Source organism: Methylotenera sp. E1MeOHC1, assembly GCF_058745595.1.
In genome coordinates this window covers 1268770-1324570 of sequence record NZ_CP196025.1, presented here as the reverse complement: position 1 = coordinate 1324570, position 55801 = coordinate 1268770, and the positions used below count along the sequence as shown (strand labels likewise).

63 protein-coding genes (2 of these 63 running past the window's edge) are annotated in these 55801 nt (G+C 45.2%); 32 read left to right on the top strand and 31 right to left on the bottom strand.

The window, feature by feature from the left end; genetic code table 11:
* The 3 genes from ACSSU7_RS06025 to ACSSU7_RS06015 all read left to right on the top strand — a co-directional run.
* Window positions 1-305 carry the 3' portion of an NAD+ synthase gene (locus ACSSU7_RS06025; RefSeq protein WP_492515685.1) on the top strand. It extends 1315 nt beyond the left edge of the window, so 305 of the gene's 1620 nt are visible here — the last part of the coding sequence; the start codon falls outside the window, past its left edge; its stop codon occupies window positions 303-305.
* Between the two features lie 118 nt (window positions 306-423).
* Window positions 424-762, top strand: coding sequence for a P-II family nitrogen regulator (locus ACSSU7_RS06020; RefSeq protein WP_492515684.1), 339 nt, complete (start codon window positions 424-426; stop codon window positions 760-762).
* Window positions 763-883: 121 nt separating this feature from the next.
* Window positions 884-1225, top strand: coding sequence for a DMT family protein (locus ACSSU7_RS06015; protein WP_492515683.1), 342 nt, complete (start codon window positions 884-886; stop codon window positions 1223-1225).
* Window positions 1226-1266: 41 nt separating this feature from the next.
* Here the strand turns inward: ACSSU7_RS06015 and ACSSU7_RS06010 are convergent, their stop codons facing one another.
* From ACSSU7_RS06010 to ACSSU7_RS05980, 7 genes are all read right to left on the bottom strand, one after another.
* Window positions 1267-2523 carry a TIGR03862 family flavoprotein gene (locus ACSSU7_RS06010; protein ID WP_492515682.1) on the bottom strand — a complete coding sequence of 419 codons (1257 nt, stop codon included), beginning with the start codon at window positions 2521-2523 and terminating at the stop codon, window positions 1267-1269.
* A 149-nt stretch (window positions 2524-2672) separates the two neighbouring features.
* Complete coding sequence (feoB, locus tag ACSSU7_RS06005; protein WP_492515681.1) at window positions 2673-4463, bottom strand: ferrous iron transport protein B; 1791 nt, start codon at window positions 4461-4463, stop codon at window positions 2673-2675.
* 10 nt (window positions 4464-4473) lie between these two features.
* On the bottom strand, window positions 4474-4701 hold the full coding sequence (locus ACSSU7_RS06000; protein WP_294840147.1) for a FeoA family protein: 228 nt from the start codon (window positions 4699-4701) through the stop codon (window positions 4474-4476).
* Window positions 4702-4867: 166 nt separating this feature from the next.
* Entirely contained in the window at window positions 4868-5656 is a 789-nt protein-coding gene (locus tag ACSSU7_RS05995; RefSeq protein WP_492515680.1) for a peptidylprolyl isomerase, read from the bottom strand.
* A gap of 50 nt (window positions 5657-5706) precedes the next feature.
* Complete coding sequence (locus tag ACSSU7_RS05990) at window positions 5707-5961, bottom strand: BolA family protein (RefSeq protein ID WP_492515679.1); 255 nt, start codon at window positions 5959-5961, stop codon at window positions 5707-5709.
* Between the two features lie 31 nt (window positions 5962-5992).
* On the bottom strand, window positions 5993-6292 hold the full coding sequence (locus tag ACSSU7_RS05985; RefSeq protein WP_492515678.1) for a YciI family protein: 300 nt from the start codon (window positions 6290-6292) through the stop codon (window positions 5993-5995).
* Window positions 6292-6843, bottom strand: coding sequence for a septation protein A (locus ACSSU7_RS05980; protein ID WP_492515677.1), 552 nt, complete (start codon window positions 6841-6843; stop codon window positions 6292-6294). Before ACSSU7_RS05980 ends, ACSSU7_RS05985 begins: the two co-directional genes overlap by 1 nt.
* 175 nt (window positions 6844-7018) lie before the next feature.
* Here ACSSU7_RS05980 and ACSSU7_RS05975 point away from each other — a divergent pair, with 175 nt between their 5' ends.
* The 7 genes from ACSSU7_RS05975 (at window position 7019) to ACSSU7_RS05945 (ending at window position 13215) form a co-directional block, all read left to right on the top strand.
* On the top strand, window positions 7019-7897 hold the full coding sequence (locus ACSSU7_RS05975) for a 3',5'-nucleoside bisphosphate phosphatase (protein ID WP_492515676.1): 879 nt from the start codon (window positions 7019-7021) through the stop codon (window positions 7895-7897).
* 6 nt (window positions 7898-7903) lie between these two features.
* Window positions 7904-8530: an L-threonylcarbamoyladenylate synthase gene (locus ACSSU7_RS05970; RefSeq protein WP_492515675.1), complete on the top strand. Its 627-nt coding sequence runs from the start codon at window positions 7904-7906 to the stop codon at window positions 8528-8530.
* 97 nt (window positions 8531-8627) lie between these two features.
* Entirely contained in the window at window positions 8628-9263 is a 636-nt protein-coding gene (locus tag ACSSU7_RS05965) for a site-2 protease family protein (protein ID WP_492515674.1), read from the top strand.
* 71 nt (window positions 9264-9334) lie between these two features.
* The gene (locus tag ACSSU7_RS05960) at window positions 9335-10537 is read left to right on the top strand and encodes a tryptophan--tRNA ligase (protein ID WP_492515673.1); all 1203 of its coding nucleotides are present in this window, start codon (window positions 9335-9337) and stop codon (window positions 10535-10537) included.
* A gap of 6 nt (window positions 10538-10543) precedes the next feature.
* A complete protein-coding gene (locus tag ACSSU7_RS05955) occupies window positions 10544-11329 on the top strand; it encodes a segregation and condensation protein A (RefSeq protein ID WP_492517766.1) in 786 nt (261 codons plus the stop codon).
* The gene (gene scpB / locus ACSSU7_RS05950; RefSeq protein ID WP_492515672.1) at window positions 11322-11861 is read left to right on the top strand and encodes an SMC-Scp complex subunit ScpB; all 540 of its coding nucleotides are present in this window, start codon (window positions 11322-11324) and stop codon (window positions 11859-11861) included. The genes ACSSU7_RS05955 and scpB overlap by 8 nt, the downstream gene beginning before the upstream one ends.
* A 229-nt stretch (window positions 11862-12090) precedes the next feature.
* Window positions 12091-13215, top strand: a complete 1125-nt coding sequence (locus ACSSU7_RS05945; RefSeq protein WP_492515671.1) for a pseudouridine synthase — start codon at window positions 12091-12093, stop codon at window positions 13213-13215.
* Window positions 13216-13372: 157 nt separating this feature from the next.
* On the opposite strand, the gene ACSSU7_RS05940 is transcribed toward ACSSU7_RS05945, so the two are convergent.
* From ACSSU7_RS05940 to ACSSU7_RS05910, 7 genes are all read right to left on the bottom strand, one after another.
* Window positions 13373-14515: a methyltransferase gene (locus ACSSU7_RS05940; RefSeq protein WP_492515670.1), complete on the bottom strand. Its 1143-nt coding sequence runs from the start codon at window positions 14513-14515 to the stop codon at window positions 13373-13375.
* Between the two features lie 351 nt (window positions 14516-14866).
* Window positions 14867-15772, bottom strand: coding sequence for a 50S ribosomal protein L3 N(5)-glutamine methyltransferase (gene prmB / locus ACSSU7_RS05935; protein ID WP_492515669.1), 906 nt, complete (start codon window positions 15770-15772; stop codon window positions 14867-14869).
* 68 nt (window positions 15773-15840) lie between these two features.
* Window positions 15841-16980 (bottom strand): succinyl-diaminopimelate desuccinylase, encoded by a 1140-nt coding sequence (dapE, locus tag ACSSU7_RS05930; RefSeq protein WP_492515668.1) that lies wholly within the window; start codon window positions 16978-16980, stop codon window positions 15841-15843.
* Window positions 16977-17330: an ArsC family reductase gene (locus ACSSU7_RS05925; protein ID WP_492515667.1), complete on the bottom strand. Its 354-nt coding sequence runs from the start codon at window positions 17328-17330 to the stop codon at window positions 16977-16979. Before ACSSU7_RS05925 ends, dapE begins: the two co-directional genes overlap by 4 nt.
* Window positions 17331-17354: 24 nt before the next feature.
* Window positions 17355-18182, bottom strand: a complete 828-nt coding sequence (dapD, locus tag ACSSU7_RS05920) for a 2,3,4,5-tetrahydropyridine-2,6-dicarboxylate N-succinyltransferase (RefSeq protein ID WP_036299941.1) — start codon at window positions 18180-18182, stop codon at window positions 17355-17357.
* 130 nt (window positions 18183-18312) lie between these two features.
* Window positions 18313-19158, bottom strand: a complete 846-nt coding sequence (locus ACSSU7_RS05915) for a M48 family metallopeptidase (protein ID WP_492515666.1) — start codon at window positions 19156-19158, stop codon at window positions 18313-18315.
* Window positions 19159-19386: 228 nt separating this feature from the next.
* Window positions 19387-21270: a potassium transporter Kup gene (locus tag ACSSU7_RS05910; RefSeq protein WP_492515665.1), complete on the bottom strand. Its 1884-nt coding sequence runs from the start codon at window positions 21268-21270 to the stop codon at window positions 19387-19389.
* A 719-nt stretch (window positions 21271-21989) separates the two neighbouring features.
* Here ACSSU7_RS05910 and ACSSU7_RS05905 point away from each other — a divergent pair.
* Window positions 21990-22304: an ElaB/YgaM/YqjD family protein gene (locus ACSSU7_RS05905; protein WP_492515664.1), complete on the top strand. Its 315-nt coding sequence runs from the start codon at window positions 21990-21992 to the stop codon at window positions 22302-22304.
* A 490-nt stretch (window positions 22305-22794) separates the two neighbouring features.
* The gene (locus ACSSU7_RS05900) at window positions 22795-22977 is read left to right on the top strand and encodes a YMGG-like glycine zipper-containing protein (protein WP_492517765.1); all 183 of its coding nucleotides are present in this window, start codon (window positions 22795-22797) and stop codon (window positions 22975-22977) included.
* A gap of 85 nt (window positions 22978-23062) precedes the next feature.
* Here ACSSU7_RS05900 and xseA read toward each other — a convergent pair whose 3' ends face one another.
* Window positions 23063-24295, bottom strand: a complete 1233-nt coding sequence (gene xseA / locus ACSSU7_RS05895) for an exodeoxyribonuclease VII large subunit (RefSeq protein ID WP_492515663.1) — start codon at window positions 24293-24295, stop codon at window positions 23063-23065.
* Window positions 24296-24348: 53 nt separating this feature from the next.
* Between xseA and ACSSU7_RS05890 the strand changes: the two genes are divergently transcribed.
* The 6 genes from ACSSU7_RS05890 (at window position 24349) to ACSSU7_RS05865 (ending at window position 29220) form a co-directional block, all read left to right on the top strand.
* Complete coding sequence (locus ACSSU7_RS05890; RefSeq protein WP_492517764.1) at window positions 24349-24843, top strand: disulfide bond formation protein B; 495 nt, start codon at window positions 24349-24351, stop codon at window positions 24841-24843.
* A 42-nt stretch (window positions 24844-24885) separates the two neighbouring features.
* The gene (gene cysM, locus ACSSU7_RS05885; RefSeq protein ID WP_492515662.1) at window positions 24886-25773 is read left to right on the top strand and encodes a cysteine synthase CysM; all 888 of its coding nucleotides are present in this window, start codon (window positions 24886-24888) and stop codon (window positions 25771-25773) included.
* Window positions 25727-27607 (top strand): hypothetical protein, encoded by a 1881-nt coding sequence (locus ACSSU7_RS05880; protein WP_492515661.1) that lies wholly within the window; start codon window positions 25727-25729, stop codon window positions 27605-27607. The genes cysM and ACSSU7_RS05880 overlap by 47 nt, the downstream gene beginning before the upstream one ends.
* 128 nt (window positions 27608-27735) lie before the next feature.
* Window positions 27736-27912 carry a hypothetical protein gene (locus ACSSU7_RS05875; RefSeq protein ID WP_492515660.1) on the top strand — a complete coding sequence of 59 codons (177 nt, stop codon included), beginning with the start codon at window positions 27736-27738 and terminating at the stop codon, window positions 27910-27912.
* A gap of 54 nt (window positions 27913-27966) precedes the next feature.
* Window positions 27967-28383, top strand: coding sequence for a YdbL family probable chaperone protein (locus ACSSU7_RS05870; protein ID WP_492515659.1), 417 nt, complete (start codon window positions 27967-27969; stop codon window positions 28381-28383).
* A 63-nt stretch (window positions 28384-28446) separates the two neighbouring features.
* The gene (locus ACSSU7_RS05865; RefSeq protein ID WP_492515658.1) at window positions 28447-29220 is read left to right on the top strand and encodes a 3'-5' exonuclease; all 774 of its coding nucleotides are present in this window, start codon (window positions 28447-28449) and stop codon (window positions 29218-29220) included.
* A gap of 64 nt (window positions 29221-29284) precedes the next feature.
* Here ACSSU7_RS05865 and ACSSU7_RS05860 read toward each other — a convergent pair whose 3' ends face one another.
* Window positions 29285-30373 (bottom strand): M48 family metalloprotease, encoded by a 1089-nt coding sequence (locus ACSSU7_RS05860; protein WP_492515657.1) that lies wholly within the window; start codon window positions 30371-30373, stop codon window positions 29285-29287.
* Window positions 30374-30553: 180 nt separating this feature from the next.
* Between ACSSU7_RS05860 and rlmD the strand changes: the two genes are divergently transcribed.
* A complete protein-coding gene (rlmD, locus tag ACSSU7_RS05855; RefSeq protein WP_492515656.1) occupies window positions 30554-31945 on the top strand; it encodes a 23S rRNA (uracil(1939)-C(5))-methyltransferase RlmD in 1392 nt (463 codons plus the stop codon).
* Between the two features lie 162 nt (window positions 31946-32107).
* Window positions 32108-32797 carry an OmpW/AlkL family protein gene (locus ACSSU7_RS05850; protein WP_492515655.1) on the top strand — a complete coding sequence of 230 codons (690 nt, stop codon included), beginning with the start codon at window positions 32108-32110 and terminating at the stop codon, window positions 32795-32797.
* A gap of 208 nt (window positions 32798-33005) precedes the next feature.
* Here ACSSU7_RS05850 and ACSSU7_RS05845 read toward each other — a convergent pair whose 3' ends face one another.
* Entirely contained in the window at window positions 33006-33329 is a 324-nt protein-coding gene (locus ACSSU7_RS05845) for a hypothetical protein (RefSeq protein ID WP_492515654.1), read from the bottom strand.
* A 424-nt stretch (window positions 33330-33753) separates the two neighbouring features.
* Here ACSSU7_RS05845 and ACSSU7_RS05840 point away from each other — a divergent pair, with 424 nt between their 5' ends.
* Entirely contained in the window at window positions 33754-34350 is a 597-nt protein-coding gene (locus tag ACSSU7_RS05840) for a LexA family protein (protein WP_492515653.1), read from the top strand.
* 35 nt (window positions 34351-34385) lie between these two features.
* The gene (locus ACSSU7_RS05835) at window positions 34386-34775 is read left to right on the top strand and encodes a septal ring lytic transglycosylase RlpA family protein (protein ID WP_492515652.1); all 390 of its coding nucleotides are present in this window, start codon (window positions 34386-34388) and stop codon (window positions 34773-34775) included.
* Between the two features lie 237 nt (window positions 34776-35012).
* On the opposite strand, the gene hemN is transcribed toward ACSSU7_RS05835, so the two are convergent.
* Window positions 35013-36461, bottom strand: a complete 1449-nt coding sequence (hemN, locus tag ACSSU7_RS05830; RefSeq protein ID WP_492515651.1) for an oxygen-independent coproporphyrinogen III oxidase — start codon at window positions 36459-36461, stop codon at window positions 35013-35015.
* Between the two features lie 285 nt (window positions 36462-36746).
* Here hemN and fnr point away from each other — a divergent pair, with 285 nt between their 5' ends.
* A complete protein-coding gene (gene fnr, locus ACSSU7_RS05825) occupies window positions 36747-37490 on the top strand; it encodes a fumarate/nitrate reduction transcriptional regulator Fnr (RefSeq protein WP_492515650.1) in 744 nt (247 codons plus the stop codon).
* Between the two features lie 73 nt (window positions 37491-37563).
* Window positions 37564-38412 carry a radical SAM protein gene (locus ACSSU7_RS05820; protein WP_492515649.1) on the top strand — a complete coding sequence of 283 codons (849 nt, stop codon included), beginning with the start codon at window positions 37564-37566 and terminating at the stop codon, window positions 38410-38412.
* 121 nt (window positions 38413-38533) lie between these two features.
* On the opposite strand, the gene ACSSU7_RS05815 is transcribed toward ACSSU7_RS05820, so the two are convergent.
* The 10 genes from ACSSU7_RS05815 to ccoN all read right to left on the bottom strand — a co-directional run bounded on the left by ACSSU7_RS05815 (window position 38534) and on the right by ccoN (window position 47010).
* Complete coding sequence (locus ACSSU7_RS05815; RefSeq protein WP_492515648.1) at window positions 38534-38884, bottom strand: hypothetical protein; 351 nt, start codon at window positions 38882-38884, stop codon at window positions 38534-38536.
* 129 nt (window positions 38885-39013) lie between these two features.
* Window positions 39014-39715 (bottom strand): hypothetical protein, encoded by a 702-nt coding sequence (locus ACSSU7_RS05810; RefSeq protein WP_492515647.1) that lies wholly within the window; start codon window positions 39713-39715, stop codon window positions 39014-39016.
* A gap of 107 nt (window positions 39716-39822) precedes the next feature.
* On the bottom strand, window positions 39823-40581 hold the full coding sequence (locus tag ACSSU7_RS05805; protein ID WP_492515646.1) for a hypothetical protein: 759 nt from the start codon (window positions 40579-40581) through the stop codon (window positions 39823-39825).
* Window positions 40582-40895: 314 nt separating this feature from the next.
* Window positions 40896-41783, bottom strand: coding sequence for a universal stress protein (locus ACSSU7_RS05800; protein WP_492515645.1), 888 nt, complete (start codon window positions 41781-41783; stop codon window positions 40896-40898).
* Window positions 41784-41995: 212 nt separating this feature from the next.
* Window positions 41996-42280: a FixH family protein gene (locus tag ACSSU7_RS05795; RefSeq protein ID WP_331019927.1), complete on the bottom strand. Its 285-nt coding sequence runs from the start codon at window positions 42278-42280 to the stop codon at window positions 41996-41998.
* A 46-nt stretch (window positions 42281-42326) separates the two neighbouring features.
* Window positions 42327-43772, bottom strand: a complete 1446-nt coding sequence (gene ccoG / locus ACSSU7_RS05790) for a cytochrome c oxidase accessory protein CcoG (RefSeq protein WP_492515644.1) — start codon at window positions 43770-43772, stop codon at window positions 42327-42329.
* Between the two features lie 17 nt (window positions 43773-43789).
* Window positions 43790-44704: a cytochrome-c oxidase, cbb3-type subunit III gene (gene ccoP, locus ACSSU7_RS05785; protein ID WP_492515643.1), complete on the bottom strand. Its 915-nt coding sequence runs from the start codon at window positions 44702-44704 to the stop codon at window positions 43790-43792.
* Window positions 44705-44766: 62 nt separating this feature from the next.
* Entirely contained in the window at window positions 44767-44904 is a 138-nt protein-coding gene (locus ACSSU7_RS05780; protein ID WP_492517756.1) for a cbb3-type cytochrome oxidase subunit 3, read from the bottom strand.
* Window positions 44905-44936: 32 nt separating this feature from the next.
* Window positions 44937-45563 (bottom strand): cytochrome-c oxidase, cbb3-type subunit II, encoded by a 627-nt coding sequence (gene ccoO / locus ACSSU7_RS05775; protein WP_492517755.1) that lies wholly within the window; start codon window positions 45561-45563, stop codon window positions 44937-44939.
* 10 nt (window positions 45564-45573) lie between these two features.
* Window positions 45574-47010, bottom strand: coding sequence for a cytochrome-c oxidase, cbb3-type subunit I (ccoN, locus tag ACSSU7_RS05770; protein ID WP_015831669.1), 1437 nt, complete (start codon window positions 47008-47010; stop codon window positions 45574-45576).
* A gap of 235 nt (window positions 47011-47245) precedes the next feature.
* On the opposite strand from ccoN, the gene ACSSU7_RS05765 reads away from it, so the two are divergent.
* From ACSSU7_RS05765 to ACSSU7_RS05740, 6 genes are all read left to right on the top strand, one after another.
* Window positions 47246-48709, top strand: a complete 1464-nt coding sequence (locus ACSSU7_RS05765) for an ABC transporter substrate-binding protein (RefSeq protein ID WP_492517754.1) — start codon at window positions 47246-47248, stop codon at window positions 48707-48709.
* Window positions 48699-49178 (top strand): L,D-transpeptidase family protein, encoded by a 480-nt coding sequence (locus tag ACSSU7_RS05760; protein ID WP_492517753.1) that lies wholly within the window; start codon window positions 48699-48701, stop codon window positions 49176-49178. The genes ACSSU7_RS05765 and ACSSU7_RS05760 overlap by 11 nt, the downstream gene beginning before the upstream one ends.
* Before the next feature lie 94 nt (window positions 49179-49272).
* Window positions 49273-50187: a nickel ABC transporter permease gene (gene nikB / locus ACSSU7_RS05755; protein ID WP_492517752.1), complete on the top strand. Its 915-nt coding sequence runs from the start codon at window positions 49273-49275 to the stop codon at window positions 50185-50187.
* Window positions 50188-50212: 25 nt separating this feature from the next.
* A complete protein-coding gene (locus ACSSU7_RS05750; RefSeq protein WP_492517751.1) occupies window positions 50213-51004 on the top strand; it encodes an ABC transporter permease in 792 nt (263 codons plus the stop codon).
* Window positions 51005-51017: 13 nt separating this feature from the next.
* Complete coding sequence (nagZ, locus tag ACSSU7_RS05745; RefSeq protein ID WP_492517750.1) at window positions 51018-52064, top strand: beta-N-acetylhexosaminidase; 1047 nt, start codon at window positions 51018-51020, stop codon at window positions 52062-52064.
* Between the two features lie 74 nt (window positions 52065-52138).
* Window positions 52139-52828, top strand: a complete 690-nt coding sequence (locus tag ACSSU7_RS05740) for a Bax inhibitor-1/YccA family protein (RefSeq protein ID WP_492517749.1) — start codon at window positions 52139-52141, stop codon at window positions 52826-52828.
* A gap of 57 nt (window positions 52829-52885) precedes the next feature.
* Here ACSSU7_RS05740 and tadA read toward each other — a convergent pair whose 3' ends face one another.
* The 3 genes from tadA to ACSSU7_RS05725 are packed head-to-tail and all read right to left on the bottom strand — an operon-like array spanning window position 52886 to window position 54799.
* A complete protein-coding gene (tadA, locus tag ACSSU7_RS05735; RefSeq protein ID WP_492517748.1) occupies window positions 52886-53383 on the bottom strand; it encodes a tRNA adenosine(34) deaminase TadA in 498 nt (165 codons plus the stop codon).
* Window positions 53384-53420: 37 nt separating this feature from the next.
* Window positions 53421-53873 carry a phosphate-starvation-inducible PsiE family protein gene (locus tag ACSSU7_RS05730; protein ID WP_492517747.1) on the bottom strand — a complete coding sequence of 151 codons (453 nt, stop codon included), beginning with the start codon at window positions 53871-53873 and terminating at the stop codon, window positions 53421-53423.
* A gap of 11 nt (window positions 53874-53884) precedes the next feature.
* On the bottom strand, window positions 53885-54799 hold the full coding sequence (locus ACSSU7_RS05725; protein WP_492517746.1) for a LysR family transcriptional regulator: 915 nt from the start codon (window positions 54797-54799) through the stop codon (window positions 53885-53887).
* 260 nt (window positions 54800-55059) lie between these two features.
* Here ACSSU7_RS05725 and ACSSU7_RS05720 point away from each other — a divergent pair, with 260 nt between their 5' ends.
* Together ACSSU7_RS05720 and ACSSU7_RS05715 are read left to right on the top strand one after the other, a co-directional pair.
* Entirely contained in the window at window positions 55060-55671 is a 612-nt protein-coding gene (locus tag ACSSU7_RS05720; protein ID WP_492517745.1) for a YceI family protein, read from the top strand.
* A 32-nt stretch (window positions 55672-55703) separates the two neighbouring features.
* On the top strand, window positions 55704-55801 hold the 5' portion of the coding sequence (locus ACSSU7_RS05715; protein ID WP_492517744.1) for an alkene reductase. Its footprint extends 982 nt past the window's final position; the window shows 98 of its 1080 coding nt (coding positions 1-98); it begins with the start codon at window positions 55704-55706; its stop codon lies off the right edge, out of view.

The following is a 55801-nucleotide window of genomic DNA, read 5'->3' as shown; positions in this document are numbered from 1 at the left end:
TTACACGGCCGCCATCTGCTGAGCTTAGGGCAAACCAAGTGGATCAGGATAGCTTGCCACCTTATGACGTGTTGGATGGCATTATTGAAGCCTATGTTGAAGATGATTTGTCTCGGGCAGACATTGTTGCGCTAGGCTACCCAATTGCAGATATTAATCGTGTGATTGCCATGATTGATCGCAATGAGTATAAACGCAGGCAGTCGCCAGTGGGCGTACGTATCACAGACAAAGGGTTTGGTAAGGACAGACGTTACCCTATCACTGCGAAGCTAAACGAATATTGGAAAACTAGATTAAACTAGCCTGTATGTAGTCAGCATAGCAAGTATTGCGAAACACCACTGAAGCTTCAACGTAAGTGTATTAAAGTAGTAAATCAATAAAATTATAGAAATTAAATACTATTAGGAGTTTGCCGGTATGAAAAAAATCGAAGCGATTATTAAGCCATTCAAATTAGATGAAGTGCGTGAAGCGTTATCTGAAATTGGTGTAAATGGTTTAACCGTGACAGAGGTTAAAGGCTTCGGTCGTCAAAAAGGACATACAGAGCTATACCGTGGCGCTGAGTATGTGGTTGATTTCCTGCCTAAAATTAAATTAGAGTTAGTGGTAGCTGATGCAATTGTTGAGTCTGCTGTGGATGCCATTATTAATGCTGCACATACTGGTAAAATCGGTGACGGTAAGATTTTTGTAAGCAACATAGAGCAAGTGGTACGTATCAGAACGGGTGAAACAGGCGAAGCAGCTGTTTAATTCTACGCTGGGCATGAAGAGTCAATATGCATCAATCATATTACTAAACTTGCCCTGCAATCTGGTACATCGTGTAATCGTTGATTGATTATTCTAGCCTTACTTAAGCTCGTCTGGTTTTATGCCCGTCATTTTTAAAACGATTCTGCTACTTACCATTTCCAACGTATTTATGACGTTTGCTTGGTATGCCCATTTAAAAAACCTCAATAATAAACCTTGGATCATTGCTGCACTGGTGAGCTGGGGTGTTGCGCTCTTGGAGTATTTATTTCAGGTGCCAGCAAACCGCATTGGGTTTACGGTGATGTCGCTCGCGCAGTTGAAGATATTGCAAGAGGTGATTACGCTCGTGGTATTTGTCCCATTTGCGGTTTTTTATATGCAACAGCCCATGAAGCTGGACTTCTTATGGGCAGGGCTCTGCTTGATGGGGGCGGTTTATTTTATGTTTAGAACATAATTGTCATTACGTTCTCAATATAATGAGTCACGCTTGATTAACTAATATGCGTGATTAGCATTTAGCCAGTCAATCACCCCTAATCCCGCGCTACGCCCAGATGCAAAGCAAGCCGTGAGCAGATAACCGCCAGTGGGGGCTTCCCAGTCTAGCATTTCTCCCGCACAGAATACACCAGGCAAAGCCTTGATCATCAGGTGTTCATTTAAGCATTCAAAATTAACCCCGCCAGCGCTGCTGATCGCTTCATCAATTGGACGTGTTGAGGTTAGCTTAAGCGGCAGTGCTTTAATTGCGTTGCTGAGCTTAACTGGGTGTGTATAGTCTTGTGCGGATACTAACTCACGCAATAATCCGGCTTTAATGCCTTTGATACCAAGTCGGCTTTGGAGGTGGCTTGATAGCGAACGAGAGCCGCGTGGGTGGCTTACGTCAGCAAGTACTTGATCTAACGACCTGTCAGGTAGCAGGTCTAAATGTATGGTCGCTTCGCCGCTAGTCTCTATCGTGTTGCGGATATTGGCAGAAAGTGCATAAATCAAGCCGCCTTCTATCCCATTTTCCGTAATCATGCATTCACCTTGTTTGCGTTGTATCTGCGCGTGTTCATCTAACATAGATATTGCAATCGTCTTAAGCGGCGAGCCAGCAAAGCGGGAGGTAAAGTGCTCGCTCCAGTGCGTGTTGAACCCGCAATTGGCTGGCTTTAATGGGGATACGGCGATGCCATGATCGCCAAACAAGTTTACCCAGGCGCCATCAGAGCCCAGTCGAGCCCAACTGCCGCCACCTAAGGCGAACACAACTGCATCAGCTTCAGTGATGATATCGCCATCTGGTGTGCTAAATTTTAGTTTACCGTTGTCCCAGCCTGTCCAGCGGTGACGCATATGAAAGCTAACGCCAGCTTCACGTAAACGATGTAACCAAGCACGTAATAACGGCGCGGCTTTCATCTCTGTTGGAAATACACGACCAGAAGAACCGACAAAAGTGTCAATTCCCAGCGCATGTATCCATTCGCGCAGCGCTTGTGGACCCATGGTATCTAGTAGTGGTGCAATCTGTACCTGGCGCGTGCCATAACGCGCGAGAAACGGTGCTTGCGCTTCGGAATGGGTGATGTTCATGCCACCTTTGCCTGCCATCAGAAATTTACGGCCTACGCTTGGCATCGCGTCGTATAAGTCTACGTGGATGCCTGCTAGGCTTAAGGTTTCTGCTGCCATTAGCCCGGCAGGGCCGCCGCCAATGATGGCAACTTTAGGTGATTTTACGATATTGGATGGATTTGTCACGATTCAATGCGGCTGAAGATTGGGCGTAATTGCTAAAGTCACATTGTAAGGCTTGTTAAGTTTTGTGAGGTGCCGAGTTTCTCAATTAGTCATCAATATGGTGGCTAATTGAGAATATGGCGTATTTGAAGCCTAAATTAAAACGGAAGTTAGTAGCCAAGTAAGCGCGCACTTTGATAGAAGATGAAGCTAACAATCCATGCTAGACCTAAAGACCAAGCAATTGATAGCCACATAAATGCAGTGCTTTTGGATTCATTTTTAATCGTGGCTATCGTAGATAGGCACGGGGTGTAAATCAAGGTAAACAGCATAAAGCTTAATGCTTGCACCCAGTCAATTTGGGTTGCCATTTGTGCCATGAGCGCATCACCTTGCAGACCGTAAATGACCGCTAGTGCACCGACTACAATTTCTTTCGCAACAAAGCCAAAAATTAAGGCAATGGCAAGCTCGTGATTAATGCCAATCGGGTCTAGTATTGGCGTGAAGAATACGCCGATTTGACCTGCATAGGTGTCGATACTTGCAGGCGCCACGTTGCTTGGGAAGTTGGTCAACAGCCATACCAGTACTACGCCCAGTACAATGAACTTACTAGCGCGGTTTAAAAAGTGTTTTACTTCATGCCAGCCACGTAACACAATCTGACGTGGGGTAGGGAAGCGGTAAGGCGGTAGCTCCAAAATAAAGGGCTCGGTATTTTTATATTGGTTTTGAAATAAAAGCGCAGTTAAAAACATGGTGAAGAAGCTCATCACGTACAGCGAGAACAAGATTAACGGTGCTTTACTTGGGCTAAACAGCGCTGCAATCATAAAGATAAATACCTGCATCCTGGCGGAGCATAATGAAAGCGGTATCACCAGCATGGTGAGTAGGCGCATGCTGCGTGAGCGCATGATGCGCGTACCCATAATCGCCGGCACGTTGCAGCCAAAGCCCATCAGCATCATGACAAAGCTGCGCCCATCTAGCCCCATTTTTGCCATGATGGCATCCATGAGAAACGCTGCGCGTGATAAATAGCCGCTGTCTTCAACCATCGACATGACTAAGAAGAATAAGATAATAATCGGTACAAATGCCGCAACCGTGGCTACGCCATTATAAATACCATCTAACATCAAGCCACTTAACCATGTAGGTGCATTTGTGAAAAGTGGGTTGAGTAACTCGGTGCGCAGCAGGTCTAACAGCCAAGCTAAGCCATCTTGTATCGGCGCGCCTACTGCAAAGATAAATTGAAACAGCAAAAACATGGCGGCAAAAAATAGTGGTAAGCCCAACCATTTGTGCAATAACACTCTGTCTATTTTGTCAGTAACGTCGTCGGTGAGTGTGGTCGGAATCTGCACATGGTGCTGAATCAGCTCATGCATTTCATCCTCAATATCATGCTCTTCTTTGAGCATTAGGCCAATACTTTGCGGGTTAGTGGTCGTCTCTTGCTGGTTAATGACAGCGGTGGCGGCAGCCAGTGCTTTAGGTAAGCCATCACCATATTTTGCACTAATCTGAATCACTGGGAGGCCTAGGGTTTGGCTTAGACCTTCTGTGTCGATGGTAATACCTGCGCGCTTAGCTTCGTCCGTCATATTGAGCGCAAGCACAATAGGAAAGCCTAGTTTTTTAATTTGCAGCAGCAGTGAAAGTTGGCGGTCAATTTGCGTACTATTGAGTAGTACCACTAGTAAATTAACAGGGTTACTGGTGATGAAGTGTCTAACGACTTGTTCATCTTCTGAGAAACCATGCAGATCGTAAATACCTGGTAAATCAATCAGTTCGACAATATTGCCGCCGAGTAAGATTTTTGCACTCAGTAAATCGACTGTGATGCCAGGCCAGTTACCTACGCGCGCAGAGGCACCGCTAATGCGATTGAATAGCGTGGATTTTCCAGTATTTGGCATACCGAGTAACGCAATACGCTTCATTTATTTAACTTTATATTGCGTTGATTTGAATACGGTCAGCTTCTGTGACGCGCAGAATGACATCTGTAGTGCCAAGACGCACATGAATCGGGCCATTAAAACTGGCGCGGCGCATGATGCTTAAAGGCTTGCCGACGCGAAACCCCAGCGCCGTCAGGCGATGGAACAGTGAATCTTCAGCTTCTATTGCTGAGATAACTGCACGTTGACCAGCTTTTAATTGTGATAAAAATTGCATATAGATTGAAGGATGCATTTTATAGATGATAACAATTCTTATTATCGCATAATTTGGGAGAAAGTGCAGGCGGTCGCCCAAAAATAACGCCAAAAATAACAGGTGCTACAGATGTGGCACAGATGAAAAAGGCCCCATCACTGGAGCCTTTTTCACGGTTATATCATTACTTGCTAATGTCGATTTTTGCTTTAGCGCGTAAGTCGCTCATTAGTTTTTCTAGGTTGCGTTGTTGCAGGTTCTTTTGTAAGCCATCTTTTAGTTTTTCGTAAGGAAGAGGCTGTGCTGGGCGTGTATCTACGAGTTTAATCACATGCCAGCCAAATTGCGTTTGCACTGGGCTGTTTGATGTTGCGCCTTTTTGTAAGTTAGCCACTACATCGCTAAATGGTTTTACCATGGTTGCTGGTGAGAACCAGCCTAAATCGCCGCCTTTGTCTTTAGAGCCGGGATCTAATGACTTTTCTTTGGCAAGTTTTGCAAAATCACCACCTTTGCCTAGTTGGGCAATGATGTCTTTAGCTTCTGCTTCAGTTTTAACTAAAATATGGCGCGCGCTGTACTCTTTGTCGCCGTATGCAGTTTTGTACTTCTCGTAAGCCGCTTTTGTATCTGCATCTGAAACTGGATGTTTTTTCACGTAGTCTTGTAAAAATACGCTGGTCAATAGTTTGCGGCTACCAAGCTCTTCACGTGCTTGGAAGTCAGGTTGTTTATCCAGGCCTAATTTCTGCGCTTCTTGGTATACCAACTCAGAGCTGACAAGCTCATCAATAATTGCTGCTTTGGTGTTGGCATCAATCTTTTGGCCGTTTGCAGTCACGTCTTTAACAATGACATCATAAAGTGATTGTTTAACTGGCTTGCCATTCACTGTTGCTAGTGCATCAGCGGCAAATGCTGATGGCGTCATCGATAAAATAGCAACGGCAATTAATGTTTGTGTTAATTTCATTAGTAAAACATCCTTAAGTATTAAATTTAGGTAGTAAATTTTGACGTAGTTTAAACTTCATCTGTTGCAATTGCATGAATACTGAGTGCGTGAATCTTATGTGGTATTAAATCTGCCAGCGCCTGATACACAAGGCGATGACGCATTATCTGTGATTTACCACAAAAATGCGAGCTAGTGATATTGAGCTTGTAATGCCCGCCACCGCCATTACCTTGGTGGCCTGCATGTAGCGTGCTTTCGTCTATTAAATCCAGTGCAATCGGGTCTAACGCCTGTAAACGTGTTTTGATTTGGTCAATCATTTTTAGATTATTAATGCTCAGTAAGTGCTACTTAGGGTAGTGTTTTTCTAAAAGGTTTCACTGTCACTTGATGATAAACACCTGCGGTGACAAATGGGTCTTGGTTTGCCCAAGTGGTAGCTTCTTCTAGGCTTGTAAATTCGGCCACAATTAAACTGCCTGAGAACCCTGCTGGGCCGGGGTCTTCACTGTCTATGCTTGGGAACGGGCCCGCAAGCAGGAGGCGGCCTGCATTTTGCAAGTCTTGCAGGCGGCTTAGGTGCTCGGGCCGCGCTGCCAAGCGTTTTTCTAAGCTGTTAGGCGTATCTTCGGCCATGATTGCGTACCACATTATTGTGCATCCCCTTTGTCGTCTTCTTTAGGTAAGTACTTGCTGATCATAATGGTTTGCAAAATAATAAAGCCAAACATAATGCCGGTAATGCCGAACAGCTTGAAGTTTACCCATGTATCTTGTGAGTAGTTAAACGCTACATAAAGGTTGATAAAGCCTAGTGCGGTGAATAGCAAAGCCCAGGCAACATTAAGGCTAGACCAAACGTTATCAGGCAATTTAACCTGCTTTTCCATTAGGCTGCGCATCGGGTTTTTCTTAAAAAAGAGCTGGGAAGTAAGCAAACCAGCAGCAAACAGCCAGTACAAAATGCTAGGCTTCCATTGAATAAATGTGGGGTCTTTAAGCAATAAAGTGGCGCCGCCAAATACGGTGATGATGACGCCGCTGAGTAAGAGCATTTTTTCAACTACGCCATGTTTGATTTTGACATAGACAATCTGCGCGATGGTGGCGACGATAGCCACGGCAGTTGCGGTGAAAATGCCAAAAAATTTAAAGGCAATAAAAAATAAAATAACAGGGAACAAATCAAACAGAAACTTCATATTCACTCTTTGTAAATAAAAACTTAGGACACACAAGTGCCAAACAATACTTTGGTGCAATGTGCTATTTTGCTATTATAGTTACTCGCCTGCAAGGCGTAATTTTAGTTGATTGAATTAGATGCTTAGTTTCAATCAGGTGTTTTCTTAGGGGTTGAACTGGCGCAAGCTATTGATGACCAATGGTTTAATGATAGATTTACATTCACACTCCAATATTTCTGATGGTTTACTTACTCCAACTGAGCTCGTTGCGCACGCTGCGCAGCATGGGGTGACTGTGCTCGCATTGACCGACCATGATGATATTAGCGGTTTGTCTGAGGCGCGGCAGGCGGCTGGCTTACATGGTATTCAATTAATTAATGGTGTGGAAATTTCAGTGACATGGAAAAAGCGCACCTTGCATATCGTTGGCTTAAATGTCGATGTAGAAAATGAGGCACTCAAGACTGGATTGGCTGCGGTACGCCAAGGCCGCTTGGAGCGCGCCAAGCAGATGGCGGCTGGCCTAGAAAAGTCTGGCATTCATGGCAGTTTTGAGTGGACCTCTGCCCGTGCGGGGCAAAGCATACTGACACGTATGCATTTTGCACGCTTTTTGGTGGAGCATCAGTATGCCAAAGATACAAAATCGGTATTTAAAAAGTATCTAGTCAAAGGTAAACCTGGTTTTGTTGACCACCAATGGATGGATTTGGAATCGGCAGTGAGCTTGATTGTAAATAGTGGTGGCGAGGCGGTGTTGGCGCATCCTGGACGTTATGATATACGCCGCACCAATATGTTATTGCTGCTGGAGGAGTTTAGAGCACTAGGCGGTACTGCGATTGAAGTGGTGACCGGTAGCCATACCGGCGCGCAGTATGTTGAATATGCAAAATATGCGCAATTATTTGGGTTAAGAGCATCACAAGGTTCTGATTATCACGGTAAGGGTATTAGCTTTATGGAAATGGGGCGACTGCCCGCGTTGCCTAGCAGTTGTGTTCCCGTGTGGCAAGATTGGCCTCATGTAAAGTTGCCATCCGAGCCGTCACCAATAGAAAATTAGGGATACATGTCACAATTCTTTAATATTAATTTAAGTAACCCTCAGCCACGTCTAATTGCACAAACCGCAGATATTTTACGTAAAGGCGGTGTGATTGTTTACCCTACAGATTCAGGCTATGCCTTGGGTTGTATGCTGGGACACGCAGATGCACAAACACGTATTCGTCAGATACGTGGCGTAGATGATAAGCATTTATTTAGTTTGATGTGCCGTAACTTGAGTGAGCTTGGAAACTATGCGGTGGTGAGTAATAGCCAGTTTCGTTTACTGAAAGCCAATACACCTGGTGCCTATACGTTTATTTTAAACGCAACGCGTGAAGTGCCGCGTAAATTACAGCATCCCAAACGCAGTACCATTGGCATCCGCGTGCCGCAGCACCCTGTGGTACAGGCTTTGTTAGAAGCAATTGATACACCGTTACTTAGCATGACTTTGAGTCTACCGCATGAAGAAGATCTGTCTATGATGGCACCGTGGGAAATTCGTGAGCGCTTGGAGCATGTGGTGGATTTAGTGATTGAAGTAGAGCACTGCGAGGCTGGAGCGACCACCGTGATTGATTTAACCAGCGAGATACCTGTGCTAGTGCGTGAGGGCTTGGGTGACTTAAGCCCGTTTTCTTTTTAACCGTGGTAAGTTCAATTGGGCAAATGAGACTTTGATTGACTGGGCCAATGTGCGCCCACATTACATACCCAAAAGATATATCTAAACAGAGCGATTTATGGAACTAACAATCATACAAAAAATAGCGATTTATGCGTTGCCCGTGATTTTCGCCATCACGGTGCATGAAGCGGCACACGGCTATGTGGCAAAGTATTTTGGAGATATGACTGCTTTTAATGCAGGTCGCATCACACTTAATCCATTAAAGCATATTGATCCTTTTGGTACGGTTCTGCTGCCAGCATTAACTATCATGCTGGGCGGCATTTTATTCGGCTGGGCTAAACCTGTCCCTGTAGACTTTGGGCGTTTGCGTAACCCTAAAAAAGACATGCTGTGGGTGGCTGCGGCCGGGCCGGCTTCTAACTTTGTTATGGCTGTGTTCTGGGTGCTGGCGTTGAAATACGCAGCGTTCGCCCCCGATACGATTGCTTACCCTGTATCGTTAATGGCAGAAGCAGGTATCAAAATTAATCTGGTTCTGATGGTGCTTAATTTATTACCATTGCCGCCATTGGATGGTGGACGTATTGCCGTGAGCTTGCTCCCGTACCGTTTGGCGCGGTCTTTTGCCAAAATAGAGCCATATGGTTTCGTGATTTTAATTGTGCTTTTATTTACTGGTGTGCTGGGTAGTATCTTGCAGCCATTAATTAACATAGTAGGCGGATTACTGAGTAATCTTTTGTAGGCACTGGGTGATTGGTTTTACAGGCATAGTTAGTATAATAAGCACATATTTAATTTAGGGTTTTTCATCACATGGCAATAGAACGCGTTTTATCGGGCATGCGCCCTACAGGCAATCTGCATTTGGGGCACTATAACGGTGTGTTGAAAAACTGGATACGCTTGCAGCATGAGCATGAATGTTTGTTTTTTGTTGCAGATTGGCATGCGTTAACTACGCACTACGATACGCCGGAAGTGATTGAAGAAAGCGTGTGGGAGATGGTGATTGACTGGTTAGCCGCAGGCGTGGATCCAGCAAGTGCAACCATTTTTATTCAATCGCGCGTGCCTGAGCATGCTGAGTTGCATACATTATTATCAATGATTACGCCATTGAGCTGGCTAGAACGCGTACCTACCTATAAAGATCAGCAAGAAAAGTTATCAAGCAAAGATTTATCAACCTATGGCTTTTTAGGTTATCCGCTGCTGCAAAGTGCCGATATCTTAATCTACAAGGCAACACAAGTGCCTGTGGGTGAAGACCAAATTCCGCATATTGAATTTACTCGTGAGATTGCACGCCGTTTTAACCATATTTATGGCAAAGAAAAAGGTTTTGAAGAAAAAGCTGAAGCTGCGATTAAGAAATTAGGTAGCAAGCGCGGTTCACTGTATCAGGAAATGCGTACCGCCTACCAACAAAGCGGTGACGAAGAGGCGTTAGAAACAGCGCGCGCCATGATTCAAGAGCAGCAAGGTATGAGCATGGGCGATAAAGAGCGCTTGCTGGGTTACCTTGAGGGCGGTGGCAAAATGATTTTGATCGAGCCAGACTACAAGTTGACCCCAGCTTCAAAAATGCCAGGTTTAGATGGACAAAAAATGTCTAAATCGTACAACAACACGATTTCATTACGTGAAGATGTTGATAGCGTTGCTAAAAAAATCAAAACCATGCCGACAGACCCAGCGCGTATTCGCCGCACGGATCCAGGTGATCCGGCAAAGTGCCCAGTATGGCAGTTGCATGAAATTTACTCAGATAAATCTACCCAAGATTGGGTTCAATCTGGCTGTAGAGGCGCGAGTATTGGCTGTATTGAGTGCAAGAGCCCGGTAATTGAGGGTGTGCTTAAAGAGTTAAAACCGATTCAAGAACGTGCCGCAGAGTATGCAGAAGACCCAACCTTAGTGAAAAACATCGTTGCCGATGGTTGTGAACGCGCAAGAAAGCTCGCACGCGAAACCATGCGTGATGTGCGTGATGCGATGGGGTTGAATTATAGCTAGCGCCATATTGTGATAGAGACCCAGCGCAATGCAAAGATTAAGGGTGAAGAGTTTACAACCCTGCCCAAGGATTTGTATATTCCGCCCGATGCATTGGAGGTTTACCTAGAGGCTTTTGAGGGCCCGCTGGATTTATTGCTGTATTTAATCCGTAAACATAATTTAGATATTCTAGATATTCCTATGGCGGACTTAACCCGCCAGTACGTGGAGTATGTGGAAAAAATGCGTGCCATCAAGCTGGAACTGGCGGGTGACTATTTACTGATGTCCGCGATGCTGATTGAAATTAAATCACGCATGCTATTGCCTAAACCAACAGAAATCGCAGAAGAGGATGATCCGCGTGCAGAGTTGGTGAGGCGCCTGATGGAGTATGAGGCTATTAAGCTTGCGGCACAGCGGTTAGATGAAATGCCCAAAGTTGGTGATGGTATTAGCGTTGCCAGTGCCTATTTTGAGCAGATTAATTTAGTGAAACCAGCTGAGGTCAGTTTAGATGACCTGGCTGAGGCATGGCGTAATGTGCTGAAGCGGGCTAGCCATTTTCAGCATCATAAAGTAGGGCGCGCAGAGCTTTCGGTGCGTGAGCATATGAGCTTGATTCTACGGCGCTTACAGTCTGCACGCATGCTGGAGTTTACCGAACTGTTTGATATCGCCCATGATGGTATTCCAAAATTAGTGGTGTGTTTTCTGGCGATACTGGAACTTGCGCGCGAAGGCTTATTACGCATTACGCAACAGCAGCCTTTTTCACTGATATATGTACAAATAAACAGCGATGAGTGAAGCCAGTAATATTCGTGAATTGAAAAATGTGTTGGAGGCTGCCTTACTCACCTCACATCAGCCATTGTCTTTAGATGATATGTTGCGCTTATTTACTGAGCGCATGGAGCGTGCAACGCTGCGTATGCTGCTCGATGAATTAAAGCAGGACTGGGCAGAGCGCACCATGGAGTTAGTGCAGGTGGCTTCTGGCTATCGCTTTCAGGCACGGGAAAAATATACAGCATATTTGATGCGCCTGTACCCAGAAAAGCAGCCGAAATACTCACGTGCGGTGATGGAAACCCTCGCCATTATTGCCTATCGCCAACCCGTGACGCGCGGTGATATTGAAGAGATTCGTGGCGTGGCGGTGAACCCTAATGTGATGCGTCAGTTACAGGAGCGTGACTGGGTTGATGTGGTTGGTCAGCGTGAGGTACCGGGGCGCCCCTCTTTGTATGCAACCACTAAGCACTTTTTGAATGACTTTAACTTGCGTACTTTGGATGAGCTGCCACCGATGGAAGCATTTGTGCCACCTGAAGTATAACCATGGCACCTAAATAAACTTGCCCGGCATCTTTAATGCTTTTGCGATTTAAATGCCATTAACAAAAAAGTTGGCAAAGCCCAGTAACGGGATATCAATCACAAAATTGCCATCACGCAATTTTAAGTGTGACCATCATCGTCATAACTGGTGATAAATCTATTTTATCTACTGCGATTTACTTTATCTGCGGTAAAATTGCAACATTCAATCAAATTAGCGAATTATCATGGCACGTCCTTTTAAGCAACAACGCGATCCGCAACGTCCCGTACGCAGACCAACCACCAATTTCACACCGCTTGCAGTTGATCCAAATGCGCCAGCCGCGCCAACGCAGCGCTTGCACAAGCTTTTGGCATTGGCGGGTTTAGGTTCGCGCCGCGACATGGAAGAGCTGATTGCCAGCGGACGTGTGACTGTTAATGGCCAAATAGCGACTGTAGGTGCCGGTGTGACTGAGCACGATGTAGTACGCTTGGATAGCCGCCCATTACGTTTGCCGTTTGAGGCAGAGTTGCCGCAGGTGTTGATTTACCATAAACCAGAAGGTGAAATCGTTAGTCAGGATGATCCTGAGGGCCGTGCTAGCGTGTTTGATAAGTTACCAAAAGTGAAGAATGGTAAATGGATTGCAATTGGCCGTTTAGATATGAATACCAGCGGCCTGCTAATATTTACCACTTCCGGTGAGTTGGCTAACCGCTTTATGCATCCGCGTTATGAAGTGGAGCGTGAATATGCAGTACGTATTTTTGGTGAATTGACAGAAGGCCAAATCGCACAGCTTAAAGAAGGTATCGAGTTGGAAGATGGCCCAGCTAACTTTGATAGCATCATCCCGCAAGGCGGCGAAGGCGCAAACCACTGGTATCAAGTGATTTTGCGTGAAGGCCGTAACCGTGAGGTACGTAGACTGTTTGAAGCGTTCCAATTACCAGTCAGCCGATTAATGCGTGTGCGTTTTGGCCCAGTAAACTTGCCTCCACGTGTTAAACGCGGAAAAATGCTTAAATTAGAACAAAAAGAGGTTGTGGGTTTATTGGAGTGGGCAGATTTGCCAGTACCAAAAGCACCGCTACGTCAATTAACACAACGTGAAAAATTAAAATCAACCGCGGTATTTACACCAAAAGTACGTAAACAACGTGTGAGTGCCTTGGATAGGCCGCCGCGTGATGCCGCTGAAGGTGAAGCTAAAGGCTATCGTGGTAAACCAGATTCAACACGTGGCTCAGTTGCTAAAAAACCTGCAACAAGAAAACCGGCTGCTAATCGCCGTGTGCGTCAGGCCAGCGATTTAAGTGCGCCGCAGATGCAGAAGAAGAGTGATAGGAATCGTGGACGCGGTTAGTTCGATTTTGAACCATTGAACCTAGAGACAACGCTTTAATAAAATTTGATTGTCTGGTTTGATTGTAAGCATAAAAAATGGCTAAAGATTGATTCTTTAGCCATTTTTATTAGTATAACTGTACGTCTGCGACGCTTTACTATCTGACGTTATCGTCTTAAGCTTTACCTAAGCGCCACAATGAGGTCACTTCTGCTTTTCTTGCGGCATGTAATGGGTCGCTGGCATCTAGTGTTTTGTTGTGTGATGCCTTGGTGTCCATCTTATCAATCACTTTTAAATCTGCTGCGCTTATCCATGCTAGCAGTTCATCGCGCGTTCTTAAGCCTAAGTGCTCAGCAAAGTCTGAAAGTATCAGCCAGCCCTCGCCAGCATCATTTAAATGCGCTTTAAGGCCATTTAAAAAGCCTTTTAGCATCTGGCTGTTCTCATCATAGATTGCAGACTCCAGCACTGAGCTTGGTCTTGCTGGTAACCATGGTGGGTTACACACGATGAGATCGGCTTTGCCATAGCTGCCATCTGGAAATAAATTAGCGTCGAGTATCGTTACCGTATTTTTCATTTCGAGCTGATTGATATTTTTTTGTGCGCAGTCTAAGGCGCGCTGTGCGTTATCGGTTGCGACTACAGTTTTTACGCCACGGTTTGCCAGTATCGCGGCCAGTACGCCGGTGCCAGTACCAATATCAAACGCTGTGGTGCATGGGGTAGGTAATGGCGCTGTATCCACTAGCGTTAGGTATTCACCGCGAATCGGTGAAAACACGCCGTAGCTCGGGTGGATTTTATTGTTGATGACATTAATTTCCACGCCATTTTTGCTCCACTCATAGGCGCCGATTAAACCTAGAATCTCACGTAAAGACACTACAAAAGACTGAGTGCTTTTACCGTAAGCATGTTCGCAAGCCGCTTTAATGTCTGGCGCGCGACGTAGATTGATATGATAACCAACACTGACTTCAAGTAACAACATACCCAAAATTCGGGCTTTTTGTGATTGCGCTTGGCGATGCAGGTGAAATGCTTCGGTCATATTAGCTGGTGCTTTTTTAGGCTTTTTACCTGGGCGATCGATTCTGCGCGAGATTGCTTGCATCAGCTGTTTTGCATTTTGAAAATCACCGCGCCATAACAGTGCTGTGCCTTCACAGCATAGCTTGTAAGCAGCATCGGCCTTGATGGTATCGTCTGCAACCTGTACTTTTTTTGGTGCAGGCGTTGCATTTTCAGAGTGCCATACGCTGGTTTTGGTTTTGCTAGCTTCTTGCCAGCTGATTGTTGGGGTGTCGTTCAAAATGGGTTAACCTTGCTGGTAATTGTGTATATATAGTTAGTTTTACTGAGTCGTGATGGCGACTGATATTTGCATCACGCCACATTTTTTATGTTACGGAGAGTACGGATACTGCCGAATTATAATCGCAATGTGCGACTGGCTGTATTTATTCTGAATCTAGCCTTTAATTGCGGATGTCTTTGTTTGTCTTCGTGCTTGTAACAATAATGGCTTTGCCGATACAAAAAAGCCTTGTTTGGGCAGATTATGCGCGGTGGAGGCTGAGCGTGTGTCAATCAGGCGGCAAGTAATCTTTCTTTGCTTGCCGCCTGATGTTTGGTAGACGTGTGTCAGTATGTAGCGTAATTGTTACAGCGCTACTAACTGATCGCGAGTGAGTAAGAATACAAAAGCGTCTCCTGACGATACCTCTAGCCATGTAAATGGTAAGTCTGGGTAAGCATCAAGCACCGCATCACGGTTGTGGCCGATTTCAACGACAAGTACGCCGTCTTCAGTCAGGTAGTTTGCCGCTTCACGCAAAATAGTATGTGTATGGTCTAGGCCTGCAACGCCGCTGCCTAATGCAAGCTGTGGCTCGTTGCGGTATTCTGCCGGCAACGCAGCCATGGATGGTGCATCCACGTATGGAGGGTTGCTAATGATTAAATCGTATTGTTTGCCTTTAAGTTGGCTAAACATGTCAGATTTAATGGCGGTGATGCGGTCTTGTAAGCCGTAGCTGTTGATGTTGATGTTGCATACATCAATCGCATCTTGCGAAATATCAATCACATCTACTGCTGCATCTGGGAACGCCTCGGCTAATAGCACGCCTAAGCATCCGCTACCGGTGCAAATGTCTGCCGCATTGTTGATAAGCTCCGGGAATTCGATCCAAGGCGCTAGGCCATCGTTAACCAATAGCTCAGCGATAAATGAGCGTGGAATCAAAACACGTTCATCTACGTAAAACTTAAAGCCTTGCAGCCAAGCTTCTTTCAACAGGTAAGCGGTAGGCGTATGTTTGGTAATGCGTTGTTCTACAAAACTGGCGAGTTTGCTGCGCTCGCTGTTGGTGAGCTTTGCATCAAGAAAGTTATCAAGTGTATCTAGAGGCAAGTGTAATGCTCCCATGACGAGCCACACCGCTTCATCGTAGCTGTTATCTGTGCCGTGACCGTAAAAAATGTCGGAGACTTCAAATTGGCTTACGGCAAATCTGAGCCAGTCACGGATCGTCAGCAGTTCGGTGGTTTCTTGATTGTAGGTCATTATTTTGTCAGCAATTGTATTGAGCGTCTAAGCAGGCAGTCTTTAATTGAACCGCCCACGTTTATGTGCTATTTCAAAAGCTTTTCCATGGTTAATTGATAAGTTTGTTTTAGTGGCTCTATATCTGCCACGCCTACACATTCGTTTAGTTTATGAATGGTGGCATTGAGTGGCCCGAACTCAATCACTTGCTTGCAGATGTCTGCAATAAAACGTCCATCCGAGGTGCCGCCGGTGGTGGATAGTTCAGGGGTAATGCCGTAGGCTTGTTCAATTGCGCTAGAAATCGCCTCTACAAGATTGCCGCGTGGCGTGATATAAGGCGGGGAGTATTCCCACTCTAAGCTGTACTCTAATGCGTGCTTGTCTAAAATGGCATGCACGCGGCTTCTTAGGTTTTGCTCTGTACTACCCGCGCCATTAAGTTCTGGGCAGAATCTGAAGTTGAATAAGATCTCTACTTCGCCTGGCACCACGTTAGTAGCGCCGGTGCCGCCGTTCATGTTCGATATTTGCCAAGAGGTGGGCGGAAAGTACTCGTTACCGTTGTCCCATACTGTTTCCACCATATCTTTAATGGCAGGTGCTACTAGGTGAATCGGGTTCTTGACCAAGTGTGGGTAAGCAATGTGGCCTTGTATGCCTTTGACCAACAAATTGCCAGACAGTGAGCCGCGGCGACCATTTTTAATCATGTCACCGACTTTTTTGTTGCTGGTTGGCTCGCCAACGATACAGTAATCAATCAACTCACCGCGCGCTTTCAGCGCTTCAATTACTTTTACCGTGCCGTTAACCGCGATACCTTCTTCATCTGAAGTAATTAGCAGGCCGATAGAGCCTTGATGGTTTGGGTTTTCTGCCACAAAAGCTTCAATGCTAGTGATAAACGCAGCTAACGAGGTTTTCATGTCAGCTGCACCGCGTGCGTATAGCATACCGTCTTTAATGGTTGGCTCAAACGGCGCTGTATGCCATTTATCTAATGGGCCGGTAGGCACCACATCGGTATGGCCTGCAAATACTAGCAATGGCGCTGTTGTGCCGCGGCGCGCATAAAAGTTATCAACGTCACTAAAGCGCATGCGCTCGATTTTGAAACCTAATGGTTCTAAACGTGAAATCATCAACTCTTGGCAGCCAGCATCTAGCGGCGTGTTAGATTGACGTTGCAGGAGGTCGATTGCTAACTCTAAAGTAGTGCTCATGGTAGGAAGGTTTCTCTGTATAAAGTTTCATCAAAGCCTAAGCCTACGATTTTATTATCGTTGACTAAAATTGGGCGTTTGATCACTGAGGTTTTAGCTTGCATGAGTGCCGTGGCGGCCGTGTTATCAGTAATACTTGATTTGGTCGCTTCATCAAGCCCGCGCCAAGTAAGACCAGCGCGGTTGATAAGTTTGTCCCAAGGGTATTGGGTCAGCCATTGTTGAATTGTTATTTCATCAATGCCTGACTTTTTGAAATCATGAAACGTATAGGCAACACCGTTTTCATCCAGCCAAGTGCGGGCTTTTTTTACGGTGTTGCAATTGGGAATGCCATAAAGCGTGAGCATTGTATTTTGGGCTCTCTTAAAAGCTTAAATACCACGAAGTAATTCGTTAATGCCAACTTTGCCTAGTGTTTTAGCATCTACTTTTTTCACAATCACTGCACAGTAAAGACTGTAGCTGCCGTCTTTTGATGGCAAGTTACCTGAAACTACTACTGAACCAGCTGGTACGCGGCCGTAGAACACTTCGCCTGTTTCGCGGTCGTAGATTTTGGTTGATTGGCCAATATATACACCCATTGAAATCACACAGTTGTCTTCAACAATTACGCCTTCAACCACTTCAGAGCGAGCGCCGATAAAGCAGTTGTCGCCAATGATGGTTGGGCCTGCTTGTACAGGCTCTAATACGCCACCAATACCAACGCCACCTGACAAGTGCACGTTTTTACCGATTTGAGCGCATGAACCTACAGTCGCCCATGTGTCTACCATTGTGCCTTCGCCAACGTAAGCGCCAATGTTCACGTATGAAGGCATCAATACTGCATTTTTACCAATGAAAGAACCACGGCGTACAATCGCGTTAGGTACTACGCGGAACCCACCAGCTTTAAAGTCTTCTTCAGTGTAATCTGCAAATTTAGGTGGCACTTTGTCAAAATATTTGGTTACGCCATCGTCCATTAACTCATTGTCTTTTAGACGGAATGAAAGCAATACGGCTTTTTTCAACCATTGGTGTGTTTCCCATTGTTGCGTATCAGCTACACGGCTAGCTACACGTAGTTTGCCGCTATCTAAATCTGCAAGCACAGAAGCTACAGTAGATTTGATTTCAGCAGATGCATTGCCTGGGTTGATGTTAGCGCGGTCTTCAAACGCTGCTTCGATAATGCTTTGACGTGGATCCATAAAAGTCTCTATTGATTTTGAATAAGTTGGTAAATTAATTAATGCGACATTTTAACTCAAACAGGAGAATAGCCCAAAAATAAAGCGCACAACTGACGCTGTGCGCTCTAATAGTTGCTATTAGTGGTGGTTATTTGCTAGTTTTTGCTGCGTTGTAAAGCGGCCTGACTTTAGGCGCTAGCGCGCGTAACTCTGCAATGCGGCTTGCACTGGCTGGGTGGGTGCTAAGAAACTCGGGTGGTGTTGCACCGCCTTGCGCCTCCATTTTTTGCCATAAAGTGACGGCTGCATCTGGGTTGTAACCAGCGCGGGCGGCAAGCTCTAGACCAATTTTGTCAGCCTCTCGCTCTTGTTCGCGGCCATTAGGTAACGCAAAAAATAGTTGTGAACCCATGCTGGCAGCCTGCATGGATGCATTGCCAACCACTGCACCGGTGCTGGAGGATAACACTGCGCCTAGTGCCTGTAAGCCAAACTGCTGCACGTATGCTTGTGACATACGTTCGCGCCCGTGTTCACGTAGCGCATGGGCGATTTCATGGCCGATAACGGCAGCTAGCTCATCATCGGTAGCTTTTAGTTTATCTATCAAGCCTGTATATACCATGATTTTTCCGCCGGGCATGCAGTAAGCGTTAAGCTCGTCATTGTTTTCTACGTTGACTTCCCATTTCCATTGGGCGGCATCTGGTCTAAACACGCCGACCTGTGCGATGAGCCGGTTGGAGATTTTTCGCACGCGATCAAGCTGTGTTTTATTGGCGTTCAGGGTTTTTTTCTTTTCAGCCTCTTGCAATGTTTGGGTGTAAGCCTGAGTCGACATGGTGGTGACTTGTGATTCTGGCAGTAGCAGTAATTGGGTACGTTTCACCCCTGATACGCTGTCTTGGGTGGTGGTGGCGCAGCCGCTTAAATAAGCCATGAATACTGCTGAGATAAGGAGGCTGGACTGTTTGAATCTAAATAGAGGTGTCATTTTTATTAATCCGTTTGCGTGGTCTAAACAGTAACGCATTGCATGCAGATTGGTTGAATGCAATGTGCTAATTAAACAAGGGAAACAAGAATAAGTGTCTTCGCGAGCGAATCGCTTCGTTGCGCGGTATGTCGCATACTATCTCGGTTCCTGCGTTCCGTGCGCCTTGCACTTCATCTCGCCCGACGATTTATTCTGTGTTTCCCAAGATTTACATCTTGACTAACGTTAGAAGGTGACTTGTGTCCCAAGTTCAACCACGCGGTTGGGTGGCAGCTTAAACTGATTGGTAATTGTTTCTGCGCTGCGGAACAGCCCGATAAATATTTTTTTACGCCAGTAAGCCATTTCTGGTGATTCATGGGCAATTAAAATTTCTTTACCAATAAAGTAAGAGGTGTCCATTGCCTCCAGCACCAAGCCTTTATCTGCGCAAAGCGCCAGGTCTCTTGGCAAGTCCGGTTCATCTTTAAACCCGTACTGCACCGTTACGCGGTAAAACTCATGCGGTAAAACTTCAACGGTCACGCGGTCACTAGGCACGGTACGCGGAAAGTCTAAGAACTTCACCGTCAGGATCACAACTTTTTCATGGAGCACTTTATTGTGCTTCAGGTTGTGCAGCATGGCGTGCGGTACGCCCTCTGGGTTGGGGGTCATGAATAATGCAGTGCCGGCAACGCGCATCGGTGGGTGTGCACTAATGGCTTCAATGAACGGGTCCAGCGCCATTGCTTCGTTTTTAAGATGCTTATACAGCATGTTGCGGCCAGTTTTCCAGGTGATCATCAAGGTGAAAATGACCACGCCAATGATTAATGGTACCCAGCCGCCATCAGGAATCTTAAGTACGTTGGCACTAAAGAACGCAATATCAACTGTTAAGAATAATGCAACCAAAGCGCCGGTGCGCAGTTTGCTCCAGCCCCATAAGTTGTGAAACACAATGCCAGCCAGCAGGGTGGTAATCACCATGTCGCCGGTCACTGCAATACCGTAAGCGGCTGCTAGGTTGCCTGATGAACCAAAGCCGATGACCAGCACCATGACCGCAATCATTAGCCCCCAGTTAACGCGTGGCATGTAGATTTGCCCTTGCTGGCTTTCAGAGGTGTGTGACACATGCATGCGCGGCAAAAAGCCCAGCTGCAATGCTTGGCGAGATACAGAAAACGCGCCGGTAATCACAGCTTGCGAGGCAATCACTGCCGCCATGGTTGCCAAGATGATGAGTGGGAATAGCATCCACTCAGGTGCGAGCAGGTAAAAAGGGTTTTTCACTGCGGCTGGATTTTTGAGCACGAGCGCGCCTTGTCCAAAATAGTTCAGGATAAGTGCCGGCAACACAAAGCCAAACCATGCCATACGAATCGGAAAGCGTCCAAAGTGCCCCATGTCGGCATAGAGTGCTTCAGCTCCGGTTACCGCTAGCACGACAGCGCCTAATGCCACAAAGGCAATCCATGGGCTTAGTTGGAAAAAGTGAATTGCGTAAATTGGGTTGAGCGCATTGATGATGGCCGGGTATTGCATAATGCCATGAATGCCTAATATAGCTAAGGTACTAAACCATATCAGCATGATGGGGCCAAAAAAGGCACCTACCAGTGCGGTACCTTTGTTTTGTGCCCAGAATAAAAGAAACAATACGACAAGTGTAATCGGGAGGATAAGCGGGTGCAGCATCGGCGCGGACACTTCCAAACCCTCTACCGCTGATAACACTGAAATGGCGGGAGTGATGATGCCGTCTGCATAAAACATACACGCACCTAAAATACCTAATAGCATGATATTGCGCTGTTTTTTTGGATTATTTGCTACGTTGCGGCTCGCTAGTGCCAGCAGCGCCATAATGCCGCCTTCGCCACGGTTATCCGCTCGCATCACAAAGGCGACGTATTTAACCGATACCACCATGATCAGCGCCCAAACAATGAGCGATAAAATACCAAACATATTGGTTTCAGTCAGTGGTACCGGGTGTACGCCAACTGAAAACACTTCTTTAATGGTGTAGAGGGGGCTTGTGCCAATATCGCCAAAAACTACGCCTAATGCGGCAAGCGTAAGTGCTGAGCGATTGGTGTTACTACCAGAAGCTGATGACATTGTCGTGTGAATGAACGCTAATAATTGAGGTGGCTATTATCAGTCAATTCTCGTATGAAACCAATAATTATCTTAGGCATCATGGGCTTTTTGTGGATAGTGCAAATTTTGAAAATGCTAAGGGGCATTGTGTGTGCTAATGCACAGAGAAGCCTTAATGATAAGTGGATGATTTAAAAACCTTAGTGAACTAAAGTGAGTAACTTGATTTTGATACTGCCAGTGCTGAGTTTTTGCATGCTGGTTATTAATCTTTAGTTGATTCAATCAGGTGTGTATGACGATGTTTAATTAGCTTTAAGATATAGCGATGAAGCAACTGAAATATACTGAAAATATATAGTGAACATGCTTTCTGCAGCAGTACTGCTGGCTAGTGAAAAATGATATGCACTTAAAAACTAACTAACTGATGGAAACTTAACTTTAAGATTGGAGCTAAGAGTATCCGAATGCTTGGAAAGATTGCGATAGTCTTAATTGCTCTTTGGTTGCTGCCGCTGTAATGATTGTACGTTATCTTCAAAAAAAGCGGCTTTAATAAACACGAGCAACTAGTTCCACACTATTTATTTTCAGTCTGGTTTTAATCATGCTCGCTAAATTGCTAATTGCTTAAAATCAAGAAGTTCAGTGAAGGTCATTAGCTTGCTAGTTGCTGATTGCAGCTGTTTTAGTGTGCTTATGTAGACAATCTTTGAATATTAATGGGGTGCTATATGGATAATTTTTCTAATCAGTTTCATTCAAATCAATTGGTAGGTGAGATTAAAGAAGTGATGCTTGACGCTGAGGCCTTATTAGCAGCAACAGTAGGCACTGCTGATAAAAATCTTGCAGAAATACGTGATAAATCAGAAAAATCACTAAGACGAGTACGGGCTAGGTTGGACGATATGCAAACCGATGTTTTACTCAATGTAAAAGCCGCTACTAAAGCTACGGACGTTTATGTACATGAAAATCCTTGGCGTGCTATTGGGTTGGCAGCTAGCCTAGGAATAGTGATTGGTTTGCTGATAGGACGTCGTTAACTAACTCTAATTAAACAAACAGTTACTCCATTAAGGATGCCATTGTTTTGCAGTAGCATCATTAAATGGAGATCGTCTGCCAAACTCTCTCTTAACAACCTGATGGCGCTTATCAGTTAGTTGTACCAAGCTTGACTAGTTTTAACACGCATCCTACATCGGCTATATTGAATGAGCCTTCCAAGACGTTATTTGTTTAGTTGCTTCAACCATGGTCTGACGCAGTGAGTGCGCGACATATTATTTTACGCAATGCGCTTCAGCGTACAGACGCCGCATCGTTAATATTTGATAGTCATTAAGCTGACTTGGCACAAATTATCGTGCATTCAGTGATTGTTTGATTTAATTAAGATTTTAGTGGCATTGGTTGAGTGAAATCTCATTTAGTCACACATTCTAATAGTATTTTTATAACAATAATTCTTGTTAGAAATGTAAGAAAAGAGGCTAAGTGATGAACACAACACATAAGTATGTAGCCAATTTAATGATCGCCTTTGTTGTATTAGGTACGGTCGGGTGTAGTAGCATGTCCGCTCGTGATAAAAGTACTGCAATTGGCGCTGGCGTCGGTGGCGTTGCAGGCGCTGTACTTACTGGAGGTAGTGCGTTAGGCACAGTCGGTGGTGCAGCTGTTGGTGGTGTTATCGGCAATCAGATTGGCAAATAATCTATTATGAATTTCGCTAGTATCTAGCGACAACTTAAAGCGCACAGAAGTGAAACTTTGTGCGTTTATATATTAGCGAATACGTTTATTCGTTTCTAATTGTTTGAATCGTCGCATCGGCTGAGCCCGCCCCTAGGGTTAGTACCACCTCATCCCCATTTTTTAATTGTGAGCTAGTGCTGACAATTGCCCCTGATTTAGTTTGCACTAGTGCATATCCTCTGGTGAGCACCGCTTTAGGGTTTAGATGTTGCAGGTTCTGCTGTAGGCGCAACAAGCCTTGTTGTTTGCCTCGCAACTGTTGATTGATGCTGTTATTTAAACGGTAAGCCATTTGTGTGACTTGGGCTTTTTGTTGTGCAATCTGTTGCGCTGGGGATATCAGCCTGCGCGCCAAATAATCTAATGCTTGATATCGCTGGTTAAGTACAAATTGTATGTTTTTTGATAGTTGTAGCTTCAACTGATTGGTTTTATTCAGCATATCGTCACGCGATGGTGTTGCCAGTTCTGCGGCAGCAGTGGGGGTTGCCGCGCGAATATCCGCCACAAAATCACAGATGGTAAAGTCCGTCTCATGACCAACGCCGCTGATAGTGGGGATTGTGCAGTTGGCAATTGCGCGTGCCACAACTTCTTCATTAAACTGCCATAAATCCTCAATGCTGCCGCCACCGCGACAAATAATGAGCACATCGCACTCGGCGCGATTATTCGCCGTGTTGATGGCATTGGCGATAAGTTGCGCGACACCTTTGCCTTGCACCGGGGTAGGGTAAATAATAATCGGGATATTGGGCATGCGGCGCTTAAGTGTGGTGAGCACATCTCTTAATGCGGCCGCATCGGCAGAGGTTACCACGCCAATTTGTTTGGGATGCTTAGGGATTGCACGCTTGATGCTGGCATCAAACAAACCTTCGGCGCTGAGTTTTCTTTTTAATTTTTCAAACGCTTCAAATAAGGCGCCTAGCCCTGCACGTTGCACAAACTCTACCGTAAGCTGAAAGTCGCCACGTGCTTCATATAAAGTCACCGTGGCGCGTGCTTCGATTTTGTCCCCTTCGCGCGGGGTGAAATCAACGTAACTGTTACGGCCTTTAAACATAACGCAGCGCACTTGCGCGCCTGCATCTTTGAGTGAGAAATACCAATGCCCACTGGCTGCGCGTGTAAAGTTAGACACCTCACCCGAGACCCAAAATAGTGGGAAACTTTGTTCCAAAACATTTTTTGCCATACGGTTAAGTTCGCTGACAGTCAGCACTTTAGCGTTGGAGGCGCCTTCCTGAGATAAATTTGCGGCGAAGTCTGTCAAAATTGGCTTAATCCGTTAAAATGATTTTTTGAGATTATATCGTGACGGACATCATGCTAAATAAAATTCTTATTGGTCGTACAGGTTACTTCATCGGTTTTGCGGGCTGCTTTGCATTGGTTGGGTTAGCATTGTGGATACAAACGAAATTTGGCCTAGAGCCCTGTCCGTTGTGCATCTCACAGCGCATAGTGTTTATGTCGCTAGGTGTTTTGTTTTTAGTGGCGGCATTGGTGCCTAAGTGCTTAAAAGTGCAGTCAATACTTCAAGTGTTAACGGCATTGGGCGGTGCGGGTGTTGCAATTCGTCACTGGTGGATACAAGCACATAAAGAAGAAATGATTGCAGACTGTGGCGTGGGTTTTGATTATATGTTTGAAAACTTCCCGTTACAAAAAGCATTGACGCTAGTGTTCAAAGGCACTGGTGATTGCGCCGCGATTGACTGGACATTTTTAGGGCTGACCATTCCGCAGATGTCTCTGATTGCCTTTATTGGCTTTGGCGCATATGCCGTGTATGTGCTTAAATTAAATAGCAAAAAGTAAATCTAAATAACAACAGATGTGAAATAGTAGAGAATTGATTGAATGTACAAAACGATAGATAACTTTGTCGGCAATACGCCATTAGTTAAATTGCAACGCATGGCTGGCAATACCAGTAATACTATTTTATTGAAGCTTGAGGGGAATAATCCAGCCGGTTCAGTGAAAGATAGACCTGCGTACTCGATGATCACACGTGCTGAAGCCCGTGGTGAGATTAAACCGGGCGATACTTTAATTGAAGCAACCAGCGGCAATACCGGGATTGCGCTGGCGATGGTAGCGGCGATGCGCGGCTATAAAATGATATTAGTCATGCCGGACAACCAAAGCGTAGAACGCCGCCAAAGCATGAAAGCCTACGGCGCAGAGTTGGTGCTGACCCCTAAGGACGGCAGTATGGAGTTAGCGCGCGATGTGGCCATGAAAATGCAGGCGGAAGGCGAAGGCATTGTGCTAGACCAATTTGGTAACGCGGACAATCCATTAGCGCACTATGAAGGGACCGGCCCTGAAATTTGGCGCGATACCGAAGGTAAAATCACGCATTTTGTGTCTAGCATGGGGACAACAGGCACTATCATGGGTACCTCGCGTTTTTTGAAAGAGCAAAACCCTAACATTCAAATTGTGGGCGTACAGCCTGAAGAAGGGGCGCAAATCCCTGGCATTCGTAAATGGCCAGAGGCGTATCTCCCTAGTATTTACAATGCCAGTGCGGTGGATGAGCTGATTTACGTGAGCCAGAAGCATGCAGAAGATACCACGCGTAAATTAGCCACGATGGAAGGTATATTTGCCGGTATCTCATCTGGCGGTGCTTTGTATGCTGCCTTGCAGTTATCTAAGCGTGTGGAAAATGCTGTGATCGTGAGCATTGTGTGTGACAGAGGTGATCGTTACCTCTCTACAGGTGTTTATCCGTCGTAGCTCACCCGATATGAGCGCGCTTGGCCGCATTGTTAGTGTTTGCTGTTTAATCTGCTATAGCATTACTGCACAAGCGGTTTCTGAGGTTTCTATTAGCGTAGAGCATCTTGAGCATGCAATGGGTGATGCTAAGAACATTGCGTTAAAGATTCAGTTGAATCAAGCTAAACCTAGCGTTACTCTACATGCGGCATTAAAACCAGCAGATACCGATGCAGAGCGCAAGCAGGATGAGTGGACGCAGTTAGCCCTTAGCTGCGACCTACCAAAGCGACGCAGCATTGAGGCAGTGCGCTGCGACAATGGGCGCTTAAAAAGCGCACGTGTGGATTTGCCTTTTAGTCTGGATATCAACCATTTATTTCAGCGTAATCAGCTAGATGTTGATGCCGCACTGTACTTAAAGGGCGGCAGCTTTAGTGATGAAGCTGGGTTGCATGCCGCAGAAAAACTGAGCGGTGCAATGACGATTGCATTAAAGCGGGAAGCGCAAGGCTGGCAATGGCGTACCACTGTGGATTGGCAAACTGGTGAAGTGTTTTGGCAGCCTTTTTATGTTGAAAGTGGCGGCCATGCATTGCAGGCGATGGGCACGTTAATAGATGATGTGCTCAAGGTTGATCAAGCGCATTTGAAAATTAACCGCGTAGGCGAGTTAGATGCGGATGGCACTGTGAGGCTCAGTGATTTTAAGCTGCTGGATTTAAATGCCAAGCTACCCAAACTAGATCTAGGCACAGCTTACCCTTTGCTGTTTAAACCACTGTTAGGCAATACCGCATTTAATAATGCCACGATTGATGGCACTGCCGCATTGCAACTTAAAGTGAAAAATACTGAGTTGCAATCATTCAATTTGCAACTGAATGCTGTAGATGTAGTGGATATTAATAATAAATTTGCGTTTTATCAGCTAAATGCAAATATTCCATGGAGTTATGAGGCATCGAACCCGGTACGCTTAAGTTATGCGCGTGGCAGTTTGCTGAATTTGCCGTTAGGCAAAACCGACATTAATGCAGAGGTGAACCGTTACGCAATCACCGCGCCTAATATCCGCTTGCCAGTGTTGGATGGAGCACTAAGTTTGTCTAACCTATCTGCAACACGCCTGCACAATGAGTGGTTTTGGCATCTGAGCGCTAAGCTGGAGCCAATCTCGATGGAAGACTTTAGTACGCAACTTAAGTTACCGCGAATGCTGGGTAAAGCGTCAGCGCAAATTCCTTTGGTGACCTATAGCGGTGGCATACTCACTACGGATGGCAGCGTGGTGCTCAATGTGTTCAATGGCACAGCTACGGTAACGCAATTGACTATGCATACGCCCTTGGGCATTGCGCCAAAATTAAATGCGGATATTGCTTTAAGAAATTTAGAGTTAGGTGAACTTACTAGAACGTTCTCATTTGGTGCTATTGAAGGTAAATTAGATGGGGATATTAAAGGCTTGGAGCTACAGAACTGGAAGCCTGTGGCTTTTGATGCGCGGATACAGAGCAGCCCTGGCAAATACCCAAAAAAGATTTCACAACGTGCGGTAGAGAATATTTCGGCATTAGGTGGTGGCGGAGCCGCTGCTGCGGTGCAGCGTAGTTTTTTACGTTTTTTTCAGCAGTTTAATTACGGCCAGATGGGGCTAAGTTGCCGCTTGCGCAATGATGTTTGCGAAATGGGCGGGGTTGAGTCAACCGCGCATGGGTACATCATCGTTAAAGGAAGTGGTATCCCTGCGATTACAGTGATGGGGTACAATCAGACCGTAGGCTGGAGCGAGCTGTTAGCGCGTATCGAGCGCGTTATTGATGGTAATAGTAAGGCTGTAGTACGTTAGTCGTTAGTGCGTTATGTCTAGTGTGCTAGCCGCTATGTATGGTGTATAAGTTTGCAAAATCGTACTCAAAAATGCTTAGTGAATTTAAATGGTTTTAACGCAACACATTCAATGATAAAGGATAGGTAATGAAAAACTGGTCAATCGCCTTGGTATTGGCATGCGTTTTACCCGCTTGTGTCACCATTAATATTTATTTTCCGGCAGCTGCCGCAGAAAAGGCCGCTGATAAGATTATTGACGATGTATGGCAGCTTAAAAATGGCGCAGAAAAGCCAAGCACGCAGACGGTAGAGCCACAGTAAATTAAGGCTCGGCTTAAATTTAAGCAAGTAAATGATTGAATTGAAGGAATGATGATGAAAAAAATATTATTCGGCGTGATGTTGTTGGTGGCGATGCTTGCAAATCAAGTAGTGGTAGCTGCCGCAGATTTAGAGGTAAATACCCCGGCAATTTCAGCGATTAAGGGTAGCATGCAAGCTCGCCACGCTCAGTTGGCTTCGCATTATGCAAGTGGTGCTATTGGCCTGACCAAAGATGGTCTGATTGCGGTACGTGATGCAAATGCAGTGCCGCTCAAAGATCGCGCTGCATTAAATGGTGTGGTGGCGGCAGAGAATGCAGACCGCGCCAAACTGTATCAGGAAATTGCGACAGCAAACGGCCATCCTGAATGGCAAGCTGAAATTCAAAACACCTTTGCAAGCCGTTGGATTGATAAAGCACAAGGCGGATGGTGGGTGCAGGGCGCAGGTGGTTGGACCAAAAAATAACCGAGTTCATTTAACAAGTTCATTTAATTTGGTGTTTCCTGAGATTTTAATAAAGCCCTAACCATGACCCCTACTTTAGTTTTTGATATTGAGACCATTCCAGATACCGATGGTATCCGTAGCTTATTAGATTTACCCGCTGATATTTCGGATGAAGATGTGGCAAATATTGCCTTGCATCAGCGCCGGCAACAAAATGGCACGGAGTTTTTACCGTTACATCAGCACCGCATCTGCGCCATTTCATGCGCACTGCGTGAGGGTAAACAATTTAAAGTATGGACGCTGGGCGACCCAGATTCATCTGAAGCTGAAATTATCCAGCGTTTTTTTGATGGTATAGAAAAATATACCCCGCAGATTATCTCTTGGAATGGCGGTGGCTTTGATTTGCCTGTGCTGCATTATCGCGGGCTAATCCATGGGATTAACGCAAGCCGCTACTGGGATTTAGGCGAAGATGATAAAGAGTTTAAGTGGAACAACTATATCAGCCGCTATCACACCCGGCATTTAGACTTGATGGATGTGATGGCTATGTTTAATGCGCGTGCTAATGCACCGCTAGACGATTTAGCCAAGCTGTGTGGCTTTCCGGGTAAATTAGGCATGGATGGCAGCAAGGTCTGGGATGCCTATAAAGCGGGCAAGATTGCTGAAATCAGAGATTATTGTGAAACGGATGTGGCCAACACACATCTTGTTTATTTGAGGTTCCAATTGATGCGCGGCCATTTGACGCCTGAGGCTTACGCCGCAGAAATTGATTTAGTGCGCGATACGTTATCAGGCTACACCGCACCGCATTGGCCAGAGTTCCTAGCGGCTTGGAAATAATTAGCAAAACAGTAAAGAAATAATAGGGGTTACCCCTATTATTTCTTTACCCGTTATTTTCTTGTTATTTCTTTAACTCAGGGTTAAGTGCTGCGCCCTTTGCAATTTTTCCTTTAATTTCTTTCACAGTTTCTTCAATCGCTACAAAACGCTGTGGTGTAGTCGGGTGTGATGATTTGATAGTAATGGCTTGTGAGTTATTCACGGCCATTCTGCGCCAAAAGCCAGCAGCATTATCAATATTAAAGCCGGATTTTTGCATGATGTATAGGCCTACATAGTCCGCTTCTTGCTCAAACTCAACCGAGTACGCATTGCCAGCAATGCCAGCACCCATGCGGCTAAAGTCGCCGTTGGTATTCACACCTGCAGTGGCCGCAGCAATATCCAGCAACAAACCTAAGACCCCGCCTGTCGTCGCATTTTTCTTTTTAGCTTCGATGTGTTTCATCGCATTGTGCGCAAGTTCATGGCTAAGTACTAGCGCCATTTCTTCATCGGTTTTGAAGAAGTCCATCATGCCCTTGTACATTACAATGTTGGTACCATCTGCATAAGCGTTTTTGGTGTCATCTGGCGCTAGGTGTACTTGAAAGTCACAGGACTTAACTGGTGTGATGGATACCTTCTGTTCGGCACCATCTCTTAATACGGCCAGTTCTACCGGGCCCAGGCTTTTAGCTTGCTCAGCCAGTTTTTGCGCTAGCTGTTTATCTGCATCTTTACCAACGGGTACTAGCCAGTGGTTAATAGAAACTAAAACGTCGCCTTCTTTCAGGGCTGCTTTTTCAGCCGGAGACTTCTCTACAATGTGCAGAATCTTAAACTTTTCATCCAAGTTGTATTTAGATTTGGTGACTTCTTTCCAGGCTGGCTTAAAGCCATCTTGATTCCAATAGTTAAACCCATAGTAGCCGGATGTTTTGTCGCCACATAAATCAGTGCCGTTAGTGATAATGCGTGAAGAAACATTTTGCAGTTTTTTATAGTTGCTCATGTAGTCCTCAACCACCAGTTCCTGCTGTTTTTTTGTTTCAGCGTCTGTGGTTGCGTTGCTAATAGTGGGTGCACGTGTTTGGGGTGCAGCACAGCCGATGAGTATTAAGGACGGCAGTAAGGCAGAGAGCAGCAGGGTAGATCTAACTGGAAGCATGTTGATTTCCTTATTGTTATTGTTGATTCATAAAGCGGAACGTTTTTTTATTGTTACTTCATTATTTTTCGGCATAGCAGTACTTAATTGTCTAGATCAGCGGTACTTTGCGTGTCCATTTCTAGTGTAGCAAAATAAGATAGTTTCCTCTAATACCAGCTCTGCGGTAAAATTTAGCCTATGAGAAAACGTAGAAATAAGGCGCAAGCTGAAAATGTACCAGCACCAATCCTGACTGCTGTGATTGAATCACTAGACCAAGAGGGGCGTGGTGTTACCCATTATGAAGGTAAAACGATCTTTGTTGATGGCGCATTGCCAGGTGAAAAAGTCACTTTCCAATCGCAACGGATTAAACCTAGCTATGAAGTGGCGAATGTGGTGGAAGTATTAAAACAGTCCAACCAGCGCGTAACACCAAAATGCCCACATTTTGGTGTGTGTGGCGGTTGTAAGTTACAACATTTAGATTTTGCCGCGCAGGTTGCCACCAAGCAGCGCTTGCTTGAGAGTGATTTATGGCATATCGGCAAGGTAAAAGCTGAAAACATGTTGCCGCCACTGTACGGCCCAACTTGGGGCTATCGCCACAAGGCACGTTTAAGCGTTAAATACGTAGAGAAAAAACAGCGTGTATTGGTTGGTTTTAATGAAAAATCAACACGCTTTGTTGCGGACATGAATAGCTGTGAAGTATTGGTGCCGGAAGTTTCTGCATTGATAGCACCGCTGCAAGAGTTGATAGTGCAGCTAAGCATTCGAGATAAATTACCTCAAATCGAATTGGCGGTGGGTGAACCAGATGCTGCTGAGCCAGACGCAAACGGGCAAACCGGCAAGTCGGTGGTGGTGTTAATTCTGCGCATTATGGCACCGTTAACCGCGCAAGATGAAACCCTGCTTAAAGTGTTTGCGGATGCGCATGGCGTGCAGGTTTGGACGCAAACCAAAGGACCAGATACTATCAAGCCGTTTTATCCATTGGACGGCAGCCAGTTGCAATATAGTCTGCCAGAGTTTGGCTTAACTTATCCGTTCAAACCCAATGAGTTTACGCAAGTGAACCCGCAAATTAATCAGGTGATGATTCGCCGCGCCATGCAGTTACTTGCACCACAGGCGCATGAGCAGATTGCCGACTTTTTCTGTGGTATTGGTAACTTCACTTTGCCTATCGCGCGCAGCGGTGCACAGGTGTTGGGGCTAGAGGGCTTGGCTAATCTAGTTGAGCGCGCAAATGAAAGCGCGCAGTTAAATGCGATTAATCATGTTAAATTTGGCGTAGCTGACTTGTTTAAAATGACACCGGAAGCATTAACTGGTTTAGGCCGTTTTAATAAATGGCTGGTTGACCCACCGCGTGATGGTGCGTTTGAGTTGGTTAAAGCGTTAGATGCTAGCAATCAGCCGGAATCTATTGTTTATGTCTCTTGTAACCCTGCCACTTTGGCACGCGATGCAGGTGTATTAGTGAATGAAAAGGGCTACCAATTAAAAGCAGCCGGTGTCATTAATATGTTTCCGCATACTGCGCATGTTGAGTCTATCGCTTTATTCACGCTCAAACACTAAATTTATTCTGAAACTTATCCTAGGTTGCCGTTGTAAAACGGCAACAATTTCTTACTAGCACCGCTTCACTTGATGCAAATCAAAATGCATCCGAAATTAGCTCAATATAATTCGTCCATCGAATTTGCATTAGTTAATTTATTTTTAAGTGGAGAGTAAAAGATGAAAAAGTCAGTATTAGTGTTAGCAATCGCTGCTGTATTTGCCCCAATGTTAGCCCAAGCAGAAGCAGGTGACTGGGTAGTGCGCGTGCGTGCTGCTAATGTAAGCCCGAACGAAGACAGTAAATTGGGTAAAACCGTTAACAAAAACGTAGCCAACGTAATGTCGCCAGGTGCTGAATTGTCTGTGGACAGTCACACGATTCCTGAGTTGGATATTTCTTACTACATCACAAAAAATATCGCTGCCGAATTAATCTTGGCAACAGGCTCTAAGCATGACGTAAGCATTAAAGGCGATGCTGGCACTACCGTTGGTAACCAATTATTAGGCAGCGTAGATGCTTTGCCACCAACATTAACTGCACAATGGCACTTTAATCCTGACCAAATGATCGATCCATATGTAGGTGCTGGTGTTAACTACACAAACTTCTTGGATAAAAAACTTAACATCAGACAAGGTGCTCTAGCTGGCTCAAAAATCAAAGTGGATAACGATAGCTGGGGTTATGCATTGCAAGCCGGTGTTGATATTAACTTGAAAGACGGCTGGTTGATCAATGCGGACGTTAAATACGTGACGATTGATACAACAGTTAAATTGAAGACAGCTAGCGGCTGGACAAAAATTGACTCACTAGACATCAACCCATGGGTGTTTGGTATTGGTATTGGTAAAAAATTCTAAAATATAGTGATGAGTTAATACTCAATCATGTAACAAGTTTGTAAGGCCTCCACGTTTGCCCCTGTTACTCGTAGCAGGGGCTTTTTTTATTATGGAGTTATATCAAGCCAGTGACCAGTTTCGGCTTAAAGCTGATGTTCAACGTTTGAATTAAGGGGCTGGCTTTAGCCAGTCCCGCTTGAATGATGGGTTAGGCGCTATATGCATATTACTCAGTAGTTTTGTGTGCACTACTTTTCCCTGCCCAATAGTATAAAAAAACTGCCATGCCAATAATGATAGCTATTGGCTCAGCTAGCATCACTGCACCAAACTCACAGGAAAAACCAGTGCTACTAGAGCACACTATTCTTGAAAAAATATTAACGAAGAATATTGCAGATAAGAATGCACTTAGAAAAGCACCTAGAATAAAAAGAATGAAAGAACGACGTTTCCCATTATGTGCGTAACGATACTTAGCATAAACAAAAATGAGAATTGCTAGTACCAATAAACAGATAGTAGCAATCATGATAATTAGCGGATGCATTTTTAGCGCCTAACAGTAATTATAGAGACCCATGGGTCTCTATATTAATAATTGAATGTTCGTGGCGCATGGCTGGAGTCCCTTGCCTTTTCTTGGTTTTATTGTTTCTCGGTCTCTTTATTGAAATATTAATATAGAGACGCAGCAATCCTGTTTCACCGATTGTAAACTATTACCTTTTTCATCACCACTATTGAAGTCAAGCTTGGTAACTCGAAGGAACTTGGGTCCAATACGCGAGCTTTCTCATGCGCAGCCGCGGCCGCATGGTCTTGTGGTGGGTACGTAAAGAAAACTGTTGCATGATTAAAGTAAGCACTCAAATATAAAAACCACTTAGCTTGCCATTATGATCAATTAGATTGATAATAAGAACGAACGTTCTTTTCAATGATAATTATACATAAATGCAGGATATTCACACATGACTGATTTCAATAAAGTACATGAGTCTGATATTGAGAAACTGGGGCAGTTAAGAGATTACTTTTCCACCTATCGCTCGTTGCCAAGTTACAGCTACATGCAAACGCTGTTAAAGGTGAAATCAAAAAATACGATTGCCCAATTGGTTGCTCGCTTGAAGTTGATGGGGTTTCTGGAGATAGCCCCAGACAAAAAATTAAGCCCAGGGAAACGCTTCTTCGAGCGCCCTCTCTCAAGCAACACAGTGCAAGCCGGTGGATTTACTGCAACCTATAATGATGGTGTAGATTACATTACGATTGACGAGTATCTTGTTAAAAAGCCCTCAGTCACTGAATTAATTCCAGTTAAAGGTGACTCAATGAAAGACCTGGGTATCTTGGATGGAGATACTGTTATTGTTGAAAAAAGACCTTTTGCCAATATTGGCGATATCGTTGTTGCAATCATTGATGATAAATTCACCATCAAGACCTTGGGTAAAGAAAAAGATATGTTTGTACTTATCCCAGCCAATAAAGACTTTGACATCATCCGACCTAAAGAGCAATTTGCAATCTATGGTGTTGTTGCCGGACAGTTTAGGAGTTACTAGCAACACTGACTATGCAACACACTCGAAACTGAAATATGGAGCTCAATTTGAAAACGTTATCGATAATCGTATTTTTACTAGCTTTGTACGGTTGTAGCAGCATACCAACTGGGGATCGCGACAATTGGATAGGACATACCGAATCGGGAGAAGCTTCTTTTTACGATGACAAATTTCAGAATCGAAAAACGGCTAGCGGAGAGCGGTATAACCATAGTTTAAAAACAGCGGCTCATAACAAAATCCCTTTCGGTTCAAGCGTAAAGGTAACGAACAAGAGTAATGGCAAAAGCGTCGTTGTAAAAGTAAATGATCGTGGCCCTTTCGCAAAAGGTCGAGTTATTGATCTTTCAAAGTCTGCATTCAGTAGTATTGGCAACCCGACTTCTGGTGTGATAAACGTTAGTATAGAAGTTGTACAGTAGCTCATAACAATTTGTTCAAGCGTGGTGCTGTTTCGTGGCACAACTTAGGCATGTAGCGTCCGCTTTGGGTCGAAAGCAGTCATTAGATAAAACAACATACCCTATTAAAGTCATCAGCTAACACGAGAAGTGAGATTTCAATAAAAATAGAGCCTACAAAATGCTTGATAAACAAAAGCCTAGCTAAATTAGCTAGGCTTTTGTTTAGAGCTTTAAATAGTTGAGCTAGATAATTATTTAAATGATTTTTGAGAACCTAGCGCGATTGCGGTCGGTTTGCAGGTAGCGGTCAAATACCATCCCTACTGCACGTACAAAGAACCAGCCAAAATCGGTCACTTGCAGGCTATTTTCATCTAACGTGACCATGCCGGTTTTTTCTAGCTCTTTAAGTGCTTCTAGTTCATTAGCAAAGTATTGTTTAAAGTTAATCATGTAGGCAAGCTCGATAGCTTCATATTGCAGCTCACCTTGGCACATAATGGCCATGATGACCGCACGGCGCACTAGATCGTCGCGGGTTAGTGCTAGGCCATGTACAATAGGAAATCTGCCTTGGTTAAGGTAGTCGTAATACTCCTCTAGTGTTTTTGCATTTTGGCTGTAAGTTGCCCCTACGCGGCCAATGGCAGAAACACCTAGGCTGATTAAATCGCAATCTGGTTGTGTGCTGTAGCCTTGGAAGTTTCGATGCAATCTACCTTGGCGCTTGGCAATTGCCAGTGCATCCGTAGGTAGAGCAAAGTGATCCATGCCCACATACACGTAACCTGCGTTAAGGAATGTCGCAATCGCATTGGATAGCATCGCGATTTTTGCAGATGCTGCAGGTAGCTCATAAGTATCAATTCTGCGTTGTGGTTTGAAGCGCTCAGGTAAGTGCGCGTACGCATATAATGCGATTCTTTCTGGTCTTAGCTCTACAATTTGTGCCAAGGTTTTTGAGAATGACTCTGGTGATTGCTTAGGTAAGCCATAAATTAAATCCACATTGACTGAATCAAACTTTAGGCGTCGAGCAGCTTCAACGAGTGAAAATACTTGCTCCGCAGGCTGGATGCGGTGCACGGCTTTTTGCACTTCTGGGTCAAAATCCTGCACACCAAAACTTAGGCGATTAAAACCAAGTGAGGCTAAATGTGCCAAGCGTTGTTCGTTGACGGTGCGAGGGTCAACCTCGATTGAATATTCTCCATTAGGTGCTAACACAAAGCTGCGGCGTATCATCGCCATCAGTTCACTGAGCTCTTCATCACTGAAAAACGTGGGTGAGCCACCACCTAGGTGCAGCTGTGAAATGGTTTGACCTGCACCCAAGTGCTCAACATGTAAATCGATTTCACGGCTTAAATATCTTAAATACTCTACGCTACGCTCGTGATGCTTGGTCACGATTTTGTTGCATGCACAGAAAAAGCACAGTGATTCACAAAATGGAATATGCACATAAATCGAGAGCGGCAGTGTTAAGCCGCCAATACGGCGCTGCGCTAGCGTTTGCTTATAAGTCTCTTCTGTAAATGCTTCAACAAATCGGTCTGCCGTGGGGTAAGAGGTGTATCTAGGGCCAGAAACGTCAAATTTTTGCAAGGTTTCAGGCGTTAGCGTCGGTACCGTATTTTTTGCCTCAACCGCTGTGTTGGCAGATTGATTGCTAGGAAAGTTGATTGTATTGTTGGCAACCATGATTGTGACTCCTAAACCGTTTGGTTTATCCTGTAAATATAAAATGCACTCCGCACTATGGCGTTTAATTGAACCCTAAAATGAGGTGCTTTGCTGCAGTTCGCCTAGCTACAGCGCATTCTTTTTACGATGAAAACCTAATATTTACAGGGCAAACTACAGGCCTATACTTTGCCATCACTGTAAGTAAAAGCCTTTGATGCACATCAAAAGATAATTATGAAGTGACGATTATTTAATTCACTGGCGGCAAACTGCCGAAAGCGGTATATTTAATGAAATCGTATGAGTGGGCACAGTATGCAACCTGTTTTAAATCTAGAAGCCATTAAAGTCGCTTGTTCTAACTGCAATCTGCGCGAGCTGTGCATGCCTGTGGGCTTTGATGTCGAAGAAATGAAAAGGCTTGATGAAGTGGTTGAAAAGCGCCGCCGGGTTAAGCAGGGCGAGTTGCTGTTTAATAGCGGCGATACGTTTACTTCGCTATATGCGATACGGACTGGTTTTTTTAAAACCTGTGTGACCAGTGAAGATGGCCGTGAGCAAGTGACTGGCTTCCAAATGGCGGGTGAAATTATTGGCATGGACGGTATTGTGAGTGACCGCCATAACTGTAATGCCGTGGCGTTAGAGGATGCAGAAGTCTGCGTGATGCCGTTTGCCACAGTGGAAGACCTGTCACGCGAGTTACCTGCGCTACAAAGACACGTACATAAAATTATGAGCCGTGAAATCGTACGTGAGAATAGCGTGATGATGTTGCTAGGCAATATGCGTGCGGAAGAGCGCTTAGCTGCATTTTTGCTTAATCTTTTGCAGCGTTTGCATGCCCGCGGTTTATCACAATCTGAATTAGTGTTACGGATGACGCGTGAAGAAATCGGCAGTTATCTGGGTCTTAAATTAGAAACAGTGAGTCGTGCTTTTTCTAAGTTTAGTGAAGACGGCATTATTGAAGTGAAACAGCGTTACGTCAAAGTATTGGAACCTGACGCGTTGAAAAAAATATTCAATCCGCAAACCTATTAATTAGTGTGCGGGTGAAGTTTAAGCATTGCAATCGCAGCCGCTCTGGCATCATCTTTAAAGTAGTGATTTCTGCATGACCACAAAAATTCATCTAACCACCACTGATCATAACCGTGATGTCGTCGGGCTTAAGTATATTTACCCGGTGATTTCACGGCGCGCTGGTGGCGTGTCTGTCGGCGTTAACTTGAATGTCAATAATGCCTGTAACTGGCGTTGTATCTACTGCAACGTGCCTAATCTGACCCGCGGATCACCGCCGCCAATAGAGTTGGACGTATTAGAACAAGAACTGCGTGGCTTTTTGCATGACCTGCTGCATGGTGATTTTATGCAGCGCCATGTCCAAGAGGGCGACCGTCAGCTTAAAGATATTGCATTCTCTGGTAATGGCGAGCCTACCAGCGTGAAAGAGTTTCCACAAGTGCTGACATTGGTGGAAAACGTACTGCGTGATTTTGACTTGCTAGGCAAAATTAAAGTGCGACTAATCACCAACGGCAGTTTGATGGATAAGCCTTTAGTGCTGGAGAGCATGAAGCATCTGGCGCAACTGAATGGCGAAGTTTGGTTTAAGGTGGATGGCGGCTCTAAAGCTGCTATTGCACGTGTGAATGACGTTAACCTTAATCCTGAGAGCCACTTACAGCGCTTGAGGCAATGTGCAGAGGCTTGCCCAACTTTTATACAAACCTGCATGTTTTTGTTAGATGGCGTGCCGCCTAGTGAAGCCGATATAAATGACTACCTAGCCTTGATTAGTCAGGCAAAAGATGTGATTAAAGGCGTGCATCTTTATGGGCTAGCGCGCCGTTCAGAGCAGGCTGAAGTGGATAGACTGTCACGCCTACCTGCTGAGTGGTTAGAAGCCGTGGCACAGCGTATCCGAGAGTGCGGTATCACTGTGTATGTGAGCCCTTAGTTCAATTGAGAGAGCCTAACGAAGCTGCATAAAATATCATGACAGATATCTTGTCTGTGTAACATGCATGGGCAGTCCAAAGTTGGAGTGAGGTGTTACTTCTTTAGGGCAAGCCCACAGCCTAGCTTGAATGATGGGGTAGGCCTTTGGCACATTCATTCTCGGCAGCCTCACTTAGATATGTAATCCCAGGTAATTGACTAATTTTCTTCCCTGCTTCAAGGTCTGCTTCCAGTTGCTCTTTTTGAGCAGAGTATTGCTTCAAGCAGTTCAAACGCAGTTGTTTCTCCTCTGATGAAATATCATGAGCTGCTAAGCGCGCATCTATGGCCTTGATTATATTATTAATAGTTTGAATCCGAGATTTAATAGGGTATGCGCCGGCTTCGTAAGGTTGAAAACTCTCGGCGCTTGCCGTGAGAGACAAAATGAAACAAAAAGTTACCAACCAGTAGATTGAAGCAAGATGCATACTTAATGGCCTAATGTAGAGCTAATCGGTGCTACGCGGCTTTATAGCGTAGCGTTCAGTGACCGAAGGAAGTGAAGTTGAGCGATGAGTTGGTCACCTCAACGTAGTGATCAATATACGGTCTCGTTTTTACGCGCGACGAGGATATGTTTTCCCAGTCTGCACCTCCCATTCAGCAATCTTTTTTTCCATGGCCGGAGCGATTTCCTGTTCAAGTATTTCGCTCATGCTCCGTGCAGTGATAGGAGGAAGCGCCGATTCCGGGGCTGATGGCCCTATCCAGCCACCCATGGTAGGCAAAAAGTTGGAGTAGATGATTTCCCCTTTTACAGCGCGAGCAATTTCGGTAAGTCTGTCCGCTGGGCTTAAGGACTGCTCACTCAGGTTGGGTATCACCTGAGGCGACTCGACGGTACCAGCGTCAGAAACCGTTGCAATGAGTTTTCCATTGACGATCACCTGACCAATGGGCTGATACTGATGAGCTTTGGCGTAATTGAAATTGACGTTCTCGCGTGCCTTCTCTTGTTGTTCCCTGAGCTTGACCTCGTTGACTTGTGCTTCCGTCATTTTTACGGCAATCAGCGGCCTACCTTTGCTATTTACCATTTCTTCAATGCTATAGACCGGCCCCTCCACTCGATACAGATTGGTGGAATGGGGATTGTTGAGGACACTCACGTTTTCAGCGGCGAGGCGCTCCTGGGCTGCTTGTGAAATAGTCGTTGTGTCGGTAGTTTTTTCCACCGGAGTGGCGACCGTTTGCCGTTTGAACAAAAGATTGTCCGTTACCGATGTTGCGAACGTTGCTTTAGATTGTTGAATGATCATGACTTTCCTATCCTATGAGTGTCAACCGTGGGCCTAACGTAAAGGTGAGCGGCGCTGCGCGGTTTTATGTGCAGCGTCCGACTCGACCGTTTGGTTAGCCATGATTGTTATCGTTTCTTATTTAATGCAGAACATGCCATTCCTGCTTTGTGAATATCAGCGGTGGATTTCTTTGATACATCTTGAAAGCATAATTTTAATAGATCGCTCTTTTCTAATTTGATAAGTTCATTCAATAATAATTCATCTTCTTTTGACATCGGTTTCTGTGTATTACTTTTCTCCAATATTTTGTATTGGATAGAGCAGTTAAAATAGGATTTAGCACCATTTTGAGTTGTATCAGACTCAATTATTGAGCCTTGGTCATAAACTTTATCTCCATCTCTCTGAAGAACCTTCATGTTTACATAGTTATCGCCTAAAAATACCATCGCTGCAACGGATGGGTAGTACTTACGTAAAGCCAGAAAAACTTGATTAGGAGGTTCTGAAAAATAAAATCCCCAATATGTTGCGTCTCCACCGCTATAGCCTTTTCCGTCACCTTTAAAAAAAGAATATCCAACGGCAACCGCTGTTAGCCCTGCTATTTTTATTGGTTTATCAAACTGGTAAATTTCATCACTAGAATCTTTGTTTAGCTGTTTTGTATCAAACCATTCGCCGCCACTGGAAATTTCCTTAAATTTACCTAGTGATAAGTAATTTTCTTTGTTTTTTGAGATGAATTCAAAAGCACTTGTTTGACAAGTTGAAAATTCTTGAAAAAGCTCTTTTGCACCATGAGTAAATTCTTCCGAATGAACAGAGAATGCAGTCATTAGAAGGCTAAAAATAAAAATTTTGATTACATGTAGAAACATATGCAATTCCTGTGTTGAGTTGATTGGCTAACAGTTATTATACGGACGCACGCATCCGTATAGTAATATTGTGGATGTTGATTTTGACATGTTGTTTTTCTTTTTAAATCTTATAGTTAAGTATTGCTTTGTCCGTATAGTAATGAGCAGCAAGTGCGGACGCAACTTGTTTTAGATTTGGTACGATTTAGCTGGCCTTATTTACTGAGAATACATAACTCCGCCCCTAACCCAACCAAGTTTTGTGCACAAAGAACAAATTACGCACTATCTACTTAAATTGAGTTTCAACCCTAGGTTGCCGTCGCTGCACTTTAGTTTGCCAACAGTACATCACACTCCGCAGCGTAAGTAACACCTTTACTCACGCTACCAAGCAGCCAGTTTTCAAGACCACTCTTTTCATTTTTACCCAGTGCGATTAAGTCCGCATGTTGTGTGCCTGCATGGCTGCAAATGCTTTGCGATGGGTAGCCAGAAAGTATGGTTCTTGATACTTTTTTACCAAGTGCTTGTTCATTAAAAATAGCACTTAACTTACGGTCTGCATCTGCTAGCGCTTGAGTACGGTATTGCTGCAACAGGGTTTCGTTCATGCCGGCTTTATACATATGTGCTTCCTGATTGGTGTCAAATATCAGCAAGCCTTCAATTTGGGAATCAGGCGCAATCGTGCGGGTCATTGCTGGTACATTTTCTGCACCAGCCAGGAAGTTTACCGCGGCGATCACATGACGGTATGGCGGTGTAGTGCTATCTTTGTTTTTAACTATCAAGATAGCGCTTTTTGAAACTGCCATGAGTCGTGCGCTTGTGGAGCCCAGTAGCTTTTCGACTAAGTTATGTTGTCCTTGTGCGCCTGCCACAATCAGCCCTGCATGAACTTGCTCTGCATAGTTGGAGATTTCTGTATGTGCTCGCCCTATGCGGGTTGCGGCTTCTACCGTGATATTAAATTGCTCTCGGAGTTTAAATGCCAATGTATCAATTTGGGTTTTCACTATTTCTTGCTGTGCTTGTTGATAGTGAGTTTGAAAGCTGAACGAGAGTTCGGAGCCAGCGTATAAATCAAGTGGATGCACGACATGGATCAGGTGCAGTTTGGCACCGAGTGCTTTGCTGATTGAGGCTGCGCGATGCACCGCTAAGTCTGCTTCTGCAGAGAAGTCAGTGCCTGCAACGATATGGCTAATGGCTTGCATGTTGTTCTCCCCAATTAAGCGGTTTCTTCATGACCTAAACACATTGCGTATATTTAATTTGCCGTTTTTATTATTGTGCTCTTTTTGCAGCATAGTTACAAAAAGAAACACAAGTAATTACTGGAAATTTTGGGTGTAAGCTTACCTAGCCATAAGCGTGGCGAGTTTGATTGTTGCGCTAGTTTTGTTTGAAAGCTTATTCTATAAAGGCATTAAGGTTGATTTGGCTTTATGCCAGTAGCCGCATGGTTACGCCCTTGAATGGCTGGCACTAAGCCATCGTGCCTGCCTTCTAATGTTTTGTTAATTTCAATCCCTTTGCGGTAGTAATCTGCATCAACTACCGGGTCTGGTAATTTAACGGCAAAGTAGAGGGTGACGAATGATGCTACCACCACGGTGAGCGGCCCACCTACCACTAGCCACATGTGGCCATAATGCCACCATGCTTTGGATGGCGCTTCAGTGTCTAAGTCATTGCTGTTGATGTAGTTCATGATTGCCTCTGCTTGCTGTAAATAACATGTGTTATTGCGATGTGCATTATCTAGGGACTAGGAATATTGATTTTTCTGTAACGGTGGCGTCATCCTCTACCGCATGGATGCTGAATGTCACTGCATGTGACCCAGATTTGACTGAACCATCTGGAATTTGCAGTCTTACTGGTACTCCGCGAGTCTCAGCTGCATTGACCACTACAGTATGGTTGGCATCAAGTACATCAGACTGCACCACAAGACCATCTAGCCCAGTGGCGCTTAATTGATAGTGCTGTGCAGATTCGGTGGCGTTCATAATCTGCAGGCGGTATACATTTTCCAGCATGCCGCCTTCAGCTAGGCGCGCCATGACGCCACGGTCGCGAATCACATCTACTTTAAATGGTGCTCGTAGCCATAAGCTGGTGCATAACGTTATCACCAGCAGCACTAGCGCTGCCGCATAAATCATCACACGTGGGCGCAAAATACGTTTTAGCATCTGTGTATGTGACCAGCCTTTAACGATAGCGGTCTGTGTAGAGTATTTGATTAGGCCGCGGGCATAGCCCATCTTGTCCATCACAGTGTCGCATACGTCAGCGCACGCACCGCAGCCAATGCACTCGTACTGTAAGCCTTTACGTATATCAATGCCGGTAGGGCATACTTGTACACACATGCTGCAATCGATACATGAACCTAAGTTTTGATTGGTTAAATCCGCTTTGCGTGAGCGGCTGCCACGAGGCTCGCCGCGTGCTTCATCGTAAGTGACTACTAGGGTGTCATCATCGAACATTGCGCTTTGAAAGCGGGCGTAAGGGCACATATATTTACACACTTGCTCACGCATAAAGCCGGCATTGCCATAAGTGGCAAAGCCGTAAAATCCAATCCAGAATGTTTCCCACGGCCCTAGGCCTAGGTTAACAACGGCAGAGCCTAACTCACGGATGGGGGAAAAGTATCCAACAAAGGTGAAGCCTGTCCATAGTGACAGCGCTATCCATACAAAATGTTTGCTGCCTTTTTTGAGCAGCTTGCGGCTTGATAAAGCTGCGTTATCTAACTTGATGCGGGCGGCACGGTCGCCTTCAATTTTTGCTTCAATCCACAGAAACATCTCGGTATAAACCGTTTGTGGGCAGGCGTAGCCACACCATAGGCGGCCAGCAATCGCTGTAAACAGAAACAATGATAGTGCGGCGATAATCAGAATTGCAGTGAGGTAAATCAGGTCTTGCGGGTAGAGCACGAAATTAAAGATATAAAAGCGTTTGGCTTCTAAATCAAATAATAAGGCTTGGCGGTTACCCCATTCTAACCAGGGCATGCCGTAAAAAACAATTTGGGTGAGCCATATCATGGCCCAGCGCCATTTAGTAAAAAACCCGAAGGTGCTGCGCGGATAGATTTTCTCCGCCGCAGCATACAAATGAATCACAGTCGCCTCTTTAGGCGCATTTGCACCTGCTGAGTCCTTCGGGTTGGTTGCACTTTTCATGTGAATAAATAATGCCGTTATTGATGATTAGTGTTGTTAGATAAGCCCCACACATAAGCCGTTAATACATGAATTTGCTCAGGTGAGAACTTAGCTGACTGTGCTGGCATTTGGTTGGTAATGCCATGGTTAATGCGTTTAATAATCGCCTCTTCACCAGCACCATGCAGCCAGATACCGTCTGTTAAGTTAAGCGAGCCAATCGCCTGGTTGCCTTTACCCTCTGCACCATGGCAGGCAGCACAAGCTGCAAACTTCTCTTTACCTAATGCAGAGCGTGCACTGTCATGTTTGTTACCTGAAATGCTCAGTACATAGTTGGCAACATTTTTTACGTCTTCTTCATTGCCTACGGCGGCTGCCATTGGCGGCATCATGCCAATACGGCCATTGGTGATGGTTTCGGTGATTTTTTCAGGGCTGCCGCCATGAATCCAATCGTTATCCGTTAAGTTAGGAAAGCCTTTGCTACCGTGTGCATCAGAGCCGTGGCATTGCGCGCAGTTGTTCATAAACAAGCGTTCGCCGATGGCTTTGGCTTCTTTGTTATTGGCTAACTGGTCAATCGGCATTGCCGCAAATTTTGCATAAAGCGGGGCGATTTTTGCGTTGGCAACAGCCATTTCCTGCTCGTATTGTTTTGCTTGTGTCCAGCCTAGCTTGCCTGGATTAGCGCCCAGTGAAGGATAAGATAAAAAGTAAAACAATGAGAACACGATGGTGATAATAAACATCCATACCCACCAGCGTGGTAACGGGTTGTTCATTTCACGTAGGTTTTCATCCCATACATGGCCATTGGTATTGTCACCATTGGGGCTGCTCGCTTTAATTTTGCTGGTCAGCCATAGTAATAATGCGCAACCAAATACGCCGGCCAAAGAGATTACCGTAATAAATATTGGCCAAAAACTATTGGTAAAGTCACTCATTTTGTTTTCCTCTAAACTTCTATGATGAAGTTTTAAAAAGTTTTTATTTAGACGTTTAAACTTTAATCATGAGTAAAGGGCAGGTTAGCTGCATCTTTAAATTCTGATGTATTGCGTCGTTTCCAAGCCCAACCCATGATGCCGAGAAACACGGCAAAGCTAGCAATCGTGGCAATAATTCGTAACGTATTGATATCCATGGTATTGCTCCTTATTCATTAAAGTTTTTAGACTATTTAAGGTGCGTGCCTAATACTTGCAAATAGGCAATCACTGCATCTAACTCTGAAACGCCTTTTGCTTCGTCCGCTGCGCTGGAAATTTGTGCATCGGTGTATGGCACACCCACTGCACGCAATGCGCGCATATTAGGCGCTAGCGAGTTTGCGTCCACTTTGTTGGTTTCAAGCCAAGGGTAGGCTGGCATGATAGATTCCGGCACTAAGTCGCGTGGGTTGATTAAATGTATGCGTTGCCATTCATCGCTATATTTACCGCCAACACGGTGCAAATCTGGGCCAGTACGTTTGCTACCCCATTGGAATGGGTGGTCATAAACAAACTCACCAGCCACTGAGTAGTGGCCGTAACGCAAGGTTTCGGCACGGAACGGACGAATCATTTGTGAGTGGCAGTTGTAGCAGCCCTCACGAATGTAAATGTCCCTGCCGGCCAGTTGTACCGCTGAGTACGGCTCTAAACCCTTGATAGGTTCTGTGGTAGACTTTTGAAAGAACAACGGTACAATTTCCACCAAGCCACCAAAGGCAACCACCACCAAGATCAGTATGATCATCAGGAAGTTGTTGGTCTCAATTTTTTCGTGGCTGAAGCCAGTATTTGTATCTTGATTTGACATGATTGTTTCCTTAAGCGTGAGCAGCAACGGCAGGAATGGTCGCCGTAGCAGCTTTGCCATTGGTTGCTGTTTTAATAACGTTCCACAACATGATGGTCATGCCGCTGAGGTATAGTAGGCCGCCCAACATACGGATAATGTAGTAAGGATGTTTGGCTTTCACTGATTCAACAAAGGTGTAAGTCAATGTGCCGTCAGTGTTGATAGCACGCCACATTAAGCCTTCCATCACGCCAGAAATCCAAAGCGCTGCGATGTAAAGCACAATGCCCACTGTTGCCAGCCAGAAGTGCAGCTCAATCGCCTTGATGCTGTGCATTTGTTTTTGACCAAACAAGCGTGGCACCATGTAGTAGAGCGCACCCATAGAAACCAGACCAACCCAGCCTAAAGCACCTGAGTGCACGTGGCCCACTGTCCAGTCTGTGTAGTGTGAAAGTGAGTTAACGGTTTTAATCGCCATCATTGGGCCTTCAAACGTACTCATACCGTAGAAAGACAATGAAACGATTAAGAAGCGCAAGATAGGGTCTGTACGTAATTTGTGCCATGCGCCAGATAAAGTCATCATGCCGTTAATCATGCCACCCCAGCTTGGTGCTAATAAAATCAATGAGAACGCCATCCCTAATGATTGGGTCCAGTCAGGCAAAGCGGTGTAATGTAAGTGGTGAGGGCCTGCCCACATATAAGTGAAAATCAATGCCCAAAAGTGCACGATAGATAAGCTGTATGAATACACAGGACGGTCAGCTTGCTTAGGAATAAAGTAGTACATAATGCCCAAGAAGCCGGCAGTCAAGAAGAAACCAACCGCATTATGACCATACCACCATTGCACCATTGCATCTTGTACACCAGCGTAAGCTGAGTATGATTTCATCCAGCTAGCAGGCATTGCAGCACTGTTGACGATGTGCAATAAAGCAACCGTTAGGATAAATGCACCAAAAAACCAGTTGGCTACATAAATGTGTTTTACTTTACGTGTACCGATAGTGCCAAAAAATACAATCGCGTAAGAAACCCAAACCACGGCAATCAGTAAGTCAATTGGCCACTCTAGCTCTGCGTATTCTTTACCTTGGGTAAAACCTAAAGGTAATGAAATTGCCGCTGCTACAATCACTGCTTGCCAACCCCAGAATGTAAATTTAGCCAATGATGGTAAAAATAGGGTGGTGTGGCAGGTTCTTTGCACCACATAATATGAGGTAGCAAATAAAGTACAGCCGCCAAATGCAAAAATAACTGCATTGGTGTGTAGTGGACGCAAGCGTCCAAAGCTGGTCCAAGGTAGGCCTAGGTTAAGTTCAGGCCAAACAAGTTGTGCGGCGATAATCACGCCCACCAACATGCCGACCACGCCCCAAACCACGGCCATGATAGAAAATTGCCGTACAACTGAGTCGTTGTACGTGTTTGATTGCGAATGCGAGACTTGCATTTAGTTCTCCCCCAAAGTGCTTTTTAAGATGCTATTAAAAGTGCCATTAATAATTTAGTGCTAGTTTTACACGTGGCATTTTGTCGCAGCTTGAGGCAATGGCATTTGATGCAAATCAAATCGGCGGTGATTGAAGGTCTAAAAATTAATTATTTTCTGAATATCCGTACATAAAGTCTGCGTTTTTAGCATTCGCTTGAATCCTAATTTTTGTAAATCAAGTAAACTGATACGCATGAGATTTTTTAACGTTTTATTGCTAATTTGCTTTTTGCAGCTTAGTGCTTGCGGGCTTGAAAGCAAGCATGAAGATAAACATGAAAATGCCCGTCAGCCTATTCATTTTGCGCTATCTCAAGCACCATTGAGTTTAGATCCGCGGGTTGCTACAGACGCTGCTTCCGAACGTGTGATTCGTTTGATTTATCAACCCCTAGTGGATTTTGATCAGCACTTTAAGCCCAGCCCTAAGCTTGCCACATGGCAGATGGTGAGCACTACGGAATACCTCATTACTTTAAAATCTCCGCGTGCGCCATTTCATAACCAGTTACCGCTCAATGCGGCGGATGTAAAAGCCACTTATGACGCCATCACGCAATTGGCAAATTCTCCGCTGAGTGCTGAGTATGCCAATATTCAAAATATCGTGGTGCATGATGAAGATCGCTTAACTTTTTATCTTAAACAGCCGGACCCGCACTTTGCAGCTAAGTTGATTATTGGCATTATGCCCAAACCGCTACTTGAGCAGCAGCATGATTTTGCGCGCTATCCAATAGGGAATGGGCCGCTGGCGTTTGTTGAGAAAAATAACAAATTGGTGTTGCGTAGAGTTGCAGATGACCAAGTTGTCACACTCAGTGAAGTCAAAGACCCGACTGTGCGCGTGCTGAAGCTACTGCGTGGCGAGACTGACTTACTGCAGGGCGAGCTGCCGGCGGAGTTGGTAAAGTACTTGCAAACTAAGCCTGAAGTCACGGTAAAGACCAGTGTCGGTGTGAACTACTCATATTTAGGTTTAAACACGCAAGACCCGGTATTAAGTAAGATTAAAGTAAGGCAAGCCATTGCGCATGCTATTGATCGCCCTGCATTGATTGAAAAGGTGATGGTTAGCCACACCCGTCTTGCGGGTGCGATTTTGCCGCCTGAGCATTATGCCGGCAATGCTAACTTGGCTGCATATGATTACAACCCCGCGTTAGCTAAGCAGCTTCTCCGCGAGGCTGGGGTCAGCCTGCCGCTAAAGTTAGTTTATAAAACCTCTACCGATGCACAGCGCGTGCGGATTGCAACGATACTGCAAGCGCAGATGCGCGCGGCAGGCATAGCGCTGGAAATTCGTAGCTTAGACTGGGGTACCTTCTTTGAAGATGTGCAGCATGGTAACTTTCAGTTATACGGCTTAACTTGGGTTGGCATTAAAACCCCTGAAATTTACGCTAAGGCGTTTAATACCAATAGCGTGCCACCTAATGGATTTAATCGCGGCAGATTCTCTGATATGAGATTGGATAGCCTGCTAGACAAAGAAGATTGGCAGGGCGCTACGCAACGAGTACACGAGCAGTTACCGTATATTCCGCTATGGTATGAAGGGCAGTTTGCCGTGCTGAATAAAAAAATTAGCAACTACGCGCCAAAACCAGATGGTAATTGGGATGATTTAGCTACAATAAGCGCTTATGCAGATTAATATTTCTATTTCGCAGCAGCGTTTGACGTTGCTGGATGCGCTAGGCACAGTTAAAGCGAGCTACGTGATCTCCAGTGCGGCGAATGGCGTAGGCTGCGAGAAAAATAGCGGCTGCACGCCTATCGGCGTGCATGTGGTTCGCGCCAAGATTGGTAGCCATCAACCCCTGAATACAGTGTTTGTTGGGCGTAGGCCCACTGGTGAAATTTGCACTCCTGCATTGATGGCGGAGTTCCCCGACCGGGACTGGATACTGACACGTATTTTGTGGCTGTCTGGCCGTGAAGTTGGCAAAAACCGCTTAGGTAATGTAGATACCATGCAGCGTTATATTTATATCCATGGCACACCTGATAGTGTTGCGCTAGGCGAACCCGAGTCACATGGGTGCATCCGTATGCGCAACGTGGATATCATCGAGCTATTCGATTTGGTTGAAGTTGGCACCGACGTGCTGATTACTGATTAATGCACATGAGCGTTGAACTGATCACAGCTTGCCAGAAACGATTAGTGGGGTTGTCTTTCGTTACCCATGTTTATTGGTTTAACGAGAAGTTCTGATGGGTATTGTCCAGCGTTTAGCTAGTCTGTTGACGGTCATTTTTGGCGTATTGCTGCTTACTTTCTTACTGATTCATCTGGTGCCGGGTGACCCTGTCGATGTGATGTTGGGCGAATCTGCAAATATGGCGGATCGCACAGCCTTGCGTGCAGACTTAGGGCTAAACCAGCCGCTGATTCAGCAGTTTGGTCACTATGTGGCAAAGCTTATGCAGGGTGACTTAGGGCAGTCCATACATACGCACACACCGATTATTGAGTTAATCAAGGCGCGCTATCCTGCTACCTTAAAGTTGGCATTGCTGTCTTTGCTGATCGGTATTGTGATCGGTGTGCCGCTGGGCGTATTTGCGGCACTTAAAGCTGGGCACTGGCAAGACTTTGTGGTGACTATCGTTTCTGTGCGTTTATCTGCAATGCCTGCGTTTTGGCTGGGGCCAGTGCTGATGCTGATTTTTGCAGTGTGGCTAGGCTGGTTGCCAGTGAGTGGTATGGACTCAGGCATATCCATTATTTTGCCAGCCATTACCTTAGGGTTTGGTCTAAGCGCTATTTTAACGCGGATGACGCGCACCAGCTTACTGGAGGTGTTAAACGATGATTATATTCGCACTGCGCGTGCCAAAGGCTTAAGTGAGCAAACCGTGATTTTGCGCCATGCCTTGCGCGCTGCGTTATTGCCGATTATTACCATTGTGGGTTTGCAGATGGGAAGCTTGCTTGCCGGTACAGTGATTACTGAAACTATCTTTAGCTGGGATGGTATTGGCCGCTTATTGGTGGAGAGTATAGAAAAGCGTGATTATCCTGTTACGCAGGCATGTGTGCTGATTGTGGCATTAAGTTACGTGCTGGTGAATCTGGTTACCGATATCTTATATAGACTAGCCGACCCTAGAGTACGCCATGCATAGCAGAACTAAAGGGTAAGTTGATTCGATGAAATTTCTTTCTTATTCGATTTTAGCGCTTTGGCTGATTGCCGTACTAGCGAACAATTTACTTCAGTTTGATGCCAATGCGATTGATCTTAATGTGATTTTACAAGCGCCGACTATGCAGCATTGGTTTGGTGCCGATGATTTGGGGCGCGATATTTTTGCACGAGTGTTAAGTGGTGTTGAGGTGTCTCTTTGGGTGGCGCTGGTTGTTACCGCTGTGACCATGGCGATAGGCGTGTTTGTCGGCTTGCTTGCTGGCTTTTACGGCGGCAGGGTAGATGCAATATTGATGCATATTACCGATATTTTTTTGGCGTTTCCCGGCATTTTATTAGCGATTGCTTTTGCCGCGGTGCTGGGGCCAGGGCTAGGTAATTTAATGATAGCGCTGTGCTTAACTGGCTGGGTGAGCTACGCACGGCTGACCCGTGGGCAAACCCTGAGTTTACGTCACCGCCAGCACGTGCTGGCCGCTGAGTCATTGGGGGCGGGTGTGCCGCGCTTGCTGTTTCGACATATCTTGCCGCTATTAGCCTCAATTTTAGTAGTAGAAGCCACTTACAGTTTAGCCAGTGTGATGATTGCCGAGGCCAGCTTGTCGTTCTTAGGGCTAGGGATTCAGGCACCGGATGCCTCTTGGGGCGCGATGTTGCGAGATGCAGTACGTTATATGCTGATAGCACCACATTACGTGTTGATTGTAGGTGGATGCTTGATGAGTTTGATTTTAGCAATTAATCTAGGCGGAGACTATTTACGTGACGCCTTAGATGTTAGAAAACCCGATTAAGAAAAGAGATGGCATGAGTTTAGGTCCAGTGATGATAGATGTTGTCGGTACAGAGTTAACCGATGACGACATTCGGCGTTTAAAGCACCCACTAGTCGGTGGTGTGATTCTATTTAAACGTAATTATGAAAATAATGCACAGCTTAAAGCGCTGACTGCGAGCATTCATGCGGTACGTCAACCGCCTTTATTGATTGCGGTGGACCACGAAGGCGGACGTGTACAGCGTTTTAGAGAAGGCTTTACTAAAATTCCGCCGATGCGTGAATTTGGCAAAATTTGGGATAAAAATCCTAAAAAGGCTAAAGAGTTAGCCACAGAAGCCGGCTGGATTTTGGCCGCAGAGTTGCGTGCGCATGGCGTGGACTTTAGCTTTACCCCAGTGCTGGATATGGATTATGGCGATAGTCTAGTGATTGGCGACCGTGCGTTTCATCTGAACCCGCAAGCGATTAGCGACCTAGCCTATGCACTGATGCAAGGCTTGAAAAAAGGCGGGATGCCAGCAGTAGGTAAGCATTTCCCTGGGCATGGCTTTGTGGTGGCTGACTCTCACGTCAGTATGCCGGTAGATGAGCGTGAGTTTGACCAAATTGCACAGCACGACATGCAGCCGTTCAGAATGCTGATTGATGATGGCATTCAGGCAATTATGCCTGCGCATGTAATTTACCCTAAAGTGGATAGTAAACCTGCTGGTTTTTCACCGCGCTGGTTACAGAAAATACTGCGTGAACGCTTAGGCTTTAATGGCGTAATTTTTAGTGATGACTTAAGCATGGAGGCCGCCACAGCAGGCGGTGATGTAACTACGCGGGCATTGGCTGCACTTACTGCTGGCTGTGATATGGTGCTGCTGTGCAATCAACCCGCCATGGCTGATGAACTGTTAGCTAACCTTAGCTGGACTATTTCTGCACAAAGTCTGAGCCGTTTAGCGCGTATGCATGGACATAAGCATCCGTTAACCATGGATGCATTGCATGAAAGCGCAGATTTCGTGCGTGCGCTACACCAAGTGGCGCAAGTGGGTATTGTAGAAGGTGAATTGTTCGCTTAACAAAAGCCTTGAAACTTAATGCGTAAATCGGTATCTTAGCTTCAGGTGTATTTTTAATTATAAGGAAATAAACAATGTTAGATAACACTCCAGTACTAGGTCGCTCAGAATCGACCGAGTTAGCTACTAATCGAGTTCTGCGTAATACATACGCGTTGTTGGGTTTGACCATGATTCCAACAGTGATTGGTGCATTTATTGGTATGAGTATTAATTTTTCTATTGCACAACAGCATCCATTTATGTTCGCGATTGGCGCAATGGCAGTAATGTACGGCTTGTTTGCAGCGATTGCTGCTAACCGTAACAGTAGTGTAGGCGTGGTGATTTTATTAGGCCTAACATTCTTGCTTGGTATGTTGCTTGGCCCAATCCTGCAGCATGCATTGCATTTAAGTAATGGCGCGCAAATCGTTGGCTTGGCAGCTGGCGGTACTGGCATCATCTTAATGACTTTGGCAGGTATTGCTACCACTACCAAAAAAGACTTTAGCTTTATGGGCAAGTTCTTAATGGTGGGTATTGTATTAATGATTGTTGCTTCATTGGCTAATATCTTTTTACAAATTCCGGCAATGGCGCTTGCGATGTCTGCAGTTGGCGTGATTCTGTTTTCAGGTTTTATTTTATATGACGTTAGCCGTATCGTTAACGGTGGTGAAACCAACTACGTGATGGCAACATTAGGTTTGTACTTAAGCATTTATAACTTGTTCACTAGTTTGTTGCAGTTGTTAATGGGCTTGATGGGCAGTAACGACTAATCACGTATTGCGTTAGTACATACGTTTAGATTTTAAAAACCCGCTTCGGCGGGGGTTTTATTGGCGCTGCAGTTTTGCTAGTTTGCGTCGTTCAGAAAAGAAGTTAGATAGCATCATGCCGCATTCGTCTGCCAGTAAGCCACTGGTAACCGTAGTATGGTGGTTAAGCTTTTGCTCAGCCATCAGGTTGACTACGCTGCCGCAGGCGCCTGTTTTTTGGTCGCTGGCGCCATACACCAGTTTGGCGATGCGTGCGTGTTGTATTGCACCAGCACACATTGCACATGGCTCCAGTGTGACATACAGCGTGCAATCTACTAAACGATAGTTGCCTAGGTGCTGTGCAGCATCGCGCATGGCCTGAATCTCAGCATGTGCGCTTGGGTCATGTAGCGTGATAGGCGCATTGCTGCCACGCCCGATAATCATCCCATCTTTTACTACGATTGCGCCCACTGGCACTTCACCGACTAGGGCGGCTTCTTTTGCCAAAGTTAGCGCGATGTTCATGAAGGCTTGATCTTGTTCGGTCGTATTTACGTTGTTAGTTGTCATATGATTAATAATTTTTGGTTTAGGCAGTCGCTGATGCTTAGTCTTGCTGTTTTTGAGCCCAGCGCACCAGTACGTAAACCAAGCCCAAAACAAAGGCGCCACCTACCCATATTGCAATCTCTTCCGTAGTTGGCGAGGCGTCCTGCACAGGCATCACGATGAGTTTACGTAAGAACAGTACGAGCACAACTTCAACAAAGGTTTCTACCTGAAGTTTGCTGCCTTGTAGGTAGCGTATTTCTGCAGAGATGAGTGCAGAAATCGACCATAACAGCATCAGTGTACCAAGTGCATGTAGAAAGCCATGTACTAGGTTATGTGCATTAGCCGCTGCAAATACGTCTTTAAAAAAGAGCCAGGTAAACATAATGACTGAAGTGGCAAGCGCCAAGCCAATAATGATATGTGCAAATCCGTTAAGCCATTGCATGGCTTTGATGGCAAAGTTGTTGATGCGGGCGAAATTCTTTGGCAGTTGTTCTTGTGACATCTTAATGTCTCTCATTGTGCTGGTGATAATAAAATATCATTTATGTTCAGTAATTGGAATTGTTTAATAAACCACTGCTGCGCTTTGCCGCCATCATTGCGCCAAGCAAGAAAAATCATGACTTCATGCTTTGGCTTGGCTACTTGTTTAATGATGAGTTGACCTTTGCTTGCATAATACTCTGCAATCTTTCTTGGAACATAACCAGCCCCTAGTCCTGCAAGTTGTGCGCGTAGCTTGAAGTGCATGCTGGGTAGGGTCAGCACATCTTGCCCAGATAAAATGCCTGCAGTTCTGGGTGGTAAGTTGCGTGAGCTATCCGCTGCAGAAATAGAACGGTGGCGAATAATGTCCTGGTCTTGTAACGGGTCTGTTAGTTTGGCCAGCGGGTGGTGTGGAGAAACTGCATAACTAAACTCCAGCAAGCCGATTGGTTTTGTCGTAAAGCCATTGACCGGCGGGGCGTCGCCGGGGCTGCCTAACGTGATATCAGCGCGGCCACTAATCAGTGCATCCCAGCCGCCACCAAATACTTCTTGTGTCAGTTTGATTCTGGTGCCGAAATTCTGGTTATAAAATTTATCTAATATCGGGTAAATACTGGTGATGTCAAACAAATCACTCACTGCGATGGTCAGTTCGGTTTCTACGCCTTTTGCTACACGTTTAACCCGTGACTCTAACTCGCTGGCGGCATTGAGCAGGTTTCGCCCCTCTTTAAGTAGCTCTGTGCCGGCTAAAGTTAGCTCCGCCCGGTGCCCGCTGCGGTTAAAGAGCTGAACGTTTAAGTCCTCTTCCAGTTTCCTTACTGTATAGGTAACTGCAGAAGGTACGCGAAATAGGGATTCTGCGGCGGCAGCAAAGCTACCTTTACGTGCGATAGCATCTAATACCTCAAGTGACTCTAACGATAGTTTAGTGGACATAATTGGTAATCAATCTTAGTCAGATTATTTGAACAAAACATGCAAAATTATTAGCTATTAGTATAAAGATATTAGTAATAACATGCTGTTAATTATTCAATTAACTTGAATATTTAGTAGGTCGTACAACATTAACGTGGTGTTAATGTGAATCTTTAGACTGAAAGCAGGTCTGGGCTTAAGTGGTATTGAACATCAATAAGGTAGTTGTTGTAAGTAAATATTGTGATAACAAACTAAGTTCAAAAAAAGGATGACAGATGAAATACGTACATTTAAAAACGACTGCATTATTACTATGGGCGCTATTTTCAGGAATAAGTGCAGCGATTGCGGCACCAGTTGCTTATAAAATTGACGCAGCACATAGCTTTGCTAACTGGAGCGTACGTCACGTGGTAGCAAAGGCATCCGGTACTTTTAATGAGATTACTGGCAATATTTTGATTGATGCGGATAACTTAGCCAACTCATCGGTAGACGCTAAAATTAATGTGCTGAGCGTAAATAGCGGGCTGGCCAAGCGTGACGCGCACATTAAAGAGAAAGATTATCTGGATACAGAAAAGTTTGCTGAGATGAGTTTTGTGAGCACCAAAATTGAGGCCAAAAGCGCAACCGAAGGTGTGATGACTGGTAAGTTCACCATGCATGGTGTAACTAAAGAAATTTCTTTGCCATTTAAAGTACTAGGTTTTGGTAACGACCCTTGGGGTGGCGAGCGTAGTGGTTTTGAGGCAAAAACCTCACTGAAGGCATCTGATTATGGCTTTGGCTGGGGTGTTAAGCCCAATAGCCCAGTCGGTGATGATATTGAGATTACCTTATTGATCGAAGCGGTGAAACCCGCTGCCGATAAGCCAAAAAAATAATTGAGACATTAAACATTAGTTAGGAGTAAAGCATGGCATTAGATCTATTTAGCCCAGTAAAACTGGGCAGTATCCCACTGCGCAACCGTATTGTTATGGCACCGCTTACGCGTAATAGAGCAGGGGCGCA

What these genes read in the sequence shown, in the direction of transcription:
- ACSSU7_RS06020 (WP_492515684.1), top strand. Translation starts at nt 424, where the DNA reads ATGAAAAAAATCGAAGCGATTATTAAGCCATTCAAATTAGATGAAGTG.
- ACSSU7_RS06015 (WP_492515683.1), top strand. Translation starts at nt 884, where the DNA reads ATGCCCGTCATTTTTAAAACGATTCTGCTACTTACCATTTCCAACGTA.
- feoB (WP_492515681.1), bottom strand. Translation starts at nt 4,463, where the DNA reads ATGAAGCGTATTGCGTTACTCGGTATGCCAAATACTGGAAAATCCACG.
- ACSSU7_RS06000 (WP_294840147.1), bottom strand. Translation starts at nt 4,701, where the DNA reads ATGCAATTTTTATCACAATTAAAAGCTGGTCAACGTGCAGTTATCTCA.
- ACSSU7_RS05995 (WP_492515680.1), bottom strand. Translation starts at nt 5,656, where the DNA reads ATGAAATTAACACAAACATTAATTGCCGTTGCTATTTTATCGATGACG.
- ACSSU7_RS05990 (WP_492515679.1), bottom strand. Translation starts at nt 5,961, where the DNA reads ATGATTGACCAAATCAAAACACGTTTACAGGCGTTAGACCCGATTGCA.
- ACSSU7_RS05985 (WP_492515678.1), bottom strand. Translation starts at nt 6,292, where the DNA reads ATGTGGTACGCAATCATGGCCGAAGATACGCCTAACAGCTTAGAAAAA.
- ACSSU7_RS05980 (WP_492515677.1), bottom strand. Translation starts at nt 6,843, where the DNA reads ATGAAGTTTCTGTTTGATTTGTTCCCTGTTATTTTATTTTTTATTGCC.
- ACSSU7_RS05975 (WP_492515676.1), top strand. Translation starts at nt 7,019, where the DNA reads ATGACCAATGGTTTAATGATAGATTTACATTCACACTCCAATATTTCT.
- ACSSU7_RS05970 (WP_492515675.1), top strand. Translation starts at nt 7,904, where the DNA reads ATGTCACAATTCTTTAATATTAATTTAAGTAACCCTCAGCCACGTCTA.
- ACSSU7_RS05965 (WP_492515674.1), top strand. Translation starts at nt 8,628, where the DNA reads ATGGAACTAACAATCATACAAAAAATAGCGATTTATGCGTTGCCCGTG.
- ACSSU7_RS05960 (WP_492515673.1), top strand. Translation starts at nt 9,335, where the DNA reads ATGGCAATAGAACGCGTTTTATCGGGCATGCGCCCTACAGGCAATCTG.
- scpB (WP_492515672.1), top strand. Translation starts at nt 11,322, where the DNA reads ATGAGTGAAGCCAGTAATATTCGTGAATTGAAAAATGTGTTGGAGGCT.
- ACSSU7_RS05945 (WP_492515671.1), top strand. Translation starts at nt 12,091, where the DNA reads ATGGCACGTCCTTTTAAGCAACAACGCGATCCGCAACGTCCCGTACGC.
- prmB (WP_492515669.1), bottom strand. Translation starts at nt 15,772, where the DNA reads ATGACCTACAATCAAGAAACCACCGAACTGCTGACGATCCGTGACTGG.
- dapE (WP_492515668.1), bottom strand. Translation starts at nt 16,980, where the DNA reads ATGAGCACTACTTTAGAGTTAGCAATCGACCTCCTGCAACGTCAATCT.
- ACSSU7_RS05925 (WP_492515667.1), bottom strand. Translation starts at nt 17,330, where the DNA reads ATGCTCACGCTTTATGGCATTCCCAATTGCAACACCGTAAAAAAAGCC.
- dapD (WP_036299941.1), bottom strand. Translation starts at nt 18,182, where the DNA reads ATGGATCCACGTCAAAGCATTATCGAAGCAGCGTTTGAAGACCGCGCT.
- ACSSU7_RS05915 (WP_492515666.1), bottom strand. Translation starts at nt 19,158, where the DNA reads ATGACACCTCTATTTAGATTCAAACAGTCCAGCCTCCTTATCTCAGCA.
- ACSSU7_RS05910 (WP_492515665.1), bottom strand. Translation starts at nt 21,270, where the DNA reads ATGTCATCAGCTTCTGGTAGTAACACCAATCGCTCAGCACTTACGCTT.
- ACSSU7_RS05905 (WP_492515664.1), top strand. Translation starts at nt 21,990, where the DNA reads ATGGATAATTTTTCTAATCAGTTTCATTCAAATCAATTGGTAGGTGAG.
- ACSSU7_RS05900 (WP_492517765.1), top strand. Translation starts at nt 22,795, where the DNA reads ATGATCGCCTTTGTTGTATTAGGTACGGTCGGGTGTAGTAGCATGTCC.
- ACSSU7_RS05890 (WP_492517764.1), top strand. Translation starts at nt 24,349, where the DNA reads ATGCTAAATAAAATTCTTATTGGTCGTACAGGTTACTTCATCGGTTTT.
- cysM (WP_492515662.1), top strand. Translation starts at nt 24,886, where the DNA reads ATGTACAAAACGATAGATAACTTTGTCGGCAATACGCCATTAGTTAAA.
- ACSSU7_RS05875 (WP_492515660.1), top strand. Translation starts at nt 27,736, where the DNA reads ATGAAAAACTGGTCAATCGCCTTGGTATTGGCATGCGTTTTACCCGCT.
- ACSSU7_RS05870 (WP_492515659.1), top strand. Translation starts at nt 27,967, where the DNA reads ATGAAAAAAATATTATTCGGCGTGATGTTGTTGGTGGCGATGCTTGCA.
- ACSSU7_RS05865 (WP_492515658.1), top strand. Translation starts at nt 28,447, where the DNA reads ATGACCCCTACTTTAGTTTTTGATATTGAGACCATTCCAGATACCGAT.
- ACSSU7_RS05860 (WP_492515657.1), bottom strand. Translation starts at nt 30,373, where the DNA reads ATGCTTCCAGTTAGATCTACCCTGCTGCTCTCTGCCTTACTGCCGTCC.
- rlmD (WP_492515656.1), top strand. Translation starts at nt 30,554, where the DNA reads ATGAGAAAACGTAGAAATAAGGCGCAAGCTGAAAATGTACCAGCACCA.
- ACSSU7_RS05850 (WP_492515655.1), top strand. Translation starts at nt 32,108, where the DNA reads ATGAAAAAGTCAGTATTAGTGTTAGCAATCGCTGCTGTATTTGCCCCA.
- ACSSU7_RS05845 (WP_492515654.1), bottom strand. Translation starts at nt 33,329, where the DNA reads ATGCATCCGCTAATTATCATGATTGCTACTATCTGTTTATTGGTACTA.
- ACSSU7_RS05840 (WP_492515653.1), top strand. Translation starts at nt 33,754, where the DNA reads ATGACTGATTTCAATAAAGTACATGAGTCTGATATTGAGAAACTGGGG.
- ACSSU7_RS05835 (WP_492515652.1), top strand. Translation starts at nt 34,386, where the DNA reads ATGGAGCTCAATTTGAAAACGTTATCGATAATCGTATTTTTACTAGCT.
- hemN (WP_492515651.1), bottom strand. Translation starts at nt 36,461, where the DNA reads ATGGTTGCCAACAATACAATCAACTTTCCTAGCAATCAATCTGCCAAC.
- fnr (WP_492515650.1), top strand. Translation starts at nt 36,747, where the DNA reads ATGAGTGGGCACAGTATGCAACCTGTTTTAAATCTAGAAGCCATTAAA.
- ACSSU7_RS05820 (WP_492515649.1), top strand. Translation starts at nt 37,564, where the DNA reads ATGACCACAAAAATTCATCTAACCACCACTGATCATAACCGTGATGTC.
- ACSSU7_RS05815 (WP_492515648.1), bottom strand. Translation starts at nt 38,884, where the DNA reads ATGCATCTTGCTTCAATCTACTGGTTGGTAACTTTTTGTTTCATTTTG.
- ACSSU7_RS05810 (WP_492515647.1), bottom strand. Translation starts at nt 39,715, where the DNA reads ATGATCATTCAACAATCTAAAGCAACGTTCGCAACATCGGTAACGGAC.
- ACSSU7_RS05805 (WP_492515646.1), bottom strand. Translation starts at nt 40,581, where the DNA reads ATGTTTCTACATGTAATCAAAATTTTTATTTTTAGCCTTCTAATGACT.
- ACSSU7_RS05800 (WP_492515645.1), bottom strand. Translation starts at nt 41,783, where the DNA reads ATGCAAGCCATTAGCCATATCGTTGCAGGCACTGACTTCTCTGCAGAA.
- ACSSU7_RS05795 (WP_331019927.1), bottom strand. Translation starts at nt 42,280, where the DNA reads ATGAACTACATCAACAGCAATGACTTAGACACTGAAGCGCCATCCAAA.
- ccoG (WP_492515644.1), bottom strand. Translation starts at nt 43,772, where the DNA reads ATGAAAAGTGCAACCAACCCGAAGGACTCAGCAGGTGCAAATGCGCCT.
- ccoP (WP_492515643.1), bottom strand. Translation starts at nt 44,704, where the DNA reads ATGAGTGACTTTACCAATAGTTTTTGGCCAATATTTATTACGGTAATC.
- ACSSU7_RS05780 (WP_492517756.1), bottom strand. Translation starts at nt 44,904, where the DNA reads ATGGATATCAATACGTTACGAATTATTGCCACGATTGCTAGCTTTGCC.
- ccoO (WP_492517755.1), bottom strand. Translation starts at nt 45,563, where the DNA reads ATGTCAAATCAAGATACAAATACTGGCTTCAGCCACGAAAAAATTGAG.
- ccoN (WP_015831669.1), bottom strand. Translation starts at nt 47,010, where the DNA reads ATGCAAGTCTCGCATTCGCAATCAAACACGTACAACGACTCAGTTGTA.
- ACSSU7_RS05765 (WP_492517754.1), top strand. Translation starts at nt 47,246, where the DNA reads ATGAGATTTTTTAACGTTTTATTGCTAATTTGCTTTTTGCAGCTTAGT.
- ACSSU7_RS05760 (WP_492517753.1), top strand. Translation starts at nt 48,699, where the DNA reads ATGCAGATTAATATTTCTATTTCGCAGCAGCGTTTGACGTTGCTGGAT.
- nikB (WP_492517752.1), top strand. Translation starts at nt 49,273, where the DNA reads ATGGGTATTGTCCAGCGTTTAGCTAGTCTGTTGACGGTCATTTTTGGC.
- ACSSU7_RS05750 (WP_492517751.1), top strand. Translation starts at nt 50,213, where the DNA reads ATGAAATTTCTTTCTTATTCGATTTTAGCGCTTTGGCTGATTGCCGTA.
- nagZ (WP_492517750.1), top strand. Translation starts at nt 51,018, where the DNA reads ATGAGTTTAGGTCCAGTGATGATAGATGTTGTCGGTACAGAGTTAACC.
- ACSSU7_RS05740 (WP_492517749.1), top strand. Translation starts at nt 52,139, where the DNA reads ATGTTAGATAACACTCCAGTACTAGGTCGCTCAGAATCGACCGAGTTA.
- tadA (WP_492517748.1), bottom strand. Translation starts at nt 53,383, where the DNA reads ATGACAACTAACAACGTAAATACGACCGAACAAGATCAAGCCTTCATG.
- ACSSU7_RS05730 (WP_492517747.1), bottom strand. Translation starts at nt 53,873, where the DNA reads ATGTCACAAGAACAACTGCCAAAGAATTTCGCCCGCATCAACAACTTT.
- ACSSU7_RS05725 (WP_492517746.1), bottom strand. Translation starts at nt 54,799, where the DNA reads ATGTCCACTAAACTATCGTTAGAGTCACTTGAGGTATTAGATGCTATC.
- ACSSU7_RS05720 (WP_492517745.1), top strand. Translation starts at nt 55,060, where the DNA reads ATGAAATACGTACATTTAAAAACGACTGCATTATTACTATGGGCGCTA.